Origin of the sequence: Methylomonas sp. EFPC3 (assembly GCF_029643245.1) — a bacterium.
Classification (GTDB): Bacteria; Pseudomonadota; Gammaproteobacteria; order Methylococcales; family Methylomonadaceae; genus Methylomonas; species Methylomonas koyamae_B.
The window spans coordinates 1957701-2015371 of record NZ_CP116398.1 but is presented as its reverse complement, the minus strand read 5'-3'; the positions used below and the strand labels follow the sequence as shown (position 1 = coordinate 2015371).

The window sequence follows — 57671 nt, the reverse complement described above, 5'->3', positions numbered from 1 at the left end:
GTCAGCGGTTTGCCTGCAAATAAGACTTGTACCGTCAAATTGTCGCCTTGCTTTAAGCGATAGGGATTTTGTAGCGGGATCAGTTCCAGTGGCATGCCCAAGACGCGCTTGAAGGTATCATCCGTTTTGGTGCCGACTTGTACCAAGGTTTTGGCGCAACGCCGGTAGTTTTCCCTGGAGGCGACATGCGCCGTACCGTTTTTTTCACGCCATTGATAAACGGCTTCGTTACCGTCTTCTTTGAGGTAATGATTAAATTTGTCAGCTTCCAGGGAAATGAAGGAGTTGTTGGATTCCATCGCCAATAAATGCGTGCCTTCGCTTTCAAACCGTAAGGCGATAGGGATGGTATCGCTTTGAAAAGTGGACGGCGTTAAATCGAATGCATGATTTTTAGTGTAATGCATTAGGGTCAGCGTGCGTTCCGCGCGCTTTGCCCAAATGTTGCCAATAAAATCTTCACCCACCCGAAAAACAAGTTGGTTGGCTGCGCCGCTGCTATCGAGTTTGAATTTATCGGGCATGAGCCAGAATTCATGCGCTGCCAGCGGATAACTGAACAGGAAGCAGACGTTAAAGGCACCGGATAGCAAGGTTTTGTTCATAGTCGCGATGGGCTTATGCAGTTTTTCGATGGAATACGTTGACCGGATTATAGTCGTTAGGGACGGGCGCTGTGTTTAGATCAAGCCTCCCCGTCCAGACAAGTCCTGTCCCTGAAGTAACCTCCAATGTTTCGGTAAGTCAATATGCGGACGATATTCCGACAGCTCGCCGTATCGGGCACCGAGTATCCGGAACGGTCTCAACCCGGCACCGTCGACAATCACTTTCTAGTCAGTTGTCAGAGTCTGCCCAATCGGGCAAATCACGCAGCTGGCAGCATGTGATTGTGTTAAATAACCTGTTTTTCCGATTTTAGAATGGCTCAATTTAAGATTACTACTTGATTATTATTCAATTTATTTGCTCGGCACAAAATTAGCTCGTTTACGCGCTCGAAGCCAATGGCTGTACGTATCAAGTGTCGTTTTTAAGCTAATTTTTAATCTGAATAGGGCAGAATAATGAATAATAAGGCGCATTTTGCTTGGCTGTTAGCCGTTCTCATCAGCGAAGTGTCCGCTCAAACCAAGCAACAGGACGATAGTACACCGCTCGCAGAGCTGGATACTATGGTGGTTACCGCCACGCCGGGACGCAGTCTGGCGGTCAAAGACGTCCAAGCCAGTGTCGAAGTCATCACTCCGCAACGCTTAAAAAGCCTTTCGCTACGCACCTTGCCGCAGATTTTGCAATATGCCGCCGGTACCGGGTTTGTGGCCGATTCCGGCACTAACTCACGGATTAACCTGCGTGGCTCCTCGAATAACCAGACCTTGATTTTGGTGGATGGCTTGCGTAGAACCGGTAAATTCGGCACCTCGGATTTGACGGGTTTGAGCATCGAAAATATTCAGCAGATCGAGATTATTCGCGGCCCGATGTCGGCCTTATACGGTGCCGATTCAATCGGCGGGGTGATTAACATCATTACCAAGGCGCCGGGCGAGCAATTTGGTGCAACCGGCAGTTTTACCTGGGGGCAGGCGGAACGAGGTCAGCGTGATACCTTTATTGAACGGGCGGGTGTTTCGACCGGTGATTTTCATGGTCTGAAAAATCGTTTTTCTGCCGAGGTGTTTAATAAAAACGATTTAAGAGTGGATACCAGTGTTCCTACGACAACGCTCAAGGATATTGATCGCTACTACGTGAATTACGCGGGCTCTTATGACTTCACACCCCAACGTAAACTGCGCTGGACGGGCGAGCTGATGGAACAAAACGACACGGGTACGGCATTTAACCGAGCTCGTAATGTTGAGAATGAAGACCGCAAACAAATCAGCCTAACCTACGATGATGTCTATGACTGGGGCAGCGCACGTTTGTTGGGTACCTACGGTCAAACCCTGGCAAATGTCGGACGGAATGCTCAGGACCCCACTGATATTGAAAAAACCAAATTCGAATTGGGCCAAATTGAAGGCTTTTTAAACTGGTTTGCCGCCGATAACTTGACAGTCACCTTGGGTACCGGGGGACGGTTTCAGGATCTATACATATCGACGTTCGATCGCAACCGCTTTCCCGGCGCCCAAACGCGCCATGTGTTTCACGCCCTATCGCAGATCGACTGGGACATTATCCGTGATGTGAAACTGGTGGCGGGTGTGCGTTACGACACTTTTAGCGATTTTGGCGACGCGCTCAATCCTCGAGCCAGCTTATCCTGGTCTCCCGGCGATCTTAATTTTCGGGTTGGCTATGGTTCCGCTTTTAAAGCGCCAGAGTTTGTCAATATGTTTCCCACCTTTGTCCGTACCAGCCGACGAGGTCCGTTCACCAGTGTGTCGACGATTAACGGCAACCCAAGCTTAAGACCGGAAAAGTCTGAAACACTGGAAATGGCCGCCAAATACAGTTTTGACCATAACGATGTCTACGGTAGCTTGGAAGCGATTGGTCACGTCACCTGGTACGAGGATTTAATCCAGTCTATCAATACCGGCAATCGCACTGTGGGCACAGTCATATTCTCGGATTTTAATAACTTCAATACCGGACAGGCCAAGGTACGTGGCACCGAGATCATTTTTAACTTGGGTGTTAAGGAGTATTACAATCTTTTCGCTTCTTACGAATATCTGGATGCCGAAGACACTCAAACCCACCAGCGCCTGATCGACCGATCACGTCACGCGTTTCGCTTTCAAAATACCTTTCATCTGCATCCGCAAGTCGACTTATCCCTAAATGGCCGCTTTTATGACGGCTATGTCGGCAACAATGCCAATCGTGTGCGTGAGTCCGCTTACCACCATGAGTTCGATGCCAAACTGGATTACGCCGCCACCCAATGGCTGACCGCCTTTGTCGGCGTCGACAACGTATTTAATCGTGTCACGCCCTATGTCATGGGCTTGCAAGGCACCCCCAACGACCCCGGTGGCCGTTTTTATTACACCGGCTTTAACGTTAGTTATTAGGAGGCGACATGCCGTATTGGTTTATTTTAATCGGCGCGCTGAGCACCATGAATACCTGGGCTGAGGATGCCCCCAAAGCGCACGATATGCAGCATCATGGCGGTAATCAGCATGCCACCTACTTAAGCGAACCCAGCGCGATTCGTTATTACTTGCCGGATTTAAGCAGTCAGGTGTTGGAAAAGCTGGAATTGCCCAAGCTGGGCTTTGAAGGCTATTACGCCTTGGTCTTGGAAAAACAGCAGCCCGGCCTGCTTGAAGCCGAGGTGCGCTACAGCTATAAAAACGGTCGCCCGATGAAGGCCAAGCCTCAAGCCTTGTTTGGCTTGCAGAAGACTGCGCTGGAAATCGAACCCGATCCGCATCCCGCCGAGCATGCCCGCTACTACAGTGGCAAAACCTGGCAGTTTAAAGTGCGCTTTCAGGGCCAGCCCGTACCGAATCAGCCGGTGCAATTTCGTTCGCAAAACGGCACTCAATTGAGCGCCACCACCGACCCGCAAGGACGGGTGGCGTTTGAATTGCCGGACGACTTTAGTGCTATCGAGCCGGGACTAACGGCCAATCCGCCCGCCGAGTTTTCGATCAGCACCGAATTGAATGCCAACGACCAACGCTATCGCTCCACCCTCAAAGGCGATTATTACGTCTCGCCGCTGCATTGGCAGTCCGTGCCGTGGGGGGCGGGCTTGGCCGGGTTGGGTGTTGTGGTGGGCTTGTGGTTAAACAGACGTTTGTCCAACAAACCGTTAAAAGTCAAAAAATATGCGAGTGCTGCGTCATGAATCTATCCGTAATGCGTAAAACGGTGCAAGGGGCGTTGTTTTTCTTAATGGTTTATGGCGGCTACTGGTTAGGTCCCTATACCACCGACAAGCTCAGCAAAGCCTTGCCGGCACTCAGTTGTGCTTACGATCCGCTGAGTGCCGATTATTGCGCCCTGGTGCCACTGCAACACCAGATTCATCATGGTTTGGAACGGGTGTTCGCCGGACAAATGCCGGTCTGGATGGCCTTGCTGCCCATAGCCATTACCCTGGGCACGTTTCTGGTGTTGTTTGTGCTGTTTAGCAAAGCGTTTTGTGGCTGGGTGTGTCCGTTGGGCTTCTTCCAGGACATGTTGGGTATTATCGGCCAAAAGCTGGGCTTGCAAGGCAAGCAAAGCTTGACCGACAGTACCGTCGATAAAATTCGCCCCGTCAAATGGTTGATGCTATCGCTGCTGGTATTTGGCTTTCCGTTGCTGGCCGCCGCCGGTTATGTCGATGAAGCCTGGGGCGCGCCGTTTTGTGCGGTCTGCCCCAGCCGCATCATGACTACCTTGATGACCGGCAGTACCGATCAACTGTATGTGGATTCGGCCAGCGCCAGTTTGACCGGCTTATCCATTGTCGGGGTGTTTTTGTTTGGCTTGGTCATCTCGCTGGGCTTGACGGTGCGCCAGCCGTTTTGCCGGATTTGCCCCATGCTGGCGCTGCAAGCGATTTTTCGTAAAGTGGGGCTGTTGCGCCTGGTCAAAAACGCCACGCCCCGTTGTGATAAATGCGGTTTATGCGCGAATGCCTGCCCGATGGATATTCGGGAAATTCATACCGAAATGCACAAGCACGACATTACCTATCCTGATTGCACGCTGTGTGGTCGTTGTGTCGAGTTTTGCCCGGACGACAAAGTATTGCAATTGCGTTATGCCGGATTGCCGGTTTTTTCTTCGAGCAGCCAGTATTTCAAAGACCGCAAACAAAGCCAAAAACAATGGGAAACCATTTCCCTGGCCAACTTGCACCGCAAACCTAAAGCCCCGCAAGAGATTCAGTAGCTATGGAAGCGACCAGCCTGACCATGAGCGCCGCGTTTATACTGGGTTTTACTTATGGTGCCGGAGCCTGCAATATCGCCTGTCTGCCCTATTTGGGGCCGGTGTTTTTCGCCAGCGAATCCGGCGGGTTAAAACAGGCCTGGCGCCGGGTCACCCCGTTTTCGGTGGGGCGCTTGGTGGGCTATGCCTGTGCCGGTTTATTGGCGGGTCTGTTGGGCGACTTATTGGCCGATACCTTGCAACAAACCGGTTTGCGCTGGCTGTTGGGGCTGGCCACTTTGTGGGTAGCGATTGCGCTGTTTCGCGCCAAACGCGGTGCGCACAAGCCTTGCGCCACCACCCGCCAAACACCCAATCGCCGCTTTGGTTTGGGTACCGGCTTATTTGTGATGGGGCTGGGTATGGCTTTTAATCCGTGTGCGCCACTCAGTGCCTTGTTACTGGCGGCAGCCACGGCGGGCAGTGCACTTTCCGGCCTGGGACTGGGCTTGGCGTTTGGAGCGGGGGCGGTGATTTTGCCCACTTTGATTTTCAGCATCGGCGTCGCGCATTTTGCCAGCGAACTGCGCGCCAACTGGGGGCGCTGGCGTCCGCATCTGGAATACGCCAGCGCGGGCATGATGCTGTTGATGGGTGTGGGCACCTGGATGGGCTGGATTAGCCCTTAGCGCTGGGCAATTTTGCCAGCAAGCGGTCTAAATCGGCTTCGCTTAAAGCACCCAAATGCCGTGCCACGATTTTGCCTTGCGGATTGACCAACACGGTGAAAGGCAGACCTTGACGCTGGTTGCCCAATTTAAAAGCCAGATCAATGCCGCGTTCATCCACCCACTGCGGGTAATCAATGGCCGTGGTTTGCATAAACTGGCTGACGTTTTCCGGGCTGTCCACCGCAAACCCCAAGATCGCCAGCCGCTGGGGATCGGTTTGCGCAAAACGCCGGTTGAAATACGGAATTTCGGTGCGACAGGGCTGACACCAAGTCGCCCAGAAATTAATCAACAACCAACGCCCTCGCCATTGCTCCAGGCTTTGGAGTTCGCCTCGTAGATTGGCATAGCGCACGGACTCAAGCCGCTCGACTGGCCGATGCGACTGACTATAGAACCAAATCGTCGAACTCAACACGACTGCAAATATCAGATGGGGGAGCCAAAATTTCATGATGGATTGGAAAATACAGGTTTAGTTTGAACGGCAGCAGGTATGGCGCAATAGCCAACGGGCATTGCGCCGTCTGTTTTGGACGTGCTCCCCGCGGCCAATTTCGATTCAAATTGAACCGTTACCTGACAATAGGTTTAGTTTAAAGGGTTTTCAGCGCTGCTCGCGCATATTGTTGAGCGTCCAAGTTATTTGATGGATTGATTTTTTAACGAGGTATACAACATGAACAAAGGTTGGATGATTTTGGTGGGTTTACTTGGGCTGCAAGTCGCGAATGCGGATCAGCTTGTGCTAGTGGCTGGGGCCACCGGGCGCACTGGCGTGCATGTGGTGCAGCAGCTTCAGGGCCAGGGGATTAAAGTGCGGGCCTTGGTGCGCGATGCCAATAAAGCCAAAGAAACCCTGGGAGATGGTGTGGAAACCGTCATCGCGGATGTTAAAGATCCGGCCAGTTTACAAGGTGCTTTAGTCGGCGCAACGGCGGTGGTCTCGGCCATAGGCTCGGGCGGGGATTGGTTCGGTGATAACGGCCCGGAATTCGTTGATTACGCGGGTAACAAAAATCTGGCTTTAGCCGCCAAAGCTGCCGGTGTTCAGCATATGGTCCTGGTGTCTTCGATGGGTATCAGCAATTTGCAACACCCTTTAAATCGACGCTTTAACAACGTGCTGATCTGGAAATACCTGGGCGAGGAAGCGCTCAGGAAAAGCGGCGTGCCGTACACCATTATTCGCCCTGGCGGCCTGAAAGACGATGCCGTGGGGACACGAGGTATTCGGTTAACGGGTGCCGACCAAGCGGGACAAGGTACCGTTAATCGCGCCGATGTGGCATTGGCTTGTGTCAAAGCATTGTTCAACCCAGCCGCACAAGGTAAAACCTTTGAGCTGACCAACACTGATCAAACCGGCGAGCTTAGCGATTGGTCGGCTTTATTTGCTGGTGTGGAGCAGGACAAACAATGAGCCTGCGCAGCGGTTTAAGCAAATGGCTGATGATCGGATTATGGGCAACCAGTCTGACAGCCAGTGCCGATAAAATCCTGGTTGCCGGTGCCACCGGCGGCACCGGGCAACACATCGTGCATCATTTGCTGCAACAGGGGCAGTCGGTGCGGATTTTTGCTCGCGATGCCGACAAGGTACAACGCTTGTTTGGCTCGACCGCGGCCTTGGAAATTCAAATCGGCGACATTCGCGACCCGCAAGCCGTCGCGCAGGCCGTGCAAGGGGTCACGCATATTATTTCAGCGGTTGGTGCCCGTAGCCAGGATGAAGACGATCCCAACAGTGCGCGCTATGTCGATTACGAAGGGACGCAACATCTGGTCAAAGCCGCTCAGCACTACGGCGTTCAGCAGATTATTTTGGTGTCGAGCGCGGGTTTGAGTGATTCGGTGTATGCCGAATCGGTCAAAAATCGGCCGATTTTGTTGTGGAAAAAACAAGCCGAGCAAGCTGTTCAATCGAGTGGCATTCCTTACAGCTTGGTGCGTCCCGGCCGTTTACTGGATGAAGACGGTGGACAATTTGGCATCCGCGTCACGCAAGGCGATTATCAACGCGTTGAAGGCATTGCCCGCAATGATGTCGCGCGGGTCTGTGTCGCCGCACTGAATCAACCGGCAGCGTATGGTAAAACCTTTGAAATTACAGGCGATCGCAGTCAAGCGCCGGTCACTGATTGGCCGGCGTTTTTTCAAGCCATGCGACACGATTAAACCATGCAGCCTTTAAAAATCGGTTTTGCCGCGCTCGACGCCCGCGGCCAGTCCCGGCTTGCGGCTTGGGTGGGCTTTGCGTATTTCTTTTTTCTGCTCAGTAGCTATTACGTGTTACGGCCGGTGCGGGAAATGCTGGGGGTGAGTGGCGGCACTAAAAATCTGCCCTGGTTATTTAGCGCTACCTTTGCCGCCATGCTGTTAGCCGTACCGGCCTACGGCTGGATTTGCAGCCGTTTTCCACGCCGTCGGTTTTTGCCCTGGGTGTATGGCTTTTTTATCAGCCATTTACTGCTGTTCTATGGATTGTTGCAATGGGACCTCAACAATCTCTGGGTCGCCAGAGGCTTTTTTGTCTGGCTGAGCGTGTTTAGTCTGTTCACGGTGTCGGTGTTCTGGAGCTTTATGACCGACGTATTCGACAAGCAGCACGCACAGCGTTTGTTTGGCTTTATTTCCGCTGGCGGTAGCTTGGGGGCAATGGCGGGGCCGTTGCTGGCAACCGGTTTGGTGGGCGTTATTGGCCCGGCCAGCTTGTTACTGTTGTCCGCCGTATTGCTGGCTTTGACTTTGCCCTGCATTCATTTTTTGTTGTACTGGCAAGCCGGACAAGCAACAGACCAGTCAGGCCGATTTGCTGAGGAGCAACCGGTCGCGGGCGGCATCTTGTCCGGTTTGGGCTTGTTGCTGCGCAGTCCTTACCTGTTGGGCATTAGTGGCTTTATTTTGCTGGCCAGTGCCAACGGCACGTTTTTGTATCTGCTCCAGGCCGATTTTGTCGCCAACACCTTTACCGACAAAACCCAGCAGACTCAAGTCTTCGGCGCGATAGACAGCGTGGTGAACGGCTTGTCGATTCTGGTGCAACTGATCTTCACCCGCCGCATCATTGCCACTTTCGGTGTGGCCTGGACACTGGCCAGTATTCCCATCATCATGGCACTCGGCTTTGCCGCATTTGGCTGGCACCCGAGTTTGCCCTTGTTGCTGGGGCTGATGATTTTACGCCGGGTCGGGGATTACGCCATTCTAAGGCCGGCACGGGAAATGTTGTTCGCCCCGCTTGATAGGGTTACCAAATACAAGGCCAAAAACATTATCGATACCGTCGTATTTCGCGGGGGAGATGCCCTGACCAGCTGGCTATACGCGCCATTCGGCGCTTTAGGCATTGGCTTGATCGCCGCTGCGATTGCCAGCGTTTGGGCGGGTTTGGGATTTGTGTTGGGCCGACGACATCAACAGACCCAACGCTGAAAAGCGCACGATTTGCGTGGGTTAGGTGCAGGGGGGGCTATTTCATTCCAAACCAGCCGCTCAAGCCAAGCCCTGCCATCGATTCCGATACGATTGCGCCAGCACTGAATGACTGCTTTTGGACGAGGCTAATTGGCGGGATCGACCCATTTTTGCCACTCGCGTTTCTCCAAAGCGGCCAGTTAGCCAAATCCAGATGCTGCAAACAGCAAGGATACAAAGCAGCCATTGACGACCTCACCCAATCGGCCAACAGCGGACGGCTGTTAGACGCAAGCTATAATGCTAGAAGTTAAATATCCACAACTTGTTGTCTAGGTAGTGGTAATAAATGCTGATAAATTACAACTCAAAAATCGTTTTTTGATAACACAAAGAATCTCACCTTTATTCATACAATGGTTGTGCAAATCAATAGATGGTTTTTTAAATACAAACAAATTAACAGCGAGGAGCTAGTAAACTTTGGATAAACTAGTTAACAGAATTTTTTCTATATATCTTGTTTTTGGTGCTGTAACGGCCTTGGCGGCCAGCCCATCATTACAATCCACACTTCAACTCACTGCAACGCCAAGTTTGGCACGTAGTTCGGTGGACGGAAAACGTGTAGTGATAGAACTACAGCGTACGGAGCGATCACCAGCAGGCTTGCAAATCATTGATGCTTCGGATTCGAGAAGTCCTAGGCTACAGGGATTCTTACCTTTACCCCAAAATGGGCAATTGGCTTTATCAAGTGATGGCGATTTTGCCATAGTCGGCATTGAAATCGGCAAAAAAAACCAATATTTAGAGGCGGAGCAGTTGGTCATTGCTATTGATCTTGCCGATCCGAAACATCCTAAGGAGTTGTGGCGGGAAAAATACCTCGCCAGTAAATTGGTATTCGCAGCAGATGCTATCCATTTTGCCTATGCTAGCCATTCTACTAGAAATATTTTAGAAACAGATACAACTCTAATTTCCACAGAATTTCGTCAAGCAAAATTTGTTATTCAAGATATATTACCATTTTATGAAATGGTTTTCTCGCCTCAGGCTAAATACTTGGTTAAGCTGAATAGCGATGAACTGCATGTATTTGATCTCCAGCATAGCTTTCCATCTCAAATAAAGCAATCCCTAGCACTGCTTCCGGTAGATATCCGGCGCTTTAAACTATTTGATTGTTTACCAACTGTTCTGGATAGTGGTTACACAATTGTTGAAGATCTCCGTGTATCACGGCTAGGTGTTTATAAACACCAAGAAAATATCCCCCGAATCTCCACTATGTTGCATGATCAAGGCGTTAATTTCTGTAAAGCTTTAAACCCAAATACCGCCGACAATAATTATTTGTATGCAGATAAGGAAGGACATATAAGACAGTTGAATGTTCGAATACCCAATAATCCTTTGTTAGGCAAAGTTTGGACGTTGGCGAATGATAATATCCCGCTCACTGCCGCCCAAAACCTGCTTGTTGTAGGAAAGAAAAACTCAGCAATTTTACAGTTTTTAAGGTTGGATATAGATAGCCAGCAGGCTTTTGATTGGCAGGCATTAGAACGCACCCATAAGTCTAGTATTAGCCAATATCAAAACGATTTACGCTCAGGAAAAGTAGCGCCCGCACTTGCTGCTGTTTTAAATCTGGAGAATGCTGGAATTATTCAGGCTATAGAAGTCCCTCTTACAGATTTTCCAGCAAAAAAAGCTGCCGAAATCCTAAATGATTATGCTTTTCTAGTCAGCAAAGACCGAACTAAACCTGCTTATTTGACAGAAACTGCACTAAAACGTGCCTTGGTTTTAGATCCTTCGCGAAGTGTTGCGCATCTAAATTTGGCTGATTTTTTACGTGAAAACTTTGCAAGCTATGCTGCAACCCATGTGAATGCGGATGTTCGGCATAAGGAAATTGAAGATCATTACCGGCAATACTTGAATTTGGGTGGAAAGCCAAACCATATTATAACGTCTTTTTTTCAGACCGATCCTGCTGATATTTGTCAGTTAGTCTCCAATTATACCAATGCAGGACGTTTAAATGAGCTGGTATCAGAGGCTGGTACTAATATTCCCTTTCACAATAGAATGATAGATTTATTATTTACCCTTAGAGGTACTTTAGGTATTCCGAATATGTTTGTCACTGATGCCGATAATGATTTTTTGGTTAAACAAACAGAACAACCTAGTTTGCCCACGGGTGTAAATGATCCTGTTCAGGGTGATAATTTAGGTGTTCTGAATTACCACGATCAGTATCATATTCTTTATTATAAGGATTATCAGCACCCAGTCAGCAGTGTGTCTTTGTCAGATGGTAAGGCCTGCAAATTTAACTAAATTTAGCGAAGTGAAGAAAAAAGCACTACCCATACTACATTTGAATGTCTCTTTTAGGTCGGGGTGAGGCAGTGATAATGTCAATTTGTTAGCTAAATACCGGACAGCAAACTGGGTCACAGTATGCCTTAACTATTGAAATTGGATTATGACTCCGACCGACAGCTTTTGGCTCAATCTGTTGAAATCGGATGGCGACGTTGTAGTTCAGCTTTTGGCCTTAGCTGTTGAGAACAAAAGCCAACAGCCTGCTTTTGTCTTCAATAATTAAAGCTGAGCTCCACCAGAAAGTTACGCCCTGGATTGGGGGCAAATTGGAAATATTGTTCGTTGCTTAAGTTGTTGGCCATGAAACCGACGCTGACGTTTTTAGTGGGGCTGTATTTGATTTTGGCATCCATTAACCAGAAGGCCTGAAAACCACCGTATACATCGTGCACCACGTCAATGTTTTCAGCCGTATCAAATGATTCGGAAACATGGCGGCCAATCAAGCTGCCGGACCATTCCTGCCAATTGGCTTCCAGGCCAACGGTCAATAAATGTTCCGGTGAATTGGGCAAGCGTTTGCCTTCTGCAGCGGGTGTGCCAGGACTGGACAGCGTGGTTGCGGTAGGGGTCCAGGTGTAATTGCTGAACAGCGACAGCCAATCAGTCAGGTTCTGGTCAAGCGATAATTCCACGCCTCGGGTAATGGCTTCAGCGGCATTGATGCGTTGCGAGCCGGTAAAGTTGGCGCGGCGTTCGATTACTTTGTTTGAAATTAAATCGGATAAATGGTTTTCAAAAAACGTGGCTTTAATTTGGGTGTCGGTTGCCGCGATTTTCTGCTCAACACCCACTTCCCAAGATAAGTTGCTTTCGGGCGTCAGATTGGGATTCGACAATGTCGTGGCGACCACGCCGCGGCGTGAATCAACATACAGGTCTTGCAAGGTGGGTGGGCGGAACGATTTACCTGCCGATGCGCGTAAGGTGGCCCCTTCCCAGGCATCTTTGTAGATCAGTGACAGCTTGGGATTGACTTCGACACTTTCCTGCGTGGATTCGGGCTTGAAAGTATTAAATGCGTAATCTTTGCTGATACCTGTGGCTTGCCACCAATCGACCCGCGTGCCTAAATAGGCGGTGAATTGATCGGTAAAACGGATTTCGTCTTGCGCAAAAAATGAAGTGGTGTCGGTTGAGGCATCGGCCACCAGGCGAGTACCTGTCCGGCTGTAGCGGTCGTTCCATTGGCTCAGATCGTAATCTTTACGATCCATTTCACCATGATCCACTTCAAACCCCGTGGTGATCATTTGACTTTTGGTCAATGGAAATACCAACTGCGCCCGACCGTTGACCATCGTGCTTCTAGTGTGGTTTGACGTACCCGGACCACCCCCTAAACCGGAGGTGGTGAGGACGTTGGTAAACCAGGTGTCCCGGGAGGTGTGGTTGAAGTTGACCGTTAATGCCGTATCCGCACTGAAATTGTGTTCAAACTTCCAAAAGCTGCGCAAATCGTCTTCATGCGATGGCGAGTTCAGAAAGACGTTTGGCGTTACCTGTCCCAATAAGGTGCCATTCTGCCGAATTCTGCCGCTGATTACCGGATTGCCGTTGGCGTCGCGTAGATAGCTGTTAAACGGGTCTTGGCTGTAACCAATGTCGGAGTAGAAGTAATGGAGACCCGCCGAAAGACGCGTGTAGTCATTAAAATCATAATAGGCTTTGATATGACTGTTGTGCGATTCCCATGGTGCGCGGCCACGATCGCCCACTAGATAAGCGGTTTGTCCTTGCGCGGTGGTTGTGGGGATGGCGCCTGTGACATTGGTAATTGGGCCGCCGCCGCCCGGATTGGCAAAACCCCAGATGTCACGAATGCCGTCATTGAGCTCGTGGTGGTGGCCCAAGCTGATGGACAAGCCGTTGTCGAACACATCCCGGTAGATGCCGCTGGCTGTCATGCCCTCGGCGGCATCAAACTGATAGGTGCCTTTCACCAATACTTCGCGTTTGGTGGGTTTTTTGGTGACGATGCGCATGGTGCCTGCAAACGCATTACCGCCGTAAAGTGCTGAGCCGGCTCCGGGGACCAATTCGACTTGTTCGACATCTTCTGAAAAGATCGCGCCGTAGTTAACGGTGCCAAAACTCGGATCGTTCATTTTTTGGTCGTCGAGCAGGACAACGGTGCGCGCCGTGCCGCTAATGCCGCGGATGGACTGGCGTACCGCGCGGTTGGCGGCAGGCGGTAACGCGCTGGTGGCGCCAATCGCCATGTATACGCCGGGCATTTCTCGCACAATGTCACCGATACGACGTACATCGCGGAGTGCGATTTGTTTATCGTCAATCAAGTGCAAGGTGCCAGGCACGTCGTCGATTGATTTTTCCGATAAGGTTGCTGAAACCACCATGGTACTCAGCTCGGTGGCTTGGTCTTTTTGGGGTGCTTCCGATGCTGCAGGGGGCTGGTCTTTGGAAGCGTTTGTTTCCGGCTCGGCCAAACTGACCTGGCAGCATAATGCCAGACTAATGGCAGCCGCCAGTGGATGGTATTGCATAGGGTTGTTCATAACAGTAAAGGGTGGGGTTTATTTAGAATTTGACCTAGGTGTTGTTGATGGCTGACTTCGCGAATACCCGAGCGTGTGCCGCAGCGACAGACGTCTGGTGATAAGCAACCAGTATTTGCTGGGCATTTTCAGTAAGCGCCTTTTACTGCGCTTTTGCGGTGAGTCGCTGCTTATGAATGCGTCGGGATGCGCGTTTTTTCAGCCAATGGATGATGCCGGTAATCAATAAGGCCAGTGGCGCAAAGCCAACAATCAGCACAGCCAATTGGCCGGGCGTACCGAGGATTTCGCCGTTATGAAGAGGTAACTGGATATTGATAAACGCATCGCCGGCGGCAAATTGATTGGGGTCGCGGACCATCAGTACTTCGCCGCTGTATTGATCCAGCCAAAGCATGGTTGCGCCTTTACTGCGGGTTTCGTTGGCTTGTTTGCCGCTGACCATGAAACTGCCATTGGCGTCGGCAGGCAGGTACAAGCGCTGTAGTTGCAGATTGGGAAAGCGCAGTAGTGCATTGCTCAAAATGGTTTCGTAGGCCAGCACCTCGCTGCCGATGGTTTTGGATTTAACGGCACGCGGTACTTCGTGCACACTGGAAAACACATTGACGGCTGGCTTGAAGACGTCCGGGAAATTGAAGTAAAAGCCGGAAAGCGACACGGCAAATAAGACAACGGCGGTATAAAGCCCGACGGTTTTGTGCAGATCAAAATTGAAGCGGGTAAAGCTGGCATTGCGTTTAATGACCAGTGCTTGCAGCCATTTGCCGGTTTTGGGCCACCAAAGGTAAATGCCGGTAATGGTCAAAACCAAGGTCAGCAGGGCGGTGATGCCCATCAGCCATTTGCCGAACGGGTCCACCAACAATTTGTAGTGCAGGCGCAAAATAAAGTTAATCAGTGAGTCGTTGCGGTCGCGATGGCCCAGCGCTTGGCCGGTGTAGGGGTTCACCATGACTTCGTGGAAGTGATGATTGTGTCCGGGGCCCGCGTGGGGCACTTGGTAACGCACAATCAGTGCTTCGTCGGGATGTTTGGGAAGTTGAATATGGTGGGCTGGGTGCTTGATGGGGGAGACGTGATCGGCGGTGGCCAGGATGTTTTGCAAGGGTTGTCGGGATGATCCGGCTGCCACGGCCAGGATGTCGCTGTTCAACCAATGATCAATCTCTTCGCCGTAAACCAGTATGCTGCCGGTCAAGCCGGCAATGGCCAGAAACAAACCCAGCCATAGCGAGATGTATAAATGCAGTTTGAGCAAGACCTTGCGCAAGGTGACTTTCTGCAACCAATCCAGGCGTTTTGCAGCGGCGACCGGACGATGAACGATTGAGTTTTCCTTCGCGGTAAACGGATCGATGACAGACATAACAAGCTCCCTTAGGAATCAGCACAACTTGGGTGTGCCAATTGAGCGAGGTCTGTGCCATAACTGAAAAAACAAACAATGTCAGTGATTTGCTGTGCGCTAAATCGGCTAGGACTTAAGTAGAGTGGGTTATTTCACACACCATTCGGTTTGCGGTGTGTGAAATACCCTATTTGTGGTTTTAAACGGGGTGACGGCCGTTACCCAGTGGTATTAAAAAAACCGCCGCCCGGCCAGTTAGGCGCCGAAGTGCGCTACCGCTATAAAATCCCTAGCCCCATCAAAGCGAAGCCTCAAGCCTTATTGGCTTGCAGAAAACCGTGCTGGAAAGTGACCTGATCGGCATCCCGCCGAGCATGCCTGTTACGACTGAGGCAAAACGCGGCACTTCAAAGTGCGTAGGGTAAAAATATAACGGCACGTTGCCGCGACTGGAACCGGGATTGCGGTCGGGGCAGGCCAACGGCGCCGGCTGTTCCCTGGCCGCACTAGCGAAGTATCAGACCGATCCCAAGCCTTTACGCAATAGCGGTTTCATTGCCAAAATCGCCAAGCCGGTGCCGATGCCCAGGCTGGCCAACAGCAGAAAAAATGCTTGTCTGGGCATGGTCTGATAAAAGCTGCCGATATAACCCGAAAGTAAATTGCCGAAGAAGGACGACAGGAACCAAATCCCCATCAACAAACCGACCAGTCCGGGCGGCGAGATTTTGCTGACCAGCGATAAACCGACCGGCGACAGGTATAACTCGCCCAAGGTATAAATCAGGGTACATAACGCCAGCCACAAGAAACTGATTTTGACTGACGGACCGCTATCGTTGGCGGCATAAATCAGCACGAAAAACGATGCGCCCAACAAGCCGGCGCCCAGCGCCATTTTGCCGATGCTGGACGGCTGGCGGCCGCGCGCGGTCTGCCAACGGGATAACGTGTCGAGTAAAGGCGCCAGTATGAAAATGAAGGCCGGATTCAGAGACTGAAACCAGGTGGAAGGCATTTCCCAGCCAAACAAGTGCCAATCGGTTTCGTGTTCTGCGAACAGTTGCAGGGTGTTGCCTTGCTGTTCGTAGACCGCCCAGAACATCACGTTCAGTATCGCGATGGCGCCGAGCGCCGCGATGGCTCGGTAATCTTTGCCGGATAGCGTGCCGTCAGTGCTGGGCGTTGATGACAGGCGCGCTTCTGTCGCCGGCAAATGAGGTCGGCCCAATCCGTAAACCAGCAAACCCAGTAACATGCCGACCCCGGCGGCGGCGAAGCCGTAATGCCAGCCGTAGCGCTGGCCCAGGGTGCCGCAGACCAGCGGCGAGAAAAACGCGCCCAGGTTGACGCCCATATAAAAAATGGTGAAGGCGCTGTCGCGGCGGGGGTCGCCGGGCGGATACAAGTCGCCGACCTGACCGGAGATATTGGGTTTGAAGCAGCCGTTACCGACGATCAAAAACAGTAAGGCCAACAGAAACCAGCTTTCCCCGGCCATCAGAAAATGGCCGACCGCCATCAGGCTGCCACCCAACAGCACGGCACGGCGCCGGCCCAGCACCCGGTCTGCCAGCATGCCGCCGAACAACGGCGTCAGATAGACCAAGCCGGTGTAAAGACCGTAAATCTGTGACGCCAAAGCTTGGTCGCCGAGCGGACCGAAAGCGGCTTGCAAAACCCGTTTCAACTGGGGTAAGCCAAACACCGGCCGGCCGTTTTGCGCCGCCTTTAGCAGGTGTTCGGTCATGTACAGTACCAACAGCGCGCGCATGCCGTAGTAGGAAAAGCGCTCCCACATTTCAGTGAAAAACAGCACGAACAGGCCGGCCGGATGGCCGAAAAAGCGTTTTTGCGGCATCGGGCTAAGTGTTGCCGCCTTGGGACCGGCTTCCCTCACTCGAAATCGCCGATGCGTTTGCCGATTTTGAACAAGCTCCAGGCCAGTACCAGCGCGACCGATGCGATTGCCAGACCCAGAAACCAGCGGCTGTTGACCCATCCCGCCCAGTCGAATTCCGGTTCGGGCTGAGCCAGCGCGATTGCTTCGCCCAATTCGGCGCTGCTGCTTTGGTAGCCGCGGCGCAACAGTTCCTGGATCGGTGCGATGTCGTAATTCGGCGCTTCGGCTTTGTCGACGCCGTAGCCGAGCTGGTAGTTGTGGCCGGCCTGGGCCAGAAACAACAAGCGGTAGCCGTGGCCGATGCCGGCCACCGAGTTGATGTGCAACGGCGGGTTATCCTCGTTGTAGATCAGGATCCGGTAATGCTCGCGGCGGGTTTCGGCGAATTCGATCGTGTTTTGGTCGCGATTGAAGCCTTGGAAGTGCAGGGCTTGCAAATACCCCAGACCTAGGGTTCGAGTCCGGGTTTCCAGGCCATGGCTTTCGTCGATCTGTACCTCGGCGCGGCGGTTGAAATTGGGGCTGAAGCTTTGCACGCTGAATCCGATCAGGGGTAGGCGTTTGCTGTCGATATCGATCACACTGGCCTTGAGCTCGACGTCCTGGCTGATTTTGAAGGCGACGGGATAGTCGAAGCGTTGCGCTGCGTCGGCCAAGGTTTCCGTAAGTTTTTGCCAGAATTCGATGCGGTCGATGTGTAAGGGCTCGTTGCGAAGTTCTATGCTTTCGCTACGTTCTTGCTCGGAGCCGTTTTGCATGGTTCGGGTCAGTTCGGTCAAACCGCTGCTGCGGGTTTGGCTGGCCTGGGCCACGACCAGCTTGAATTGGCGGTAGTTGTTGGCCGGCAGCTCGATGTCGTTGTTGCCGATCTGGGCGTAGCGCGAGTAATCGAAAATCCGGCCGTTATCGACTAGCGGCTGCCAGGTTTTGCCGTCCGCCGAACCGAAGACGTGTAAGCCGTATTCGTAATCGCGTTGCGCGGTGACGATGCTCAGGCCGTCGGCACCGGCGGCGGTTTTGTCCAGCGCCACGATCAGTTCGATGCCGTTTTCGCCGGTCCGGTTCAGGCTGACAATTTTGCCGGTGCTGGGGAGGCGCCGGGCCACAGCCTTTTGTTCGGCAATTTTTTGCAATAAATAGGGTGTTTCGACACCGTTTTGGTCGGTCAGACGCAGGTCGCGGAAGTCGGCGGCGCTGGCGGCGTAAACCGCACTATCCAGCGTTACAGCCAACAAGGTCTGGTCTGCTTGCTCTGTATGGATCACTGCGCGGCTGAAACGTTGCGGTGGCGTCCGCTCGGCCGCGGTGGCCGACAGGGTCAGACAGAACAAGATAACGAGTTTGGCGATCATGGCGATTTCTCTGCAGTATCGTTGCCGATAAAAGTTTGTTGGTAACGCATGTAAAAAAACGCGCCGCCCAGCGCCAGCATGCCCAGCACGATAAAGGCGACGATCCGGTAGATTTGCTCCAGCCGGGCCAAATCGACGAAAAACACCTTCCAGGCCACCAGCGCGAACAGGCCCAGGCCGACCAGGCGCAGAGCCGGTATCCGTCGCTTGATGCCATTGAACACCAGCGCCAGCGCGAATATCGACCATAAGATGGTGACGCCGCCGGAGCGCAAACCCGGCACATATTGATACAAAATCGAGTTGATCTCCAGACTCAGGAAAGTAAACAGCAAGGCCAGCGCCGAGCCGCCCAGCCAGAGCCGGAAATTGCCGGCATCCCGCTCCGCGCCGGCCAAACGGCTCAGCGCAAACAGCAAGAAGGCGATGATCGCGGCGAAGTCGAACAGGCGCATCAATGCCGATTCGAAGCGGTAATCGCCGGCATAACGCAGCGTGAATAAATCGTCGCCGCCGCCGATGGCGCCCAAGGCCAGATCCCAGGACGGCAAATCGAACAACAACAACTTGGCGGCAACGCCAACCAAAAACCACTTTAACGCCGGTAGCAACCAGGCGCCGGAGCCGGCCAGAAACCGCTGCAGCAGCAACCAGCACATCGCCAGCCAGACCAGGCTCAGCATCGGCAGTTGCAGCGGCGGGTACAGATAGGCGAAGCTGCGGTAAAGCTCCAGTTGCAACGCCACGAACAGCAAACCGGCGCCGGCGATGGCAATGGCCTGCAGCAGCCAGTTATCCTTGATCCACAGCGGGGTATCGGTTTCCGGAGTGCAGGTCAGCGTCGAGGCAGAGGCCGGCTGCTCGATCAAGCGATAGGCGGCCGCCAGGGACGCGATCGGAATGCCGAAACTGGCCAGGCGTTGCAACAAGCCGAACAAAAACCCGCCCAGGCTGGCGCCGTAGTCGCTGGCGGCGGCGTACTGGCCCGGCAAGTCGACCAAACAGAAGCGGCCGATCACGATTAGATACAGCAGATACGCGGCTTGGCGCAGAAAGGCGCTGTTGACCTTGCCGGCCATCCAGACCATAGCCAGCGCTTGTAGTGACCAACTGGCGGTCAGCCAAGGCGCCGACAGCAACAGCGGCAGCGTCACGCTCAGGAAAAACGCCGCCAGGCCGATGAAGCTGACCAGCAATTCGCGGTCGGCGATTTTTCGCGCTAGACAGTAATAAGCATGGCCGACATAAAACGCCGCCAACGCGACGGCCAATAGTGCGGTCCAGATTTGGCCGTAAGCCTCGTCTATCAGTTGGTAGGCCGTGGCGAAGAAAATCGCGGCGTTGACTAGCAACGCAATCAAATCCAGCAAGGTCGATTTGCTGCGGTTGACCAGGCAAAACAGGAACACCATGGTCGAATACAGCACGAAAAAACCGGTCAGAAACGGTAACACCTGCCAGAAATGCTCGATTTGGTATTTCTGCATCGCGCCGAAAAACAGCAGGTAGTTACAAGCGAAACTCAGGAAATTCAGGAGGTGCCATTGCTTGTACCAGTTAATCGCCAACATGCCGCCGCCAAGCAGCAGCATGTAACCGAACAGGCCGGGGAAATTGACCTGGCCGGTCGAGAGCAGCAGCGGCGTGCAATAGCCGCCGATGATGGCGAAGATTGCCACCAGTATCGAATCCAAACGTACCGCCAGAAAGGCCGCACTGGCGGTGACCAGGACCATCAACGCGAACGTCGGATACACGCCCAGCAGGTGGTAGAAGGCGAAGGCGGCGAACACGCCGAAATACAGTACGGCGATACCGCCGCCCAGCAAGCCCTGGCCGAACAAATGGTATTGGCCGCCGACCAGCCTGACGCCGCCGGCCACCATGCCGACCCCGGCCAGCAAGGTCAAAGCGACCCGCGCCTGTTCGCCGATCAGGCCATTGTCTATCGAATATTTCAAGAAGAAACCGATACCGGTGACCAGGATCAACACGCCGATCCGCAGCAGCCAGTTGCTGGCCACGGCGTATTCCATCGCCGCGCCTTGCGGGCGGTGGCCTTCGCCGACGATGATCCAGTTCCAGATTTGTTTCAGGATTTTCTGTGCGGCCAGTTCGAACCGGCTGGGTTCGGCCGGTTGCCAGTCTGCGGTTTGCCAGGGATCGGCCGCGGCTGGCTCAGGTTGGACTGTGGGTGTGGCGGCGGGAATCGGTTCCGGCATATCGGCCATTGCAATCAGCGGCGGCGCAATGGTCTCGGCCGATTCGGACGCGGTTTCGGCTACCGCAGCGGGCGCTTGCTCGGCTGCTAACGCCGGTTGCGGCTGATGCGCGTTCAGCCGTTCCAGCAAGTGTTGCTGCTCGCGCAAACGTCGCTCGATGCTGTCCAGCGCGACACTCAATTCCTCCCGCGCCTGCCGCTGCCGCGACAGCAGCATGCCCAATAGCACAAACAGGGCAATAGGCAGTGCCAGCAGTAAGATGGCGATAAACCCCCAAAAATCGTCCACGGTAACGCTCCTGGAAATCCAAAATCTCGACAGCCGGCAGCATAGCCGCTTGCCGAACGGAATGCGAATAAAGATGTCATGCGCGACACGCTTTTTGGCGGCGGCTTGGGCTATGCTTGTCAGTGCAAGATTACAGGCTGCCGGTTCGGACAATGTATTGAGTTTTGCCAGCCGCCGCCGATAATGAAATTGGATGTCCCCTTCAATTCAGAACAGCCGGCCGATATTTCATGACTAACCATTCCACGATCCAATCCAAAATCCTGCTCAGCATCGCCAGCGTGTTTCTGTTGCTGATGTTCGTCAGTACCTTGTTTATGGCCGACCGGCAGAAAGACATGGTGGCCAGTCTGGCGACCGGCAGAGCGCAGGATACCGCCAACAGTTATTTCGACGGCCTGAATACCTTGATGTTGACCGGTGCCATGGCGCAGAGCGATGTATTGCGCGACAAGGCCCGTGCCCGTGCCGACATCGCCGAAGTCCGCCTGCTGCGAGGCAAGGCCATCACCGATGCTTACGGACCCGGCAAAGCCGACCAACGCCCGAACGATAGCCTGGACCAGCGCGCATTGGCCGGAGAAGCCATTACCGATTACGGCAATAACGATGCCGGTCGGCTGATCACGGTGCTGGAACCGATCAAGGCTAGCGCCGATTTTCGCGGCACCAATTGTCTGAACTGCCATGCGGTGCCGGAAGGTACCGTGTTGGGTGCGGTCCGGGTGTCGTATTCGCTCGCCAATCTGGATGCGCAAATCAACAGCCATCTGGTCACTGCGTCGGCGATTTCGCTGGCGATGTTTGCCGCCGGCCTGTTGGTGGTGAACGTGTTAATGCGCAAGATCGTCGTCAATCCGTTGGTGGCGATGCGCAACGCCGTGAATGCGATTGCCGGCCAGTCGGATTTGCGTAAACGCCTGGTCGTCGAATCGGGCGACGAGATCGGTCAGGTCAGCGAATCGTTCAATTCCATGTTGGCGCATTTTGCCGACAGCTTGGAACAAGTCTCGACCGTCAGCCAGCAATTGGCCACGGCCAGCGACCGCATTGCCGACGTCGCCCGTCAAACCGCGCAGGCCGCCAGCCAGCAGCGGAGCGAGACCGAATCGGTGGTGCGCGCGATCCACGAGTTGGAGTCTTCGGTGCGGGAGGTCCGCAGCGGCGCCAACGGTGCGGCGCAAGCTTCAGTCGAAGCCGACCAGCACGCAGCGCAGGGGGCGGCAACCACCAAAAACGCGATCGACGGCATCTACGGTTTGGTCAACGAAATCGAACGGGCCAGCGAGGTCATCAAACGGCTGGACCAACGCAGCAACGGCGTCGGCGCGGTGCTGGATGTGATCAAAGGTTTGGCCGAGCAGACCAATCTGCTGGCCTTGAATGCGGCGATCGAAGCGGCTCGCGCCGGCGAGCAGGGCAGGGGCTTTGCCGTGGTCGCCGACGAAGTGCGGACCCTGGCCACGCGTTCGCATCAGGCCACCGAGGAAATCCATAAAATCATCGAGCAACTGCAGCACGAGGCCAAAGATGCGGTGAACGTGATGAGCAAGGCCAAAATCAGTGCCGAGCAGCGTCGCGAGCAGGTACAAAGCGCCGACCAGGGTTTGAGTACCATCGCCGAGCGCGTCACCCAAATCCGCCACCTGAACTCGAAAATGTCGGAAGCGGCCGACATTCAAAGCCGGATGGCGCAGCATGTCGGCCAGAGCGTCGGCAACATCGGCCAACTAACCGAGCGCACCTCGCGCGATGCCGAGCAAACCAACGCCGCCATCGGCGAACTGGTGAAACTGGCCGGACAATTGAACCAGTTGGTCGGGCAATTTAAACGCTAGCGTTCCGCTTGCGGATATGGCTTCGGATTCGGTTGCAGGCTTGGGAATCGGCGGTTGGGGCTCTCGCTGAGTTGCGGGAGTCTCCTCCGGGCCGCCGTTGAAGCTCCAACGGTGTTGGATTGTTGCTCAGTGGGAGTATCGGCTGTCGCCAGGAACAGCCGACTGGCGCGGTGTCAGCATCTGGCGGAGAGCGACAATCAGCGCTTGGTCGGCAAATGCCCTGCCATGCCGGTGGTTGCCGGCGGCGGGTTGGTGGCGACCTTAGGGGCTTCGAACCCGAAACTGGCGATGCAATTGACGCCGCCAACCAGTTCGTCGTCGGGATTGGGTAGCGTCATGCGCACGGTGAAACTGCCGCTGGCCGGATCGATTAATGGATCGACTTTGGTAACGGTTGCTTTCACGACTTTCTTGGCCGGCAATTCAGGCCGCACTTCCACTTCCAGGCCAGGCTGAATCAAACCGAAGTATTCGGTAGGGGCAATCAATTCGACGCGTAACGGATTCACTTGGGCTAATTTCATGATGGCGCGATCGCTTACCGATTCGCCCGGCATGGCATAGCGTTCGATAACCACGCCGTCGATTGGGCTTTTGATGGTTTTCACTTCAAGCTGAGCTTTGGCCAGTTCCAAGGCCAGCGCCGCCGAATTTTTACGCTCGGTGGCTTTTTTCAGTTCGATTTCCGCCAGCGCGACTTCGGTTTCGACCTTATCTTTTTCGATTTGAGAAATAACATTGGTGGTGAACAGGCTGCGATAACGGGTTCGATTCCGCGTGGCGTAATCCAATTTCACTTTCTGGTTGCGCAAATCGCTGTTGGTTTCGGCATCGGCCTTGGCCTGATTGAATTTTGCTCGTTCCACCGAGGCCTCCAATTGCACGACCGCCTGGCCTCGGCTGACGCGGTCGCCTTTATCGACTAGCAAGGTCTCCACGATTCCGGCCACCGGGCTGCTCAACTCCACATACATTTCCGGTTTGACCATGCAATCCAGGTTGGCGGCGGAGACGTCAGCACGATTGAGAAGGAGCCCTGGTACTGCGCAGATTAAGAATAGCCGGTTGATTCTACTCATGTCGTTTAAAAAGTGTGGCGATTGCCCTGATTGGGTTGCAGATGCCGCTTTTTAGCAAAAACGCCGGCAGCAGGCTACGGCCGTTATTCGAATTTGCCGGAGAATGCCAGGATGCGCGCCAAATGTTTGTCCTGATGCATTAATCGTTTTCGGACCAGGCGCTGTTGCCGTTCCTTGACCAATTGGGGTATGCGTAACACCATTTTTCCCAAAAAAGGCGGCAAAGGTTCGGCTGCAGCGGTCCAGCCCGCTAAGACCCTGAGCATAGCAGAGGAATAAAACTCCTGCAGGGTGGGGTCTTCAAGGGACAGAATGGCTTCGCAGCTGCCTGGATCGCCCTGGCGCGCGCAACGGCCGTAAAGTTGGCGGTCGATCCGGCGGGATTCGTTGCAGTGAAGCGAGATCACGTGCAACCCTCCCAGTTCCGCCACGCCCAGGCCCAGCCCAATGTCGGTGCCGCGCCCCGCCATATTGGTTGCCACGGTGATGGCATTTAGCTGGCCGGCATGGGCGACGATCTCCGCTTCGTGTTTATCTTGCTCGGCATTCAGTACCCGGTGCGGCAGATTTAGCCGATTCAGCCAGGCGCTGACTTCCAACGATTCGGCCACCGAGCCGGTTCCAACCAAGATCGGCCGGCCCTGCTGGTGCAAGCTGCTGACCCGTTGCAAGAATGCCTGTTGTTTGGCCGTCGTTGTGGCATAAACCCGTTCGGCGAGGAGCAATCTGGTCGATGGGCGGTGGGTTGGCACTTTCACTGTATGGATACCGTAAACGCGGTGCATTTCCGCAGCGACTTCCCGCACCGTACCCGACGTTCCTGCCAGTTTCAGATAACGGCTGAAAAAGCGTTGATAACTGATCCGTGCCAATGGCTCGCGTTGTTCGGAGATCAGATAGCCCTCCTTGGCTTCTATCATTTGTTGCAAGCCCTGTTCCCAGGCTCGGTCAGGCATGACTCGGCCGGTAAACTCATCAATGATTTGGATCTTGTTGTCTTTCACAATGTAGTGTTTGTTGCGTTTGAAGCAATATTCGGCCAGCAAGGCCTGCTTGATCATCGCTTCCCGCCAGCGTTTGTTTTTCCAGACGGGGCCTAAGCCGACCACTAAGTCTGCGATGGTGTTTTCGCCGTGCGGTGTCAGTTCGATGTCCCGGGTTTTGGGAATCATCACAAAGTCTTCGTTAATGAACAGCGATGACGCAACATACAAGGCGTCGCCGTAGGTCTCGGGCGATTCTGCGTTCGGCTTGGTTTGGGTGATGATCAGCGGAGTTTTGGCTTCGTCGATCAATACGCTGTCCGCTTCATCGATGATGGCAAAGCATAAACCGCGCAAGATGAGCGGGCCGGATTGCGCTTGCTTTAGTTCCCGCTGGATTTGCCGAAACTGAAATTTCAACGGTCCGGTGTCTTCCCCCATTTCGATCCGATCGCGCAGGTAGTCGAAGGCAATCTGCTTGTTAGTGGTGTGTACGATCGGCAAGCCATAAGTTTTTCGGCGCTGTTCCAGCTCCATGCCGTCGACCACCGCGCCGGATTTCAGTCCAAGACGCAGGTAGAGCGGCTGCAAAATTTCGGCGTCGCGAGCGGCCAAATAATCGTTTGCCGTGATCACATGTACCGGGATGCCCGCTAATGCAGCGGTGCAGGCCGGTAGGGTCGCGGTCAGGGTTTTACCCTCGCCGGTTTCCATTTCCGCCAACATGCCGTTGATCATCAACCAGCCGCCAAATAGCTGCACATCGAAGTGTCTTTTATTCAAGGTGCGTGCAGCGGTCTCGCGAATCACGGCAAACGCTCGCACGATCAGCCGTTCGGTCAGGCCGTACTTATGCAGTTCCTCGCGTAACTCCAGAATCGCCAGCGTGAGTTGTTGCTCGTTGAAGTGGCTCAAGTGGGTTTCGTGCTGCTTTACCCGGCTGACGATGTACGCTTGGCTGTAACGCTCGCGCCCCAGCCGTTTACGTATTTTGTCGATCAGAACCGCCGCGCCCTGCTCGAAGTCTGTCAAGCGGCTTTCCGGCTTTTGCGGGTAACTGCCGTAGCGCACTCCGGGGCGCATGACTGACTCAGACACTGAATTGCCTCAAAAAGACTTGGCGGATGCGCCGGTAAATCTGGGCCGCAATCGCTTCGCCACCATGATTGATCCGCACGTAGGCGCGAGTGCCTATCGGCAGATTCGTCGGCGCCGAAAAATCCAAGTCGACCAAAAAGATTTTCTGCAGGGTTTGCATTGCTTGCTCGTCTTGCGAGTTGACCCGAATTCTGCCGCCGCCGGTGGTTGCCAATGCCGGGCTGGGCAGGGTATTCGTCGCCTCCGGCGCCAAGCGGATGATGGTGGCAGGGTATTCCCGAAACGGTTCGCTGGCCAAGCGGACGCTGATTTGCGGGACACGTTGGCGAATCAGGCCGATATCGTCCTGGGGCACCGCCATCCGGATCGTCGGGGCCTGCGAATCCAGAATGTAGCCGATCGGTTCGCCGTGTTTTAAAAAACTGCCCGGCAGATCATCGCCATCCGGCAACAGGATGTATCCGGATTTTGCGGCAGTGACGATCATGGCATTGGACTTTGTATTCAAGTGGTCCAGTTCCGATTCGGCAACCCGCAGCGATTCTTTCAGAATTTCGGCTTTGACTAAATCCGCTTCTCTCTCTGCCCGATATTGACTTTGCAATTCGGCGACCCTGGCACGGGCGATTTTGGTCTTTGCTTCTAACGCGTCGTCATGCAGGTAGAGCAGCGCGTCGCCTTGGTTGACCAATTGATTGGGTTTGACCAGTAGTTCGCCGACAAAACCATCTTGTTCGACTTTGATTTGGGCTTCATCCGGCAGCCATACGACGCCTTCTGCCAGCGTGTAATGCGGAATCGGCACAACGCCGATAACTAGTATCAAGCCCGTGGCCAGGCCGGCGGCGGTCAGCAGTGCTTTTTGTTTCTTTCGGCCGAGGGATGGGCTGGTCAAAACGAATTTTACTGCCCTGAACAAAGGCCAGCCGATTTGGAATAGTGCCATAGCGGAGGCGACGACTATTCCCAGGGCAAAGAATTTTTCGGTCAAATAAATGCCGACAAACCATAGCATCGAAAGCCGGTAACTCAACGAAGCCAAGCTATAGACGACGAACCAGGCGGTTTCTCCCGGTGCCGAAGCCGGCGAAGCCACCTGGCGCAAATCGAATAGATAGCGCTGGAAAAAATACGGCCAAATTCGGCTCGAACGCTGATAGAGATTCGGAATGCCGAGCGCGTCTGCCAGGACGTAATAGCCATCGTACTTCAGGAGCGGATTGCCATTGAAGAATAACGATGAAACGCCTCCGGTAAGCATCACGTTGAAGCCGATATCCTGGATTACCCCGATTTCGCTGCCCAGAAATAAGAACAAACCCAGTGCCGCCAGAAACGATTCCACCAAAATACCGGCAGCACTGATCAGAATCCGATCGAATTTGTTTCGCAAATGGTTCGCAGCGGAGACGTTGACATAGGGTACCGGCATGAACAGTAAGAAATTGATGCCCATCTCATGGACTTCGCCACCCTTCAGTTTCATCGCAAAACCGTGGCCGAATTCATGCGCAATTTTGATCAGTGGGTAAAGTAAGAACAGAATCAAAACGTTATAAGGAGCTAACGCATTCAGTTCCAGGTGGTGAGCGATTGCCGCCGAATTGGCGGCGGCTTGCAACAGCGCGGCGAACACAACCAGCAACCAGACCAGACCGAATTTTGGATTGAATAAAATGGCGGCCTTGGCTGCGTGTCTGGCGAGAAACTCGTCCGGATCCCACAGCGCCAATTTCAATGACAGCGGGTTCAGCAGCCGTTGGTTGAGCTTGGTTTGATTCAGCCGGGCTTGGCGCTCGAACAGTTCTTCGGTGTTAACCAAGGCTTCGGTTTGCATCAAATCGGCCTGATGCAACTGGCCGAGCAACTGCACGATGTCCTGCTGGCTCGGAGCATAGTCGCCTAATTGGTGGTTCAGCGCATCAGCAATTTCCTGCACGCTGAGTTTGCCGTCCAACAGGCCGATGAATTGATAGGCCAGGCTATTGAAGCGTTGATGGCGGCCGGTATTGGTGTCTTCCAGGATGTACCAGATCAGCCCCCGATACTCATGGCGATGAATCTCGATATGGCTGTGCAGCCTGGGCCTGAGCTTGGCGACGCGGTACCAATGTGGGCTGAACATATTATCTGACACGGCTGAACCTCTTTGGCGCTATCACCAGGACCAAATCCACAGACGTAACCAAGCCAGCATTTCGTGACTCCAAATCCACAACCAGCTGGCGCGGCCGGTCTCGATTTTGCCGACGCCTTCCATGCCGGGCCTTAACAGCTCGGGGGCGTTTTCCAGGCTGGCTTCGACGCGGAATATGTTTCTCCCGCTATCGGTCTTCGCCACGGCGGTGATTTTTTGGACCACCAGGCTGAACGTTTGACTCGGCATGCTCGCCAGCACCAACGAACCCTTTTGACCTTCGCGCACATACGAAATTGCGCTTTCATCGACTTTGAGGATGATGCGGTAACCCTCCAGCGGCGCGATTTTGAACAAGGTGCTGCCGCGATCCACCGGCGATCCCAGTTTTTGGCTCAAATCGCCCTCGATCACCACCCCATCGAAAGGGGCGGTCAAGACGATCTTTTGCAATTGCTGACGGGTAAGTTCCATTTCCGCGTCGGCCTGATCGATTTGGGCGCTAATCACCCGTACCTTGACCAGATCGCCGCTGGACAATGCTTCGCGATATTCGCGGCGGAACTTCTGTAATTGGCCGTCCAGCTTATTCAATTCCAACTGCAGTTCGGCATCGTCCAGGCTTGCCATCACTTCGCCCTGGCGTACCGTATCGCCGGCGCGTACCGCGGCCGATTGCAAAAATCCGGAAATTGGCGCCGCGACCACACGTTGAATTTTGCCCTCCAGCACGGCGTCGGCCGTCACCCGAAAATCGCCGCGCAGTATCGAGGCAAGCAGCAGAAACACCAGCAGACCAACGCCGGTGAGCTTGAGCCCCAATCCCTTCAATCCGAAAAATTCTTTCAGGCCTTGCTTCAGACTGACGCCCATCTTGGTCGTCAAGGCCTGCTCGTCGATTTTTTTGAGTGCCATGTAGGGCGCGATCAAAGCCAGTGCCTGTTCGCACAGGCGGACGCTGCGGCTGTCGAAGGGGCGCTGTTCGCTACGCAAGAGTGTGACCGCGCCGATGAATTCGCCGCAGTGCAGCATAGGTAGGGTCAATAACGAACCGTAACCGTACTTTCTCGCCACTTCCAGGTGAGCCCGTTGAATGATGGCCGAAACGGTGTTGGGCACCACCACGATGCTATCCTGCTCGATGGCTTCATCCATAGCATCAGCGATCTTTTGCAGCAGATTCGTCTGCGGGTCGAGCTGTGCGTTGTGCGAAATAGCCACGACCTTAGTGTAATTGTCGTGAAATTCGCCAATGGCCACCCGCTCGCAATCCAAGGTCTGCGCCAGTTCCGTCGCCAGCCGAATCAGAACTTCAGGGTAGCTGTTCTGCTCCATGCAGCCGGCCAGCAGGTTTACGACAGCGGCGTAAAAATCGTCGCTCAACTGTGATTGGCCCTGAGCCAATTGCCACCATTGCAGGCTTTGCTGCAACGTGTCGAAAACAGCTTGCTGACGCTCCAAGGCTGAGTGTTGCAACTTGAGGGCGATTACGCCCAATAATGCAGAACCTACCACGACCGGCATGGCGAAAAAGTCGCAACGCGTTTCGTCCGGCTGCAGCGCATCAATGATGCTAGCGGGTTGATTCGTCGCGAGTGCGCGCTGGCAAATCGGCGACAGATCGCCCGGCGTCGCGCCATCCGCAAGCCATTTCGCCACGGGTCGCAATTTTTTGGTGCCGGGCTCCAGCGCCATCAGGGCGGCGGCCTGCGTGTCCGCTACCTGTTGGCACAGGATGTTCAACCATTGCTGAGCGAAGCGGTTACTCATGGCGCTGAAGCTCCCTGATTCGCAACGAAATTCAGTGGGCAGAGCATTTGATAAACCTCATCGAGGTGCTGGGCTATTTCTTGCGCCACCACGTCTTTGGCGTTTGCCGGAATCGGGCCAAATTGGTCATCTTTGAATGGCTCGGCTGCAAGGGTTTTCGAAAAATGCTCGGGTGCGTTGAAAAGTTGTTGGGCAAAGTAGATCAGATAAGTCTCGTTCCGGTAGGGCGGTGCGCTGAGTTCAGGGTGCAGGTAGTGGCCGATAATGTGCGAATAGACTTCCGGCAAATGCCAAAGCCGCGTCAGCTCCGCTCCGAGCTGACAATAATCAAAACCGAATATTTTGCGCTCTTGGGCGTCAATCGGCAGCCCCTGGTCGCGGCTGGTTAGCAATGCTTCGAGAGCTTGCTCCGGTGCTTTGACGAACATGGCGGCATGACCGATTTCAAGTAACAGGCCCAGCGTAAAAAAACGGTTTCCAGCCGGGACGTGACTGAGTCTGGCGATAGTTTGGCAGGCAATCCCCGATTCGATGGCTTGTCGCCAGAACTGGCGTAAATCCAGTACCGGGCTGGGCATATTGCAAAAGGTGCGCATGCATAAGCTGCTCAACAACAAATCATGGAGTTGAATGGTACCGATCAGGCTGATCGCCTCGTCAAGATCTGCGGCCTGGCGCTTGAAACCGAAGAACTCGCTGTTGGCGATGCGGATCATCCGGATGGCTAACATCGGGTCGGTTTGCAAGGCTTTAACGTAATCGTCGATTCTTGCGCCGGGTTTTTCCAGTAAAACCCGGATTTTCAGATAGACCTCAGGCATGGAAATCCTTTCGGCCAGATCGCATAGAAAACGCTGTTCGGCTCTCATGTCGGATTTAGTTCAACATAACCTTTTCCATCTCCCTGCAGACTTCCCGCGTCCGTTCGATGGCTTCTTCCAGTTGTTCCGCAGTGAGCCCTAAATCCTGCAGGGCGTTGGCGGTTTCATCGCCCGTTTGCGTTAGCCCGGCGCGAGCGAAAACAGCTCTTTCGGCACAGCGGTGTACCAGATGCAGCAACGCGGTTTCCTTACGGTAGGTTTCCGCGTGATCCGGAGTGGGTTGGTAATGAACGATATCCTGAAAATGTCCCGGCAATTGCCATTGAGCCATTAGCTTGGCGCCAATTTCGCCATAATGCATTCCTAACAACTGTTCCTCGACCAAATGCAGTTGCCGTTGGCCGGACCGGGCGCTTTCCAATGCGCGTTTGGCCAGTTCCGGTAACTTGGCATAGATCACCAAATGACCGATTTCGTGAAGCAAACCGATCACAAACAAACGCTCGCCTTGGGGGATTTTTAAATGACGTGCCAATAATCGGGTCAATACCGCCGAGAACAAGCTGAAGCGCCAGAATGCTTTCAATGGCACGATTTCGTTAGGCAGTTGCAAGGAGCCGATCGCGGAGGTTGCCAAGACCAAATCGTGCAATTGGCCGATACCCAGCATACTGACGGCTTGATTGAGGCTGCCGATTTTTCCGGGAAAGCCAAAAAAAGCGCTGTTGGCGACTTTAAGTACGGCGACCGTCAAATTGGGGTCGGAACTTACCACCTCGACAAACTGGTCGATATCCGACCTCGGATCGTCGATCAAGGTTCTGAGTCTTTGGTAAATCTCCGGCAGGGAAATCAAGCCTTTGATTTCCTCTAATATTTTCTCAATCGCGCTGGCTTCAGAGGCGGGGGCGACGGGTTTAAGCAACATAATTCTCCAACACGGGCATTAAACAGTCGATGCAGAGTATAGAGGGTAAACGGGAAACTGCGCCGATGCGGTTGCCGCGACGGGGAGGGCCGTCGCCGGGCAAGAGCCAAGGCGGGGTCGGCAAAGTGGCGGGCGATGCGGTTACGTTACCGATTACTCGTCTCAATCACAGACTGAATCTGCCGGAACGGCTAAACTCTGCCTATATCTCGACAGCCGGACATTGATGGTGCCGGCTATTTTCAGTCTACCGGCGTGAGTTTGGGACTATGCATTCGAAATTGCGTCAAACACATTATCACTCCAAACCGATTTTGGAGGAGTTGGAATCCCGGCAATTGTTTTCTGCCGGCGTCGAAGGTCTGCTCACCGAGCCGATGCTGGACCCGAACGCGGTCTATGCCAATGCCAATGCCAATCCGGCACCGGTCGCGGAAACCCAACAGCCGTCGGCACAGAATTCCGGCAATCAAGCTCCCCGCAATGAAATCGTATTTGTCGACACCCGCGTGGACGGCTACCAGACGCTGCTCAACGATATCAAAAGCAGCGACGTCTCCGACCGCAATCTGGAAATCATTGCGCTGGACAGCAACAGTGACGGGATCCAACAAATCAGCCAAGTTCTGGCCGAGCGGGACAACCTGGATGCGGTACACATCATCTCTCACGGTAGCGACGGCAGCCTGGATTTGGGTAACAGCCAACTGAATTTCGACACCTTAATTCGCAATCAGACCGACATCAGCGCCTGGGGCGATTCGTTCAATCAAAACGGCGACATCCTGCTCTACGGCTGTAATGTCGCCGAAACACAGTTCGGCCAGAGCTTTGTCGACTATTTGGCCGGGATTACCAATACCGAAATCGCCGCATCGGAGGATGCTACTGGCAGCGCGGATTTGGGTGGCGATTGGCAGCTGGAATATCAAACCGGCGCCATTGAAAGCCAGGTTGCTGTCAGCGCCAGCCTGCAACAAGAATGGACGGATGTGTTGGCCGTGACAGCCAACGGCACCGTCACCTCTACGCAAGCCACGAATACGACAAGCCTCACCTGGTCCCACACGGTGTCCAACGGTACCGACAGAGCGCTATTTGTCGAAATTGCCGTTGATGGCGTAGGCGCCAGCGTTAACAGTGTCAAATACGGTACCGCCGATCTTGTCCGTGTCGGACGCACGGCCGGCAATCATGCCGTTGAAATCTGGGCATTGGTAAATCCCACCGTGGGCACCAATAACGTGGTCATTACATTTGGCGGAAATACCGACGCGGCAGCGGGCGCGTCGACATTCAATGGCGTGGATCAAACAACACCTTACGGCACTTATGCGGGCAACAGTGGCACAACCGGTTTGCTGGGGGGGACTGGATCGGTCAATGTGGCCAGTGCCACAGGTGATCTGGTTATTGACGTACAGTATTGGAAAGATGCTTTGGCCAGCACGGCAGGCACAGGACAAACGTCGCAATGGACCAGTTCGTCACTCTTGAGTTTGGCAAAGGGCGGGTCTTCTGTGGAGGCGGGGGCAAGCTCGGTGACGATGAGCGGTTCGTCTTTAATTGCCTTTACTGACTGGACGATTGGCGCGGTATCGATCAAAGCTGCAACCGCAGCTCCGGTGGTGACGACGACGGGAACTGCGTTGAGTTACACCGAAAATACTTCAACGGCGGTCGATAATGCCATTACCGTTACCGATTCGGACAGTACCAATCTGGTCGGCGCTACGATTTCGATTTCCTCCGGCTTTGTCAGCGGTCAGGACACCTTGGCGTTTACCAATCAAAACGGCATTACCGGTAGTTGGAACGCCAGCACCGGGATTCTGACGCTGACCGGCAACGCGACCGTCGCCAATTACCAAACCGCGCTGCGCAGTATTACCTACACAAACTCATCCGACGCGCCCAATACCGCGACCCGGACGGTCTCGTTTGTCGTGAATGACGGCTCCAATGCCAGTGCCGCTGCGACAAGGACTATCTCGATTACCGCCGTCAACGACGCGCCCAGCGATCTCTACGCCATTAGCGGTGTAGCCGAATCCAGTCTGATCGGGGTTTATGGATTCACCAACCCAAGCAATCTGGGCCGCGACGCCGCCGGCAACAACGCGCCGATGACCTTATACGGCAATCCGGGCCAGACCACAGGCCCCAGTGGTTCCGGCGCACTCGATCTGGCCGGCGGCACATCCGGTCAGTATGGCGACATTGTCGGGATTACCACCGGCGGCGCCATGACCTTTGCCGCTTCGGTGAAATTCGATAGTACCGGCGATTGGCAGCGGGTGTTCGATTTCGGCCAAACCACTAGCGGTGGAATCGGCAACGTCTATGTCGGTCGGGAATGGAACACCAACAACCTGACCTTCACCATCGAAAAAAATGGCGTATACACCTATCGCGCCACCGCCAATAGTGTCATCACCAATGGCTCATGGCTGCATTTCGCTGCCACGGTGGATACGTCCGGCAATATGAAGCTTTATGTCAATGGCAACCTGGCGGCCTCCACAGCTGGCGTGGCGCTGGAGACAGGCGTTCGCAGCAACAACTTCATCGGCAAATCGCATTGGGGCGGCGACGCGGCGTTTGATGGCGCCATCGACAATTTCGTCGTCGCCAATAGCGTGATGACTGCCAGTCAAGTGGCGGCGCTGTATCAACAAACCAGCGGCTTTACCGTCGCCGAGAACGCCGCCAACGGCACTGTGATTGGCACGGTGGTGGGCTTCGATGTCGATGCCAGCGCCAATCCCAGCTACAGCCTGACAGACAGCGCCGGCGGACGCTTTGCCATCAGTTCCAGCAATGGCACGCTGACGGTAGCGGATGGCTCCTTGCTGAATTACGAGGCCGCCACCAGCCACTCCGTTACCGTGCAGGTCACCGATTCCCTGGGCGCAAGCTATTCGGAAACCTATTCGGTCAACTTGTCGAACGTAGTCGAAGCCCCATCGGCAACCAACCTCAGCGCATCGGAAACCTATACCGAGGACACCGCGCTTAATCTGACCGATATCGTCATCACCCGCGGCGACAGCGCGACCGTTACCGCCACCTTGACTTTGTCCAATGCCGCCGCCGGCAGCTTGAACACCAGCACCTCGGGCGCGGTGACTTCAACCTACAACGCCGCTACTGGCGTCTGGACCGCCAGCGGCGCCGTCGCCGACGTCAACACCTTGTTGGCCGGCCTGACCTTTACCCCGGCAAGCAACTTCAACAGCAATTTCACCATCGCCACCAGCGTCAGCGACGGTGTGCTAGCGGCAGTGACCGGCACCAAAGCCATGACCGGCACGGCGGTCAATGACGCCCCCGTTCTCACCTTCATCAGCGGCAATTTTAATTATCCCGAGAATTACGGGGCTGTCATCGTGTCAAGCAGCGCGACTGTCACTGATGTGGATTCGGCGAATTTCGATACCGGGCAGATGAGGGTCTATTTTTCCGCCAACGGCCAAGCAGAAGATCGTATCGGTATTCAAAACCAAGGCTCCGGAGCCGGCCAGATTGGTGTGTCGGGTACCAATGTCAGCTATGGCGGCGTTGTGATTGGCACCTACACCGGTGGAACCGATGGCAGTACGCCGCTGGTGGTGACCTTTAATGCCAATGCGACAGTCGAGGCGGTACAAGCCTTGGCACGCAGCATTACCTACCAGAATGTGTCCGACAATCCATCGACGGCGGTCAGAACCATGGCCGGCTATGTGACCGACGGAGACGGCGGTACCAGCAATATTGTTTCGGGCACCCTAACCATAATTCCAGCCAATGACGCTCCGGTGATCTCCGCCGTCGAAGCCACGACGCTGGCGTATACCGAGAACGGCGCCGCGACGGCGATTACCTCTACGCTGGCACTTACCGACGTGGATAACGCCAATCTGAGCAGCGCCACGATAAGCATCAGCGGCAATTTCGTTGCCGGGCAGGACGTGCTGGCTTTTACCAGCCAAAACGGCATCACCGGCAGTTGGAATGCAACCACCGGTGTGTTGACGTTGACTGGCAGCGCCAGCGTCGCCAATTATCAAACCGCACTGCGCAGTGTCACTTACGTCAATACCTTCGACAATCCCACTACCACGACCCGCACTGTATCTTTCACTGTCAATGACGGTGCCGCCAACAGTAACAGTTTAACGCGGGCTATCTCTGTGGCGTCCGTAAACGACGCCCCCAGTTTTTCGGTTGGCAACGGTCGCAATTTCACCGTTATGAGCGGCATGCAATTCGGCAATGCGGTCACCCAGCAAGCCGACGGCAAATACATTTTGGTGGGTTGGAGCGACGGCGCCGGAACACGAGATTTTGCCGTGGCTCGTTACAACACGGACGGTACGCTCGATACCAGTTTTGGTAGCGGCAACGGTTACGTGATTACCGCCATTGGCAGTGGCGCGGACGAAGCGCAAGACGTGCAAGTGCTGGCGAATGGCAAGATTTTGGTGCTGGGTTATTCCGTGAATGGTGTTGGATACGATGTGGCCCTGGTGCAATACAACGCCGACGGCACATTAGACACCAGTTTCGGCGGTGGCACCGGCAAGGCGGTATCCGGTTTATCTGGATCGGATGATGGCTATAGCTTTGCGGTGCAAAGCGACGGCAAAATTTTGGTTGCCGGCAGCTATGGCAACGATTTCATGCTGATGCGGTTTAACAGCAATGGTTCTGTTGATACCAGCTTTGGTACATCGGGTGTGGTTACTACCGATTTTAGTGGTGGCTCGGACACTGCCCGCAGCATGGTCGTACAAGCCGATGGCAAAATCGTCCTTGCCGGCCAAGCCTATAACAGCACTACCTACGCTGACTTTGCCGTAGCCCGCTACAACAGCAATGGTTCGTTGGATACCAGCTTCAACGGCACGGGCAAGGTCACTATTGATGTCGGCACCAACAGCACGGATCAGGGCTACGGCGTTGCGTTGCAATCTGACGGAAAAATAGTACTGAGTGGTTTTACCAACGCGGCGGGTACCACCGACAATGCGTTGGTCCGGCTGAACGCTAATGGCTCCCTGGATACCAGTTTCGGCGGCACCGGCAAAGTAATCGTTGCGATCGGCAGTGGCAGTGACTTTGCTTTGGATGTAAAAATCCAGTCTGACGGCAAAATCCTGACCAGCGGCTATTCCAGCGGCTCGGGCAATGATTTCAGCGTGGTGCGCTATAACAGTGACGGCACATTGGACACGACTTTTGGCGGTACCGGAAAAGTAACGACCAATTTCAATGCCACGACCGATGACCGGGGAACTCGGCTGTACTTGCAGGGCGACGGCAAAATCGTGGTTGCCGGCTCGACGGACCAAAGCGGCAGTTACGATCTGGCTATTGCGCGTTATAACAGCGACGGTTCGCTGGATACCTCCTTCAATGCTACCACCAATACCCTGGGCAGTACGATCAGCTATACCGAAAATGCGGCGGCTGTGGTTATTGATAGCGATGTACAGATTTTCGACAGCGAATTGTCATCAAGCAATTTTAATGGCATGACGCTGAGCATCGTTCGCAATGGCGGCGCCAACAGCCAGGATGTTTTCGGCGCGAGCGGCAGCCTTGCCACGTTGACGGAAGGCGGCAATCTAACGGTCGGTGGCGTTATTATTGGTACAGTAACCACCAACAGCAACGGCACATTGCTGCTGACGTTCAACAGCAATGCCACCAACACGCTGGCCAATTCGGCGATCAGGCAAATTACCTACCGCAACACCAGCGATGCGCCACCTGCCAGCGTGCAATTAAACTGGACCTTGAACGACGCTAACGCGGGCACCCAAGGTAGCGGCGGGGCGTTAACGGGCAGCGGGATTACCACGGTCAACATCACGGCGGTCAACGACGCGCCAGTGATTTCCGCCGTCGAAGCCGCCTCGTTGGCATATACCGAGAACGCTAGCGCTACGGTGGTTACTGCAACGCTGACTCTGGCGGATCTTGACAACGCCAACCTGACCGGCGCCACGGTACAAATCACCGGAAACTTCGCCACCGGCCAGGACGTGCTGGCATTCAGCGATCAAAACGGCATCACCGGCAGTTGGAATGCCACCACCGGTACGCTGACTTTATCCGGTTCGGCCACCGTCGCCCAGTACCAGACCGCGCTGCGTTCTGTTACCTACCAGAACACCAGCGATACTCCATCCACCGCCAGCCGCACCGTGAGTTTCAGCGTCACCGATGGCACAACCGCCAGCAACGTGGCGACGCGGAGCATAGCGGTCACAGCAGTCAACGATGCGCCGACATTCAGTAACCTGAATGGCACGCCTACCTTTATCGAAAACGGTGCCGCGGTGGTACTCGATGCCGACGTCAGCCTGTTCGATACCGAGTTGTCGGCTGCCGATAATTTCAGCGGTGCAACCCTCACTTTGGCCCGTCATGGCGGCGCCAACGCCGATGATGCCTTGGCTTTTGACGGCATCACCGTGACCGTCAGCGGGACCGACGTGTTTGTCAGCGGCGTGCAGGTTGGTACCTACACCTTTAGCGGCGGCCAGATGGACATCACCTTCGGCGCCAATGCAACCAGTGCGCGGGTCAACACCTTGATGCGCAACATCGTCTATTGGAGCTGGAGCGATGCGCCGCCGGCCAGCGTGCAGATCGACTGGACCTTCAGCGATGCCAACGCCGGCAGCCAAGGCAGCGGCGGCACGCTGACAGCCACCGGCAGTACCACGGTAAGCATTACCGCCGTCAATGATGCGCCGGTGCTATCGGCTATAGAAGCCACGACATTGGCCTATACCGAGAACGGCAACGCTACGGCGATAACCGCGACGCTGGCATTGAGCGATGCCGACAACGCCAACTTGACCGGCGCCACGGTACAAATCACCGGCAATTACGCGTCCGGACAAGACGTGCTGGCGTTAAGCGATCAAAACGGCATTACCGGCAGTTGGGACAGCAACACCGGCACGCTGACCTTGTCAGGCAGCGCCAGCGTGGCCCAGTATCAAAGCGCACTGCGTTCGGTGACCTATCAAAACACCAGCGATGCACCGTCCACCGCCAGCCGCACCGTAAGTTTCAGCGTCACCGACAGCACGACATCAAGCAATACCGTAACGCGTAGCCTCTCGGTGGCGGCGGTCAACGACGCGCCAACGGCAACGATTACCCCGGCCAGCTATAGTGCCACCGAACAAACCAGCCTGACCTTACACGGTACCGGGCTGAGTATCGCCGATGTCGATGCCGGCAGCGCTAGCGTGCAGGCAACCCTATCGGTGGTATCCGGCACCTTGACGGCCAGCGCCGGCACGACGGGGGTGACCGTATCCGGCTCCGGCACCAGTTCAATCACTTTGACCGGCAGCCTCAGCCAAATCAACAACCTGCTGGCCGGGAATGCCAGCGGCTCGCTGAGCTATATCATCAATTCCGATACCCCGCCGGCCAGTGATACTTTGACCCTGAGCGTCAACGACCAGGGCAATACCGGCTCGGGCGGCGCGCTGACCGGTTTTGATGTGGCTACGATCGATATCACGGCGGTCAACGATGCACCGGTCAATACCGTTTACGGCGATGGCACCATTGTGCCGGAAGACTCGGTGATTCAATTGCTGGGCTCGGTGGTGATCGCCGATGCCGACAGCGGTTCGGGTACGCTGACCACCACACTGTCAGTCAGTGCAGGCGCCGGGGTGCTGTCCGCAATATCCGCCGCCGGTGTGACGATCAGCGGTAGCGGCACCAATACTTTGACACTGTCCGGCGACGTCGCTTCGATCAATGCCTTTTTTGCCTCGGCGGCCACCGCACCAGTGTTTACCGCGACGGCCGACTATAACGGCGCGGTTTCTTTTACCGTGGTGACCACGGACAACGGCAATTCCGGCAGCGGCGGCGCCTTGTCGGACAGCGATACCATCAGCGGTTCAATCTCGGCCGTTGCCGACATCATTAACGACAGCGTTACCACCAATGAAGATACCCCGGTGACCTTCAACCCGCTGGCTAACGATACCTTCGAAAATGCCGGCCGTTATATTTCTGCTATCGACGGCACCAGCGTCAGTAGCGGCCAAACGGTCGCCATCACCGGCGGCAACGTCACTTTAAATGCCAACGGCAGCTTGACCTTCACGCCCACCGCCAACAGCAACGGCGCGACTAGCTTCAGCTATACCGTGACATCAGGAGTTACCACCGAGACCGCAACCGTTGCGCTGACGATCAATCCGGTCAACGACGCCCCGGTGCTGACCAGCGCCAGCCTCACCTTGAACGAGGGTCAAACCGTCACCCTGACGGCGGCTAACTTCGGTGTGACCGATCCTGATAACAGCAGTTTTACCTACACGCTTAGCAGCATCTCGGGTGGTTATTTCCAGCTGACGACCAATCCCGGCGTCGCCGTCACCAGTTTCACCACCGCCCAACTCGGCGCTGGTCAGGTGCAGTTCGTCGATGACGGCAACGAAGTGGCGCCGAGCTTCAGCGTGACGGTGAGTGATGGCTCGGCGAATTCCAATACGCTGGCGGCAACCGTCAACTATACCGCTGTCAACGACGCGCCGACAGACATTGTCGCGACGCGCTATCTGTCAGATCAGAGTTATCAGAGTCAATCGATGTATGACTTGACCATAAATACCGGGCATAGCGGTTATGGCATTGTCCTGGACGGGGTCAATTACGCACGGGGCTTGGGCACCCATCCAGGTCCCGCCGGCAATGGTTACGGTTATGTCGATTACGCAGTTAACGGCGCCACGTCGTTCAAGGCCACAATCGGCATCAACGATTACCAAACCGGCTTGTATGGTAGTGTGCGTTTCTATGTTTATGTCGATGGCGTACAGACCTATAGCAGTGGAGTTCTGGATTCCGCCAGCACACCTATTGACCTGAACATTAGCGTTGCCGGCGCCAGCACGATAAGGCTGGCGGTCGACAACGCCAATAACGGCAATGCGTTCGATCACGGTGTTTGGGCGAACGCCCGCCTGGAAGGCGGTAGCGTAGCACTAAGCAGCATTGCCGAGAATGCCGCTAATGGCGCGGTGGTAGGTACAGTGGTGGGTTTGGATAATGACCCGCATGAAAACTGGAGTTATGCACTCACTGATAACGCGGGCGGCCGTTTTGCGATCAACACTGCTACCGGCCAAATCACGGTAGCCGACGGCAGTCTGCTTAACTATGAGGCTGCCGCCAGTCACAACATTACGGTTCGCGCAACCGACACCGGCGGGCTGAGCGTCGACAAAACATTTACCCTCTCGCTAACCAATGTTAACGAGGCACCCGTTATCAATAGCGCGTCGCTAAGCTTGAACGAAGGCGATACCGTCACCTTGTCCGCCGCCAATTTCGGCGTGACCGATCCGGATAACAGTAGCTTTACCTACACGGTCAGTAGCGTCAGCGGCGGCTACTTCCAACTCACGACCAACCCCGCTGTCAGTGTCACCAGCTTCACCAGCGCCCAGCTCAGCGCTGGTCAAGTCCAGTTCGTCGATGACGGCAACGAGGTCGCCCCAAATTTCAGTGTCACGGTCAATGACGGCGCGCTAGATTCCAACACTTTGGCGGCTACGATCAATTACACGGCCGTCAACGACAACGCCCCGGTGATCAGCTCGGGCAGCACAGCAAGCGTGAATGAGAACAGTACCGTCAGCACGGTGGTCTACACCGCCAGCGGCAGCGATGCCGACGGCAACGCGCTGACCTGGAGTTTGAGTGGTACCGATGCGGCCTTGTTGAGCATCGACGCCACCACCGGGGCCGTCACCCTCAACGCCCCGGCCGACTACGAAACTAAGACCAGCTACAGTTTCAATGTAGTAGCCAGTGACGGCACCTTTAGCAGCAATCAGGCCGTGACCTTGGCGGTCCACAACCTCAATGACAACGCGGTCGTGGGGCCGACCGACGCTAACAACAGTGTAAATACGGTGGCCGAGAACGCCGCCAATGGCACGGTCGTCGGTATTACCGCGCTGGCCTCCGATGCCGATACCGGTGCCACGATCAGTTACAGCCTGACCGACAATGCCGGCGGCCGCTTCGCCATCGACAGCACGACCGGTGTCGTCACCGTCGCTGACGGCAGTTTGCTGGATTACGAGACCGCCACCAGCCACAGCATCACGGTGCTGGCGACCAGTTCGGATGGTTCGACCAACAGTCAGACCTTCAGCATTGCTGTGACCAATGTCAACGACAATCCGGTCTCCGCTGTCAGTGACAGCGATACCAGTCTTAACACCATCAGCGAGAACGCCGCCAATGGCACGGTCGTCGGGATTACCGCCCTGGCCTCCGATGCCGATACCGGTGCCACGCTCAGTTACAGCCTGACCGACAATGCCGGTGGCCGCTTCGCCATCGACAGCACGACCGGTGTCGTCACCGTCGCCAACGGCAGTTTGCTGGATTACGAGACCGCCACCAGCCACAGCATCACGGTGCTGGCGACCAGTTCCGATGGCTCGACCAATAGTCAGACCTTCAGCATTGCCGTGACCAATGTCAACGACAATCCGGTCTCGGCGGTCAGTGACAGCGATACCAGTCTTAACACCATCAGCGAGAACGCCGCCAATGGCACGGTCGTCGGCATTACCGCCCTGGCCTCCGATGCCGACACGGGTGCCACGATCAGTTACAGCCTGACCGACAATGCCGGTGGCCGCTTCGCCATCGACAGCACGACCGGTGTCGTCACCGTCGCTGACGGCAGTTTGCTGGATTACGAGACCGCCACCAGCCACAGCATCACGGTGCTGGCGACCAGTTCCGATGGCTCGACCAATAGTCAGACCTTCAGCATTGCTGTGACCAATGTCAACGACAATCCGGTCAGCGCCATCACTGACAGTAACGCCACGGCCAACAGTGTGGCGGAGAACGCCGCCAATGGCACGGTCGTCGGCATTACCGCGCTGGCCTCCGATGCCGATACCGGTGCCACGATCAGTTACAGCCTGACCGACAATGCCGGCGGCCGCTTCGCCATCGACAGCACGACCGGTGTCGTCACCGTCGCCAACGGCAGTTTGCTGGATTACGAGACCGCCACCAGCCACAGCATCACGGTGCTGGCGACCAGTTCGGATGGTTCGACCAACAGTCAGACCTTCAGCATTGCTGTGACCAATGTCAACGACAATCCGGTCTCCGCTGTCAGTGACAGCGATACCAGTCTTAACACCATCAGCGAGAACGCCGCCAATGGCACGGTCGTCGGGATTACCGCCCTGGCCTCCGATGCCGATACCGGTGCCACGCTCAGTTACAGCCTGACCGACAATGCCGGTGGCCGCTTCGCCATCGACAGCACGACCGGTGTCGTCACCGTCGCCAACGGCAGTTTGCTGGATTACGAGACCGCCACCAGCCACAGCATCACGGTGCTAGCGACCAGTTCGGATGGTTCTACGAACAGCCAAAGCTTTACGATCGCTGTCAGCAACCTGAATGACAATCCGGTCTCTACAGTCAGCGACAGCAACGCCACGGCCAACAGTGTGGCGGAGAACGCCGCCACCGGCACCGTGGTGGGTGTCACGGCTCTGGCCAGCGATGCCGATGCCGGTGCCACGATCAGTTACAGCCTGACCGATAATGCCGGCGGCCGCTTCGCCATCGACAGCACGACCGGGGTGGTTACCGTCGCCGATGGCAGTTTGCTGGACTACGAGACCGCCACCAGCCATAGCATCACCGTGTTGGCGACCAGTTCCGACGGCTCGACCAATACTGAAAGCTTTACGATTAATCTCAGCAACCTCAACGACAACCCGGTCGGCACCCTCACGGACAGCAACGCCACGATCAACAGCGTGGCGGAGAACGCCGCCAACGGCACCGTGGTCGGCATCACCGCCCTGGCGACCGATGCCGATAGTGGCACGACGCTCAGCTACAGTCTGAGCGACAACGCCGGCGGCCGCTTCGCCATCGACAGCAGCACCGGTGTCATCACCGTCGCCGACGGCAGTTTGTTGGATTACGAGACCGCCACCAGCCATAGCATTACAGTGCTGGCGACCAGCAGCGACGGTTCAACGAACAGCCAAAGTTTTACGATCGCTGTCAGCAACCTCAACGACAATCCGGTCAACACCCTCACCGACAGCAACGCCACCGCAAACAGTGTGGCCGAGAACGCGGCCAGCGGCACGGTCGTGGGTGTCACCGCCCTGGCGACCGACGCCGACAGCGGCGCCACGCTCAGTTACAGCCTGACCGACAATGCCGGCGGCCGCTTCGCCATCGACAGCAATACCGGTGTCGTCACCGTTGCCGACGGCAGCTTGCTGGACTACGAGACCGCCACCAGTCATAGCATCACGGTGCTGGCGACCAGCAGCGACGGTTCAACAAACAGTCAAAGCTTTACGATCAATGTCGTCAACCTCAACGACAACCCGGTCTCGTCAGTCAGCGACAGCAACTCCACCGCCAACAGTGTGGCCGAGAACGCCGCCAATGGCGCGTTAGTCGGCATCACCGCCTTGGCCACCGACGCCGACAGCGGCGCGTCTATCAGCTACAGCCTCAGCGACAATGCCGGCGGCCGCTTCGCCATCGACAGTAGTACCGGTGTCGTCACCGTTGCCGACGGCAGTTTGCTGGACTATGAGAGCGCCACCAGCCATAGCGTCACGGTGCTGGCGACCAGTTCGGATGGCTCAACGAACAGTCAGACCTTCAGCATTGCCGTGACCAATGTCAACGACAATCCGGTCAGCGTAGTCACCGACAGCAACGCCACGGTCAACAGCGTGACTGAAAACGCCGCCAACGGCGCAGTGGTCGGCATCACGGCTCTAGCCACCGACGCCGACAGTGGCGCGACCATCAGTTACAGCCTCAGCGACGATGCCGGCGGCCGCTTCGCCATCGACACCAGTACGGGTGTCGTCACCGTCGCCGACGGCAGTTTACTGGATTACGAAACTGCCACCAGTCATAGCATTACCGTATTGGCAACCAGCAGTGATGGTTCATCGAACAGCCAAAGCTTTACGATCGCTGTCACCAACCTGAACGACAACCCGGTCTCTACAGTCAGCGACAGCAACGCCACCGCAAACAGTGTGGCCGAGAACGCCGCCAACGGCACTGTGGTAGGCATCACGGCTCTAGCCACCGACGCCGACAGCGGTGCCACGATCAGTTACAGCCTAAGCGACGATGCCGGCGGCCGCTTTGCCATCGACAGCAGCACCGGTGTCGTCACCGTCGCCGACGGCAGTTTGCTGGACTATGAGAGCGCCACCAGCCATAGCATCACCGTGTTGGCGACCAGTTCCGACGGCTCGACCAATACTGAAAGCTTTACGATTAATCTCAGCAACCTCAACGACAACCCGGTCGGCACCCTCACGGACAGCAACGCCACGATCAACAGCGTGGCGGAGAACGCCGCCAACGGCACCGTGGTCGGCATCACCGCCCTGGCGACCGATGCCGATAGTGGCACCACCATCAGCTACAGCCTGACCGACGATGCCGGCGGCCGCTTCGCCATCGACAGCAGTACGGGTGTCGTCACCGTCGCCGACGGCAGTTTGTTGGATTACGAAACGGCGACCAGCCACAGCATTACGGTACTGGCAACCAGTTCGGACGGTTCCACCAACAGTCAGACCTTCAGCATCGCCGTGACCAATGTCAACGACAATCCGGTCAGCATCATCACCGACAGCGATACTGCTCTCAATACAATCAGTGAGAACGCCGCCAATGGCACGGTCGTCGGCATTACCGCCCTGGCGAGCGATGCCGATGCCGGTGCCACGATCAGTTACAGCCTCAGCGACGATGCCGGCGGCCGCTTTGCCATCGACAGCAGCACCGGCATCGTCACCGTTGCCGACGGCAGCTTGCTGGATTACGAGACCGCCACCAGCCACAGCATTACGGTGTTGGCGACCAGTTCGGATGGCTCGACCAACAGTCAGACCTTTAGCATTGCCGTGACCAATGTCAACGACAACGCCCCGGTTCTAAGCAGTGCCAATATGACGTTAAGCGAAGGTCAGACAGTGACTCTTGCCGCATCCAACTTTGGCGTCAATGATCCGGATAACACCAGTTTTAGCTATATTGTGAGCAATGTTAGCGGCGGTTATTTCCAAATAGCCAGTAATCCAGGGGTCGCCATCACCAGCTTCACAACCGCCCAGCTAGTCGCCGATCAAATTCAGTTTGTCGACGACGGCGATGAAGTGACGCCGAGCTTCAGTGTTACGGTCAATGATGGCGCGTTGGAATCCAATACCGTGGCCGCGACGATCAACTATACCGGCGTCAACGATGCGCCAGTCATCGGTAGCGCGACACTGACCTTGAGCCAAGGCCAGACCGTTACGCTGAGTGCCGCCAATTTCGGCGTCAGCGACCCTGATAGCGCCAGCTTCACTTACACAGTCTCCAGCGTCAGTGGCGGTTACTTCCAATTGACCGGTAACCCCGGTGCCAGCGTCACCAGCTTCAGTAGCGCCCAGTTGGCTGCCGGCCAAGTGCAATTTGTCGACGACGGCAATGAGGTGGTTCCGAATTTCAGCGTCACCGTCAACGATGGCGGCGCGAGTTCTAACCTGGTGAATGCCGAAATTACCTACTCAAGTAGTGATGATAAGACAAACGGTTTTCGTGAAATAATTAGATACAATCAGACAAATGGTTCGGATCGTAAAGATCAAACCGAGCAGTCTGTAGGCGATAAAGTACTAAGTTCCGCCGCTATTTTCGATCAAGTTAATAATGTTTTTGGCGAAAGTGTTGCTGTTACTCAAATAGTCAATAATGAGATTGAAGGGATAAATAATGTTGATATTTTAGTTTCGGTGGATCAAGGCTCATCGGAAGTTGACAAAAATAATGTCAAGTTATCAGCTTATGTGCAGGATAATCTATTGCAGGAACAACGTCGCGATATCGTCAGAAAACAGAACTTTCAATTAAAAAACTCCGCTTTGGAGCAATACAGCACCGATACCGAATCTGTCCTTTCCGAACAAGAGGAAATAGAGTTTTGGAATAGATTGGATCACATTCGCCAGCAGATGAGCGATCCTGACGCCGTTGCGGATGCTAACCCGGTAAACGTTAAAATCATACTGGGTACTAGCGCGAGCCTGACTGCCGGTTTTGTGAGCTGGATACTACGCGCAGGATCGCTGATGGCGAGCTTTATGTCTACCGTGCCGTTGTTGAAACGGTTTGATCCTTTGCCGGTTCTAAGATCCGCCAGGAAAGATGCGGATTCTGTAGACGGAAGCAAAAAAGATCAATCATCAAACCCGGCCGACTCGGAAGATAGCGATAAATAAGTATCGATTTATTTGGGTTTAGTATTTTGCCGTAGTTTTTTTAATATCATGGATTCAGTAAAAAATACCATTGGCGTTTTGTTGCCGGCAATGCGAATAAGTTTTGCATTGGTAATGCTGGCAATCTGCTTGTTATTTGCAGCGGAAATGCTGGGGTTTATGCCTGATAAGTCTAAATTTCTATTAGAATCGCGCAAGCATGTTAGCGAGTCTCTGGCAATTCAGTTTTCCACTTTGGCTGCTGATCAAGATCCTCAAAAAATAGAGAGGATGCTCAATTTATTGATTAAGCGTAATTCCGATATTTTATCTTCCGGTATTCGGCTCCAGAATGGAGAATTGATTTTTCAAACTGGGGACCATAGCCAGGAGTGGCGCGATTACGATAGTCAAAAATCGACCTCGACTTATTTGGTGGTTCCAATTTATCGAAATTCTGAAAAATGGGGCGAAATCGAATTTAAATTTGTACCGATATCCGGTGAGTCGTTATCGGATTTTCTTGAACACCCCAGCTTTAAAATAGCGATATTTTTTCTGGTCGTCGGCTTCTTTATTTATCTGGCGTTCATGCTCAGAACTTTAAAAATGCTTGATCCGAGTGCCGTGATTCCGGATCGGGTCAACGCGGCTTTCGATACGCTGGCAGAGGGGGTCATTATCATCGACGAGCGGCAGCAAATTGTTCTGGCGAATCGCTCGCTGCTGCAGAAAATCGGCAGTCCTATCGGTGCCTTACTCGGCAAAAATGCTTCCAAACTGAATTGGAAAAGTGCGGATGAAACCGACTCCGAGGTTTATTTACCTTGGCAAACCGTGCTGAAATCAGGGAAAAGTTCCAAAGGCGCTCATCTGAAGTTGGTGAATCCCAACGGCGAAAGCTTTAAATTTGCGATCAACGCCTCGCCGATTTGGGGTGGGAACGATACCGCGCAAGGCGTGTTGATAACACTCGACGATATTACGGAGCTGGAGGAGCGTAACAGTCGGCTACAGACCATGGTCAACAGGCTTGAAGAGAGTCAGGCGCAAGTCCAACAGCAGAATAAGGAATTGCATTTTCTCGCGACCCGCGATTCGCTGACTGGCTGCTTGAACCGTCGCGCTTTTTTCGAACTTTTCGATAAATCCTTTAACGAAGCCTTACAAAACGACCTTGAGCTGTCTTGCGTCATGGTGGACATTGATCACTTCAAGGCGGTAAACGACAACTACGGCCATGCGACCGGAGATGTGGTCATCAAGCTGCTGGCCGAGGTGCTGACCACCAATACCCGCAAGGTCGACTTGGTGGGGCGCTATGGCGGCGAGGAATTTTGCCTGGTGTTGCCCGGTTTGAGCGTGCAGGAGGCCGTTACGGTTGCAGAGCGGATTCGTCTGCGGATTAAGGCTGAATCGGCCGCTCGCTTCGAAAATGGACCCTGGGTTACCGCCAGCCTGGGGGTGGCCGGCATTGTCGACAAACCGACCGATCCAGCGGAATTGAACAAGTTTGCCGACGAGGCGCTCTATGTTGCCAAGGAATCCGGTAGAAACAGAGTGGTGCGCTGGCAGTTAAAAAATCAGTTTTCCGAAAACGCGAAACCGGAAACGCCTCTGCCAGAGAGTCAGCCGGCTACCGGCAACGATACCGCTTTCACAAGCGGCACCGTTTCCGCGTTGCAATCCCGTGTCGACGAACTGGAACTGATCGCGTCGCAGATTTCCAGCGAACTCGATTATTCCAAGCATTATGACCAACTGACCGGTTTGCCCAATCAGGTTTTGTTCTACGACCGGGTGCGCCAAGTCATCGAGCGGGGGCAACGCTATAGTCATTTGGCGGCGATATTCGTGGTCGATATCGGTATGTTCGGCATGATTAATGCGTCCTTGGGGAGTGTCGCCGGCGACCATATTTTGCAAGAAGTTGCCAATCGGCTGAATTCTACCTTCAGAAAAAGCGATGACATCTCGCGGCTAACGCTCTCTCGGATCGGTGGGGACGTGTTTGCGGTCTTGATCCCCGAGTTGCCTAATAAAGAGGTCATCACTTGGATGGTCGAGCGCTTGATGGCGGCCTTGGCGACGGCGATCGAAGTCGAGCAAACCAGTATTTACCTTACCAGTCACGTCGGCATCAGCGTATATCCCGCCGATGCCAGTACGGTAGACAGCTTAATCAACAACGCGATTGTCGCGAAAACCTTTTGCAAAAAGACAACATCCGAAACCGGTTTCCAGTTTTTCGACAACCACATGCAGGATCTGTCGATCCGGCATTTGCGTCTGGATAAGGAGATACGCAACGCGATTCAAAACCAGGAATGGGAGTTGTTTTATCAACCGAAAATGGACATCGCCAACAAAACCATTGTCGGGGTGGAAGCTTTGATTCGTTGGCGGCACCCTAGCCGTGGGCTATTGGCGCCGTTCGAGTTTATCGATTTTGCCGAGCAGCGGGGTTTGATTGTCGCGATTGGAGAATGGGTGATCCGAGCCGCGTGCGAAAAGTTGAAGTATTGGAGCGAACTGGGATATTCGGACCTTTGTATTGCGGTGAATTTATCCCCGGTGCAACTAAAGCAAGACGATTTTGTTGACAGGGTTTTTGCCATCATTGCGGAGTATCAGATTTCGCCGCGGCAACTGGAATTAGAAGTAACCGAAACCACCCTGATGAGTAACTTTCAGGCGGCATTGACCTCGCTAAAGCGGCTCAGCAGCAGAGGAATTGCAATATCGATTGATGATTTTGGCACGGGTTATTCCTCTCTCAGCTATCTGAAAAATTTGCCGGTCGATAACCTCAAAATCGATCGCTCTTTTATCAAAGATCTATGCCACGACGAGAATGATCAAAAAATCGTCAAGATGTTGATCAACATTGCCCACTCAATGAGTATGATCGTGATTGCCGAAGGCGTGGAAACACAGGGCCAGTTCGATATTCTGGCCGACTACGGTTGCGACGAAATTCAGGGATATTTGCTCAGCCAACCAGTACCTGCCGGGGAAGTGATACACATGTTGGCTAAAGGACGGCCCAATTAGGTATCTGATTTCGCCGGCTAACATCGCTCGGCCGCTCTGGACAACAGACGGCGTTCAAAATCGGCGATTGACCCGGATTGAACGAGCGCTTATCTCGGTGCCCATGAGTTCCTTACCCGCCCCTGTTTCAACACTTGATTCCGTTGGGCTGATAGGGCCAAGCCCTGAGGGCAATGTCGTTAAGTTAAGCCGCTCGTGGTGAACTTGTCGAACCATGAATGGCTTAACCATTCGCCCTTCGACGGGCTCAGGCCCAACGGTTAAACCTAAACTTAACGACATTGGCCCTGAGGGGGCGTCTTTCGACAGGTTTAGCCTCCGCAAAAGCGCAAAGGCAATCAGTATTCCGGGCCGGGTGAATAGTGAGCCAAGCGCAGTCGGGGGACGGAAACCGTCACGCCGATGTAACAAACGCCGGATAAAGTTGAGAATCCGATCACAAGATTTTCAACCATTCAGGAATCCGTTATGCGTGTTACACCCAGTTTGCTGATGGCCGGTTTACTGCTGGCCGATACCGTTTCCGCCGCGCCGACCTTCGTCAACGGTTTGGCAATTTCCGGCGCTACCGCCGACCAGTTCGGCAGCAGCGTCAACGACGGCCGGGTCGGCTTCTTTTCCGACATTTATTACGACACCCACCGTAACGAGTGGTGGGGCCTGTCCGATCGCGGTCCGGGCGGCGGCAGCTTGAACTACGAAACTCGGGTGCAGCGCTTCACGCTGGACATCAATCCGGTATCCGGTGCGATTTCGAACTTCCAGATTGCGCAGACTTTGAAATTCAACAAAAACGGTGCGGCCCTGAACGGCTTGGCGCCCAATCCGACCAACGCACTGGGTAACGCTTTCGATCCGGAAGGCATTGTGGTCAATCCCAAAAACGGCAATTTACTGGTGTCCGACGAGTACGGCCCGTCGCTGTACGAAATCGACCGCAATAGCGGCGCCGTCGTCAAAACCTACGCCACACCGGCCAATCTGATGCCGCGCAATGCCGCCAGCGGCGTCGCCAATTACGCCGCCGATACCGGCAACAACTCCGGCAAACGCAACAATCGCGGCTTCGAAGGCTTGGCCGTCAGCCCGGACGGCAAATATGCGTTTGCAATGTTGCAAAGTGCGATGTTGGACGAAGGCGCCAGCAGCGGTTCCGTTAACCGTATCGTCAAATTCGATACCGCGACCGGCGAGGCCGTAGCGCAATACGCCTACCAAATGAAACGCTCCGGCCAAGGCCAGGGCGTGTCGGCGCTGGTGGCCCTGAACGACCACGAGTTTTTGGTGTTGGAACGTAACAACCGCGGCGTCGGCGTCGGCGCCGATTTGGCGACCGCCGATAAGGAAGTTTATAAAATCGATTTGACCGGCGCTAGTGACGTCTCGGGCATCGATCTGGATGCGGCCGGCGCGGTTTACACCAAGGTCGCCAAATCCAGCCAATTCCTGGACCTGGACGCCAATACCCTGGCCGAACTGGGCAATAAGTCTCCGGAAAAATGGGAAGGCCTGGCGATCGGGCCGAAACTGGCCGACGGCAGCTATCTGTTGCTGGCCGGCACCGACAACGATTACAGCGTCACCCAAAATGCCGGCGGCACCCAGTTCGACGTCTATTTCCGCTTCAGCGATGCCGACCCTTACGCCGGCTCGATTCAATGCCCGTTGGGCCAGACCGAGGCCTGCGTCTGGACCGCAAACGGCAGCGCGGCGACGCTGAGCGCCGAGTACCAACTGCTGCCCGGCGTCCTGCATGCCTATAAAGTATCCGCGGCCGACTTGGGCAATTACGCAGCGCCGGTGCCGGTCCCGGCCGCGGTGTGGTTGTTCGGCAGCGGCGCGCTGAGCATGTTGCGTCTGACCGCCAAGCGCAAAGTCGCCGCGTAACGGCTGCCCCCCGAGCCTTGCGCGCCGCCGGTCAAACCCGCGGCCGCAAGCTTAAGCTCAGCGAACTGTGGCGCTGAGTACAGCTTTGGTGACGCGATTTACAAGGATGTGTTATTCGCACCGTATTAGACCAGTCGCCCGCCACCCCTGACCGGCGCGAGAAGATTGACCGGCGCGAGCCGGGGCCTTTACTATCTGTATCTTCCGCCACACCGCCGGACTTAACTATGGGCCAAGAAACCCGCGCCGCTGCGTATCAGGAAGCCGATTTCGACCGGTTTTGCCGGCGTTTGCAGACCGAGACCGAATTGCTCGGTCGTTTGATCCGCGACAAAGCCTGTGCGGAAGCTGCGCCGGTGGCCGGTTTCGAGATAGAAGCTTGGTTGTTGGACGGCGATATGCGGCCGGCACCGGCTAACCAGACGTATTTGCAATCCTTCGGTCAGCCGCTGCTGGCCGGTCCGGAGCTGGCCAAGTTCAATATCGAACTGAACACGCCGCCGCAAGCCTTGACCGGCGCTGCGTTCGGCGCGATGCACAAACAATTGCAACAGACGTGGCAAGACGCGGCCGGGCATGCCCGGCAAATGGATTTGCACCTGTTGGCGATCGGTACGCTGCCGACCTTGGAACAGCGCGATTTGCATCTGGGCAATATGTCGGACATGAACCGTTACCGGGCTTTGAACCAGCAGATTTTGCAAAACCGCGGCCGGCCGATTTGTCTGGATATATGCGGTCACGAGCATCTGAAACTGGAACACCACGACGTGATGCTGGAAGCGGCCACTACCTCGCTACAGTTGCATATCCAGTGTCCGCTTAGTCAGGCCCACCACATTTACAACGCCTCCATCATCGCCTCGGCGGCGATGGTGGCGCTGGCGGCGAATGCGCCGTATCTGTTCGGCAAGGATTTATGGGCCGAGACCCGGATTCCGATGTTCGAGCAGGCCATCGCTGCCGGCGGTTATAGCGGTGCGGCGGACGGGCCGTTGCACCGGGTCGGTTTCGGTTCGGATTACGCCCGGCACTCGATCCAGGAATGTTTTATCGAGAATTTGCAGCATTTTCCGGTGCTGTTGCCGGAACAATTCGACGATGCGCCGGAGGCGTTTCGCTATCTGCGCCTGCACAACGGTACCATCTGGCGCTGGAACCGGCCGCTGGTGGGGTTCGACGCCGACGGCACGCCGCATATCCGTATCGAACACCGCACGCCGGCGGCGGGGCCGACCGTAATCGATATGGTCGCCAATGCCGCGTTTTTCTATGGGCTGGTGAAAAATCTGGCCGACGAACGGGCGGAGGGTGGGGCGGTACTGCCTTTCGCTCAGGCCAAGGACAATTTCTATCAGGCCGCCCGCCACGGGCTGGATTGCCATGTGGTCTGGTTCGGCAACCGCAAGCAGCGGCTGGCCAAGCTGATCGAACAGGAACTGCTGCCGCGCGCCGGCCTGGGGCTGGACGCGCTCGGCATCCGCAACCGCGACGCGTTGGACTACCTTGGCATCGTCCGCCGCCGTGTCGCCAGCCGGCAGACCGGCAGCCAGTGGCAGCGGCGCTTTATCGAAGCCCATCCCGGCGAATTTAGCGCAATGACGCGGGAGTATTTGCTGCGCCAGCTCGGCGGCGAGCCGGTCTCGGGCTGGGGGCTCTGAGCGCACCCCGCCGAACGGCGCATTGCGGTTGCTCTCGGTCGAATATTCGGGCATGTTGAGTCGCTGAACGGACTTTGGACACCTCGGCCATGCAATCGAACCTCTCCGCACATTCCGCTCTGAAACAATTCGACGTCCTGCCGCCGGGGCTGCTGGACATTCCGGTCGAAGCCCTGCATACCCTGGTGCCGGAACCGGCCTTGTTCCATCTGCCCGGCAAGCGGCCGGAGACGCTGTTCGTGTCGGTGCTGCTGCACGGCAACGAATCGACCGGCTTTCTGGCCGTGCAACAGTTATTGCGCAAATACCAGGGCCAAAGTTTGCCGCGCGGGCTGACCCTGTTTTTTGGGAATACCCAGGCCGCCCGCCACAATCTGCGCCGACTGGACGGCCAGCCCGACTTCAACCGGATCTGGCCGGGTACCGGCCTGGCACCGTCGCCGGAAACGGCTTGGGCGGCGCAGATTTGCGAAATCATGCGCCGGCGCGGCGTGTTTGCCAGCGTCGACGTGCATAACAATACCGGCCGCAACCCGCATTACGCCTGCATCAACAAACTGGACCGGGAGTTTTTGCATCTGGGGGCTTTGTTCGGCCGCTTGCTGGTCTACTTTACCCACCCCAAAGGCATCCAATCCGGCGCATTCGCCCAGTTTTGCCCGGCCGTGACGCTGGAATGCGGCCGTCCCGGCCAGCCGCACGGCACCGAACATGCGCTCGAGTTTTTGGATAGCTGTCTGCACTTACACGAATTTCCGGCGCATCCGGTCGCCCGTCAGGATGTGGACATCTACCACACCGTAGCCCAGGTCTGTATCGCCGAGGATGCCAGTTTCAGCTTTACCGAGCGCAGCGCCGATTTGCTGCTGGACAGCGGGTTGGAGCGATTGAACTTCACCGAAATTGCCGCCGGCAGCGCGTTCGGCACTAGCTCGACGGCGCGCGTGCCGGTGGTCGCCAGGGATAACGCCGGGATACCGGTCACCGAGCGGTTTTTCGAGATTCGGCACGGGCAGTTGGTGTTGAAGCGGCCGACGATGCCGTCGATGCTGACCTTGGATGAACGGGTGATCCGCCAGGATTGCCTGTGCTACCTGATGGAGCGGCTGCCGCTGGAGGGCGGCTGATTTTGGCGATTGGGCCGAATGGTCTAAGCTTTACGGTTTATGCTGCGGGCTGCTGCCGACCAAAGCTTCGGTTGCGGTTGCAGCGGACCGTCTAACGGGGTAGGGGAGAAAACTGATGTTGAAGTCCTTGGATATATTGCTGGGCTTGTCGGTGGTGATGCTGATCGCCAGCATGGCCGTTACGCTGATCAGCCAGGCCATACTCAAGCTGCTCGCCAGCCGCGGCCGCAACCTGCACCACGGTTTGACCGATCTGCTGGAAGTGCTGGACCCGCGTCTGGCACGCACCGACGCGGCAGCGATCGCCGGTAAAGTGTTGAGCCAACAGACCATCGGCGGCCGGTTTCGCAGTTGGCTGCCGCCGCGGCTGCGTTTCTTGTCTTATGGCGAGGTGATCCACCGCGAAGAATTCGTCAAAAGCCTGCTGGAGTTGGCCGCAGCCTACGATGCCGGCATCAAAGCCGAATTCGACCGGGTCAACGCCGAATTGGCGAACGGGGCGATTACCGTCAACGTCGGCTTGGCGGCACTGGAGAACAAGTTGCGCGAGTATCCGGCGTTTTTGAAGAGCCTGGAAGCCGGCCGGCTGATCCAGCAGGTCAAGACCGAAACCGGCGTCAACAAACAAAAGCGGCTTTATCAAAAATTGAAAGGCATCATCGCCAAGCACATCGATTTGGCGGAAAAGCTGGGGCAGGCATTGGGCAGCAATGGGGTCGAGAACCCGACCGCGACCCTGAAAAACGTGCGAATGCTGGCACTGCAATTCGAAAAATCCAATCCGGAACTGGCGCAGGACGTGCGGGAAGCCAACGCCTTGCTGCAAGAGGCCGCCAGCGAGTTTTTGGCGGTGATCCACATGAATTTCGACAATTTGCTGGATCGGGTCGCGGTGCGTTTCTCGTCGACGGCGCGCACGGTCAGCGTATTCAGTGCGGCTTTGCTGGCGGTCGGATTACAACTGGATGCGCTCGTCATCATCAATCGCTTGGCCATGGACGAACAAATGCGCAGCGCCTTCGTGCAATTGGCGCCGACCTTTGCCCAGGACGAGACCATCAAAGCCAAGGTGATGGCGGACGCCAAAAGCCAGTCCAAAACCGGAGCAAGCAGTGATGCGTCGGCCGAACCGGTCAAATCCGCCGCCGGTATCGAAACCGAAAAATATTACTTGAACGTGCTGGCCGACCGCGGCCTGATCACCTGGCCCAAGGATTGGCAAGCCTGGCGGGACAATTGGCAGCAGAATGCCAGTGTCCCCGGCGTGGTGTTGTCGATGTTTCTGTTAAGCATGGGCGGGCCGTTTTGGTACAACGTATTGAGCAAACTGTTGCAGTTGCGTTCCGGTCTGGCGCGCAAGGACGACGAGCAAAAAGCCATCCGTCAAAGCTCCCAGCTTGCGGCGACTGCGGATGCGTTGTCGCCGACTGCCGCCAACCCGTTGCAGGGCGAGCGCGGCGATTTGAAGGCGTTGGGCTGAGGAGGGCGGTATGCAAATCGACTGGATAGGCTGCGCCGCGGACAATTTTCGCCCTGGTCGGCCCGGCGGATTCAAGCCGGATGTGATCGTGTTGCACAGCGTCGCCGATCTGGCCCAGGCCGAAACCGGTTATCGCAGCGGCGGCAGCTTGGTCTCGACCCACTACGCGATTGCCGGAGACGGCCGGGTCCGGCAGTACGTCGACGAGAAAGACACCGCCTTTCACGCCGGCTTGGTGGTCAACCCCAGCGCGGCCTTGGTCCAACAGCGGCCGAACAGCAACCCGAACTATTATTCGATCGGCATCGTGTTGGAGATGGTCGCCGGCCAAGGCTTCCCGGCCGGGCAGCAGGCGGTTTGCGCCCGGCTGTTGCGCGAGATTGCCGACCGCTGGCGCATCGAGCTGGATGCCGAACACGTACTGCTGCACAGTGCCATCCGGGCCTCGGCGGCTTGTCCGGCGACGGCGTTGAATCTGACCGAACTGCTGGCGGCAGCGGTACCGGAACCTGAGTTTGCCGGCCTGAGCGGCAAGCAAATCGGCCTGCTGGTGAACGTCAAATTGCGGGAAAGCCCGGCCTTGAGCGGCGCGCTGGTCAAAGTATTGCCGGCCGGCAGCCGGGTGGAGATCAGTGGCTTTGCGGTTGGCGAAACGGTATCCGGCAATAGTTTCTGGTATCGCGATTTGGACGGGCATTTTTTCTGGGCCGGCGCCAGCGAACGGCCCAATCCGCGGGCGCTGTTGGCTAACGATCCGGCCGGACTCAGCACCGATACGATGCCGCCAGCGCCAGCAGTGAGTGCCGCACCGGCGTTGGCGATCAACCGCAGCCGCTTCCGGTTGCCGGCCGGGCAATATTACAGCGACCGGCCGCACAAGGATTTGATCGTGCTGCATTTTACCGCCGGCTCCAGCGCCAAATCGGCCTTCGATACCTGGAACGGCGACGCCGGCCGTATCGGCGCGGCCTATCTGGTGGATGTGGACGGTACGGTGTACGAAGTATTCGACCCGGCGCAATGGGCCTACCATCTTGGAGTCCAGGGCAGCGGCGGTCGCCACGACAAGCGCTCGATCGCGATCGAAATCGCCAACGTCGGCCCGTTGCGGCCGGCGGCGGACAATCCGGATAGTTTGAATTGGTGGCCGCCGAAGCGGGGCGACAACGCGCCGTTCGGCACCCGCTACTGCGAACTGAGCCAGACCGAAAAATATCGGAAACTAAGCTTCCGCGGCGAGCATTATTTCGCCGCCTTTCCGGCCGGGCAAACCGAGTCGATCCGGCTGTTGGTGCAGGACTTATGCGCCCGCTTCAATATCCCGCGCACCTTGCCGCCGACGGCGAAACAATTCGAACGCGATCCGGATTTCTTCCAGAACTACAGCGGTATCGCCAGCCACATCAATTTTCGGCAGGATAAGTGGGATATCGGGCCGGCCTTCGATTGGCCGGCCTTGCAAATCCCGAATG

At 55.6% G+C, this 57671-nt stretch carries 29 protein-coding genes (2 of these 29 cut by a window edge); 16 read left to right on the top strand and 13 right to left on the bottom strand.

Annotated elements, in window-relative coordinates; genetic code table 11:
• A protein-coding gene (locus tag PL263_RS08915; RefSeq protein ID WP_278212684.1) for a DUF4198 domain-containing protein crosses the window boundary here: on the bottom strand, positions 1 to 605 show its 5' portion. Its footprint begins 208 nt before the window's first position; the window shows 605 of its 813 coding nt (coding positions 1-605); it begins with the start codon at positions 603 to 605; its stop codon lies beyond the left edge, outside the window.
• Positions 606 to 1067: 462 nt separating this feature from the next.
• On the opposite strand from PL263_RS08915, the gene PL263_RS08910 reads away from it, so the two are divergent.
• From PL263_RS08910 to PL263_RS08895, 4 genes are read left to right on the top strand one after another with little or no spacing between them, the layout of a single operon-like run.
• Positions 1068 to 3032 carry a TonB-dependent receptor gene (locus tag PL263_RS08910; protein ID WP_278212683.1) on the top strand — a complete coding sequence of 655 codons (1965 nt, stop codon included), beginning with the start codon at positions 1068 to 1070 and terminating at the stop codon, positions 3030 to 3032.
• An 8-nt stretch (positions 3033 to 3040) separates the two neighbouring features.
• Complete coding sequence (locus tag PL263_RS08905) at positions 3041 to 3817, top strand: hypothetical protein (protein ID WP_278212682.1); 777 nt, start codon at positions 3041 to 3043, stop codon at positions 3815 to 3817.
• Positions 3814 to 4851 (top strand): 4Fe-4S binding protein, encoded by a 1038-nt coding sequence (locus tag PL263_RS08900; RefSeq protein ID WP_278212681.1) that lies wholly within the window; start codon positions 3814 to 3816, stop codon positions 4849 to 4851. The genes PL263_RS08905 and PL263_RS08900 overlap by 4 nt, the downstream gene beginning before the upstream one ends.
• A 2-nt stretch (positions 4852 to 4853) precedes the next feature.
• Positions 4854 to 5519 carry a sulfite exporter TauE/SafE family protein gene (locus PL263_RS08895; RefSeq protein WP_278212680.1) on the top strand — a complete coding sequence of 222 codons (666 nt, stop codon included), beginning with the start codon at positions 4854 to 4856 and terminating at the stop codon, positions 5517 to 5519.
• Here the strand turns inward: PL263_RS08895 and PL263_RS08890 are convergent.
• Positions 5509 to 6015 (bottom strand): TlpA disulfide reductase family protein, encoded by a 507-nt coding sequence (locus PL263_RS08890; protein ID WP_278212679.1) that lies wholly within the window; start codon positions 6013 to 6015, stop codon positions 5509 to 5511. The genes PL263_RS08895 and PL263_RS08890 overlap by 11 nt on opposite strands.
• Positions 6016 to 6240: 225 nt before the next feature.
• Between PL263_RS08890 and PL263_RS08885 the strand changes: the two genes are divergently transcribed.
• From PL263_RS08885 to PL263_RS08870, 4 genes are all read left to right on the top strand, one after another.
• Positions 6241 to 6984, top strand: a complete 744-nt coding sequence (locus PL263_RS08885; protein ID WP_278212678.1) for an SDR family oxidoreductase — start codon at positions 6241 to 6243, stop codon at positions 6982 to 6984.
• Positions 6981 to 7739: an SDR family oxidoreductase gene (locus PL263_RS08880; RefSeq protein WP_278212677.1), complete on the top strand. Its 759-nt coding sequence runs from the start codon at positions 6981 to 6983 to the stop codon at positions 7737 to 7739. The genes PL263_RS08885 and PL263_RS08880 overlap by 4 nt, the downstream gene beginning before the upstream one ends.
• 3 nt (positions 7740 to 7742) lie before the next feature.
• Positions 7743 to 8996, top strand: a complete 1254-nt coding sequence (locus PL263_RS08875) for an MFS transporter (protein WP_278212676.1) — start codon at positions 7743 to 7745, stop codon at positions 8994 to 8996.
• 465 nt (positions 8997 to 9461) lie between these two features.
• Complete coding sequence (locus PL263_RS08870) at positions 9462 to 11333, top strand: hypothetical protein (protein ID WP_278212675.1); 1872 nt, start codon at positions 9462 to 9464, stop codon at positions 11331 to 11333.
• Positions 11334 to 11593: 260 nt separating this feature from the next.
• Here PL263_RS08870 and PL263_RS08865 read toward each other — a convergent pair whose 3' ends face one another.
• The 5 genes from PL263_RS08865 to PL263_RS08845 all read right to left on the bottom strand — a co-directional run bounded on the left by PL263_RS08865 (position 11594) and on the right by PL263_RS08845 (position 21016).
• Complete coding sequence (locus PL263_RS08865) at positions 11594 to 13888, bottom strand: TonB-dependent receptor (RefSeq protein WP_278212674.1); 2295 nt, start codon at positions 13886 to 13888, stop codon at positions 11594 to 11596.
• A gap of 154 nt (positions 13889 to 14042) precedes the next feature.
• On the bottom strand, positions 14043 to 15269 hold the full coding sequence (locus PL263_RS08860; protein WP_278212673.1) for a PepSY-associated TM helix domain-containing protein: 1227 nt from the start codon (positions 15267 to 15269) through the stop codon (positions 14043 to 14045).
• A gap of 499 nt (positions 15270 to 15768) precedes the next feature.
• On the bottom strand, positions 15769 to 17151 hold the full coding sequence (locus PL263_RS08855; RefSeq protein WP_278212672.1) for a peptide MFS transporter: 1383 nt from the start codon (positions 17149 to 17151) through the stop codon (positions 15769 to 15771).
• Positions 17148 to 18506, bottom strand: a complete 1359-nt coding sequence (locus PL263_RS08850; RefSeq protein WP_278212671.1) for a DUF3999 family protein — start codon at positions 18504 to 18506, stop codon at positions 17148 to 17150. Before PL263_RS08850 ends, PL263_RS08855 begins: the two co-directional genes overlap by 4 nt.
• A complete protein-coding gene (locus PL263_RS08845) occupies positions 18503 to 21016 on the bottom strand; it encodes a DUF2339 domain-containing protein (protein ID WP_278212670.1) in 2514 nt (837 codons plus the stop codon). Before PL263_RS08845 ends, PL263_RS08850 begins: the two co-directional genes overlap by 4 nt.
• A gap of 230 nt (positions 21017 to 21246) precedes the next feature.
• On the opposite strand from PL263_RS08845, the gene PL263_RS08840 reads away from it, so the two are divergent.
• On the top strand, positions 21247 to 22854 hold the full coding sequence (locus PL263_RS08840) for a methyl-accepting chemotaxis protein (protein ID WP_278212669.1): 1608 nt from the start codon (positions 21247 to 21249) through the stop codon (positions 22852 to 22854).
• A gap of 197 nt (positions 22855 to 23051) precedes the next feature.
• Here the strand turns inward: PL263_RS08840 and PL263_RS08835 are convergent, their stop codons facing one another.
• The 6 genes from PL263_RS08835 to PL263_RS08810 all read right to left on the bottom strand — a co-directional run bounded on the left by PL263_RS08835 (position 23052) and on the right by PL263_RS08810 (position 31670).
• A complete protein-coding gene (locus tag PL263_RS08835; protein ID WP_278212668.1) occupies positions 23052 to 23843 on the bottom strand; it encodes an efflux RND transporter periplasmic adaptor subunit in 792 nt (263 codons plus the stop codon).
• A gap of 173 nt (positions 23844 to 24016) precedes the next feature.
• Positions 24017 to 25999, bottom strand: a complete 1983-nt coding sequence (locus PL263_RS08830; RefSeq protein WP_278212667.1) for a DEAD/DEAH box helicase — start codon at positions 25997 to 25999, stop codon at positions 24017 to 24019.
• Positions 26000 to 26006: 7 nt separating this feature from the next.
• Entirely contained in the window at positions 26007 to 28151 is a 2145-nt protein-coding gene (locus tag PL263_RS08825; protein ID WP_278212666.1) for a biotin/lipoyl-binding protein, read from the bottom strand.
• 21 nt (positions 28152 to 28172) lie between these two features.
• Complete coding sequence (locus PL263_RS08820; RefSeq protein WP_278212665.1) at positions 28173 to 29921, bottom strand: efflux RND transporter periplasmic adaptor subunit; 1749 nt, start codon at positions 29919 to 29921, stop codon at positions 28173 to 28175.
• Complete coding sequence (locus tag PL263_RS08815; RefSeq protein ID WP_278212664.1) at positions 29918 to 30742, bottom strand: HDOD domain-containing protein; 825 nt, start codon at positions 30740 to 30742, stop codon at positions 29918 to 29920. The genes PL263_RS08820 and PL263_RS08815 overlap by 4 nt, the downstream gene beginning before the upstream one ends.
• A 55-nt stretch (positions 30743 to 30797) precedes the next feature.
• Complete coding sequence (locus PL263_RS08810; protein WP_278212663.1) at positions 30798 to 31670, bottom strand: HDOD domain-containing protein; 873 nt, start codon at positions 31668 to 31670, stop codon at positions 30798 to 30800.
• 269 nt (positions 31671 to 31939) lie between these two features.
• On the opposite strand from PL263_RS08810, the gene PL263_RS08805 reads away from it, so the two are divergent.
• The 7 genes from PL263_RS08805 to PL263_RS08775 form a co-directional block, all read left to right on the top strand.
• Complete coding sequence (locus PL263_RS08805; RefSeq protein WP_278212662.1) at positions 31940 to 47011, top strand: cadherin domain-containing protein; 15072 nt, start codon at positions 31940 to 31942, stop codon at positions 47009 to 47011.
• Between the two features lie 339 nt (positions 47012 to 47350).
• Positions 47351 to 50044: an EAL domain-containing protein gene (locus PL263_RS08800; RefSeq protein WP_278212661.1), complete on the top strand. Its 2694-nt coding sequence runs from the start codon at positions 47351 to 47353 to the stop codon at positions 50042 to 50044.
• Between the two features lie 468 nt (positions 50045 to 50512).
• Positions 50513 to 51931: an esterase-like activity of phytase family protein gene (locus tag PL263_RS08795; RefSeq protein ID WP_278212660.1), complete on the top strand. Its 1419-nt coding sequence runs from the start codon at positions 50513 to 50515 to the stop codon at positions 51929 to 51931.
• Between the two features lie 227 nt (positions 51932 to 52158).
• A complete protein-coding gene (locus PL263_RS08790; RefSeq protein ID WP_278212659.1) occupies positions 52159 to 53592 on the top strand; it encodes a glutamate--cysteine ligase in 1434 nt (477 codons plus the stop codon).
• A gap of 89 nt (positions 53593 to 53681) precedes the next feature.
• Positions 53682 to 54719 carry a M14 family metallopeptidase gene (locus PL263_RS08785; RefSeq protein ID WP_278212658.1) on the top strand — a complete coding sequence of 346 codons (1038 nt, stop codon included), beginning with the start codon at positions 53682 to 53684 and terminating at the stop codon, positions 54717 to 54719.
• A 115-nt stretch (positions 54720 to 54834) separates the two neighbouring features.
• Positions 54835 to 56199 (top strand): hypothetical protein, encoded by a 1365-nt coding sequence (locus PL263_RS08780; protein WP_278212657.1) that lies wholly within the window; start codon positions 54835 to 54837, stop codon positions 56197 to 56199.
• Between the two features lie 10 nt (positions 56200 to 56209).
• On the top strand, positions 56210 to 57671 hold the 5' portion of the coding sequence (locus PL263_RS08775; RefSeq protein WP_278212656.1) for an N-acetylmuramoyl-L-alanine amidase. Its footprint extends 5 nt past the window's final position; the window shows 1462 of its 1467 coding nt (coding positions 1-1462); the start codon lies at positions 56210 to 56212; its stop codon lies off the right edge, out of view.

Coding starts and splice junctions, on each gene's coding strand:
- PL263_RS08790 (WP_278212659.1), top strand. CDS start 52,159: ATGGGCCAAGAAACCCGCGCCGCTGCGTATCAGGAAGCCGATTTCGAC.
- PL263_RS08880 (WP_278212677.1), top strand. CDS start 6,981: ATGAGCCTGCGCAGCGGTTTAAGCAAATGGCTGATGATCGGATTATGG.
- PL263_RS08780 (WP_278212657.1), top strand. CDS start 54,835: ATGTTGAAGTCCTTGGATATATTGCTGGGCTTGTCGGTGGTGATGCTG.
- PL263_RS08850 (WP_278212671.1), bottom strand. CDS start 18,506: ATGATCGCCAAACTCGTTATCTTGTTCTGTCTGACCCTGTCGGCCACC.
- PL263_RS08860 (WP_278212673.1), bottom strand. CDS start 15,269: ATGTCTGTCATCGATCCGTTTACCGCGAAGGAAAACTCAATCGTTCAT.
- PL263_RS08890 (WP_278212679.1), bottom strand. CDS start 6,015: ATGAAATTTTGGCTCCCCCATCTGATATTTGCAGTCGTGTTGAGTTCG.
- PL263_RS08820 (WP_278212665.1), bottom strand. CDS start 29,921: ATGAGTAACCGCTTCGCTCAGCAATGGTTGAACATCCTGTGCCAACAG.
- PL263_RS08785 (WP_278212658.1), top strand. CDS start 53,682: ATGCAATCGAACCTCTCCGCACATTCCGCTCTGAAACAATTCGACGTC.
- PL263_RS08835 (WP_278212668.1), bottom strand. CDS start 23,843: ATGGTCAAACCGGAAATGTATGTGGAGTTGAGCAGCCCGGTGGCCGGA.
- PL263_RS08905 (WP_278212682.1), top strand. CDS start 3,041: ATGCCGTATTGGTTTATTTTAATCGGCGCGCTGAGCACCATGAATACC.
- PL263_RS08865 (WP_278212674.1), bottom strand. CDS start 13,888: ATGCAATACCATCCACTGGCGGCTGCCATTAGTCTGGCATTATGCTGC.
- PL263_RS08805 (WP_278212662.1), top strand. CDS start 31,940: ATGCATTCGAAATTGCGTCAAACACATTATCACTCCAAACCGATTTTG.
- PL263_RS08885 (WP_278212678.1), top strand. CDS start 6,241: ATGAACAAAGGTTGGATGATTTTGGTGGGTTTACTTGGGCTGCAAGTC.
- PL263_RS08910 (WP_278212683.1), top strand. CDS start 1,068: ATGAATAATAAGGCGCATTTTGCTTGGCTGTTAGCCGTTCTCATCAGC.
- PL263_RS08900 (WP_278212681.1), top strand. CDS start 3,814: ATGAATCTATCCGTAATGCGTAAAACGGTGCAAGGGGCGTTGTTTTTC.
- PL263_RS08875 (WP_278212676.1), top strand. CDS start 7,743: ATGCAGCCTTTAAAAATCGGTTTTGCCGCGCTCGACGCCCGCGGCCAG.
- PL263_RS08810 (WP_278212663.1), bottom strand. CDS start 31,670: ATGTTGCTTAAACCCGTCGCCCCCGCCTCTGAAGCCAGCGCGATTGAG.
- PL263_RS08895 (WP_278212680.1), top strand. CDS start 4,854: ATGGAAGCGACCAGCCTGACCATGAGCGCCGCGTTTATACTGGGTTTT.
- PL263_RS08795 (WP_278212660.1), top strand. CDS start 50,513: ATGCGTGTTACACCCAGTTTGCTGATGGCCGGTTTACTGCTGGCCGAT.
- PL263_RS08830 (WP_278212667.1), bottom strand. CDS start 25,999: ATGCGCCCCGGAGTGCGCTACGGCAGTTACCCGCAAAAGCCGGAAAGC.
- PL263_RS08815 (WP_278212664.1), bottom strand. CDS start 30,742: ATGCCTGAGGTCTATCTGAAAATCCGGGTTTTACTGGAAAAACCCGGC.
- PL263_RS08840 (WP_278212669.1), top strand. CDS start 21,247: ATGACTAACCATTCCACGATCCAATCCAAAATCCTGCTCAGCATCGCC.